This is a genomic window from Marinobacter sp. DUT-3 (assembly GCF_050379435.1).
Lineage (GTDB): Bacteria > Pseudomonadota > Gammaproteobacteria > Pseudomonadales > Oleiphilaceae > Marinobacter.
In genome coordinates this window covers 169336-227006 of sequence record NZ_JBNRMG010000004.1, presented here as the reverse complement: position 1 = coordinate 227006, position 57671 = coordinate 169336, and the positions used below count along the sequence as shown (strand labels likewise).

General features: G+C 56.7%; 53 protein-coding genes (2 of these 53 only partly in view). 38 read left to right on the top strand and 15 right to left on the bottom strand.

Translation table 11 applies throughout. The annotated features are described in order from the left end of the window. From ACQUWM_RS09370 to ACQUWM_RS09285, 18 genes are all read left to right on the top strand, one after another. A protein-coding gene (locus ACQUWM_RS09370) for a hypothetical protein (protein WP_428921951.1) crosses the window boundary here: on the top strand, positions 1–530 show its end. 2869 nt of this gene lie to the left of the window's left edge; the window shows 530 of its 3399 coding nt (coding positions 2870–3399); its start codon lies beyond the left edge, outside the window; the stop codon is at positions 528–530. Further along, positions 517–1512: a hypothetical protein gene (locus ACQUWM_RS09365; protein WP_428921950.1), complete on the top strand. Its 996-nt coding sequence runs from the start codon at positions 517–519 to the stop codon at positions 1510–1512. The genes ACQUWM_RS09370 and ACQUWM_RS09365 overlap by 14 nt, the downstream gene beginning before the upstream one ends. Continuing rightward, complete coding sequence (locus ACQUWM_RS09360) at positions 1478–1732, top strand: hypothetical protein (RefSeq protein ID WP_428921949.1); 255 nt, start codon at positions 1478–1480, stop codon at positions 1730–1732. The genes ACQUWM_RS09365 and ACQUWM_RS09360 overlap by 35 nt, the downstream gene beginning before the upstream one ends. Positions 1733–1787: 55 nt before the next feature. After that, positions 1788–2069, top strand: coding sequence for a hypothetical protein (locus tag ACQUWM_RS09355; RefSeq protein ID WP_428921948.1), 282 nt, complete (start codon positions 1788–1790; stop codon positions 2067–2069). 9 nt (positions 2070–2078) lie between these two features. Continuing rightward, complete coding sequence (locus ACQUWM_RS09350) at positions 2079–2489, top strand: FUSC family protein (protein WP_428921947.1); 411 nt, start codon at positions 2079–2081, stop codon at positions 2487–2489. 637 nt (positions 2490–3126) lie between these two features. Continuing rightward, positions 3127–3681: a hypothetical protein gene (locus ACQUWM_RS09345; protein ID WP_428921946.1), complete on the top strand. Its 555-nt coding sequence runs from the start codon at positions 3127–3129 to the stop codon at positions 3679–3681. 90 nt (positions 3682–3771) lie between these two features. Further along, entirely contained in the window at positions 3772–4014 is a 243-nt protein-coding gene (locus ACQUWM_RS09340; RefSeq protein ID WP_428921945.1) for a hypothetical protein, read from the top strand. Between the two features lie 97 nt (positions 4015–4111). Continuing rightward, positions 4112–4657 (top strand): hypothetical protein, encoded by a 546-nt coding sequence (locus tag ACQUWM_RS09335; RefSeq protein WP_428921944.1) that lies wholly within the window; start codon positions 4112–4114, stop codon positions 4655–4657. Positions 4658–4750: 93 nt separating this feature from the next. Beyond that, positions 4751–5227 (top strand): hypothetical protein, encoded by a 477-nt coding sequence (locus ACQUWM_RS09330; protein WP_428921943.1) that lies wholly within the window; start codon positions 4751–4753, stop codon positions 5225–5227. 115 nt (positions 5228–5342) lie between these two features. Then, on the top strand, positions 5343–5957 hold the full coding sequence (locus ACQUWM_RS09325) for a hypothetical protein (protein WP_428921942.1): 615 nt from the start codon (positions 5343–5345) through the stop codon (positions 5955–5957). 5 nt (positions 5958–5962) lie between these two features. Continuing rightward, the gene (locus tag ACQUWM_RS09320; protein ID WP_428921941.1) at positions 5963–6703 is read left to right on the top strand and encodes a hypothetical protein; all 741 of its coding nucleotides are present in this window, start codon (positions 5963–5965) and stop codon (positions 6701–6703) included. A gap of 458 nt (positions 6704–7161) precedes the next feature. After that, complete coding sequence (locus ACQUWM_RS09315; RefSeq protein ID WP_428921940.1) at positions 7162–7686, top strand: hypothetical protein; 525 nt, start codon at positions 7162–7164, stop codon at positions 7684–7686. Between the two features lie 122 nt (positions 7687–7808). Continuing rightward, on the top strand, positions 7809–8051 hold the full coding sequence (locus tag ACQUWM_RS09310) for a hypothetical protein (RefSeq protein ID WP_428921939.1): 243 nt from the start codon (positions 7809–7811) through the stop codon (positions 8049–8051). An 82-nt stretch (positions 8052–8133) separates the two neighbouring features. Further along, complete coding sequence (locus tag ACQUWM_RS09305) at positions 8134–9537, top strand: hypothetical protein (protein ID WP_428921938.1); 1404 nt, start codon at positions 8134–8136, stop codon at positions 9535–9537. 31 nt (positions 9538–9568) lie between these two features. Next, positions 9569–10903: a hypothetical protein gene (locus tag ACQUWM_RS09300; RefSeq protein WP_428921937.1), complete on the top strand. Its 1335-nt coding sequence runs from the start codon at positions 9569–9571 to the stop codon at positions 10901–10903. 29 nt (positions 10904–10932) lie between these two features. Next, a complete protein-coding gene (locus tag ACQUWM_RS09295; protein WP_428921936.1) occupies positions 10933–11502 on the top strand; it encodes a hypothetical protein in 570 nt (189 codons plus the stop codon). A 249-nt stretch (positions 11503–11751) separates the two neighbouring features. Further along, positions 11752–12201, top strand: a complete 450-nt coding sequence (locus tag ACQUWM_RS09290) for a hypothetical protein (protein WP_428921935.1) — start codon at positions 11752–11754, stop codon at positions 12199–12201. A 59-nt stretch (positions 12202–12260) separates the two neighbouring features. Next, positions 12261–13874, top strand: coding sequence for a hypothetical protein (locus ACQUWM_RS09285; protein WP_428921934.1), 1614 nt, complete (start codon positions 12261–12263; stop codon positions 13872–13874). Between the two features lie 63 nt (positions 13875–13937). On the opposite strand, the gene ACQUWM_RS09280 is transcribed toward ACQUWM_RS09285, so the two are convergent. Genes ACQUWM_RS09280 through ACQUWM_RS09270 form a run of 3 tightly spaced genes read right to left on the bottom strand, consistent with a single transcriptional unit; the run spans position 13938 to position 16307 of the window. Then, complete coding sequence (locus tag ACQUWM_RS09280; protein ID WP_428921933.1) at positions 13938–14663, bottom strand: hypothetical protein; 726 nt, start codon at positions 14661–14663, stop codon at positions 13938–13940. Positions 14664–14666: 3 nt separating this feature from the next. Beyond that, positions 14667–15584, bottom strand: a complete 918-nt coding sequence (locus ACQUWM_RS09275) for a hypothetical protein (RefSeq protein WP_428921932.1) — start codon at positions 15582–15584, stop codon at positions 14667–14669. A 6-nt stretch (positions 15585–15590) separates the two neighbouring features. Next, positions 15591–16307, bottom strand: a complete 717-nt coding sequence (locus ACQUWM_RS09270; protein ID WP_428921931.1) for a DUF1190 domain-containing protein — start codon at positions 16305–16307, stop codon at positions 15591–15593. A gap of 165 nt (positions 16308–16472) precedes the next feature. Between ACQUWM_RS09270 and ACQUWM_RS09265 the strand changes: the two genes are divergently transcribed. From ACQUWM_RS09265 to ACQUWM_RS09240, 6 genes are all read left to right on the top strand, one after another. Beyond that, positions 16473–17636 (top strand): glutathionylspermidine synthase family protein, encoded by a 1164-nt coding sequence (locus tag ACQUWM_RS09265; protein WP_428921930.1) that lies wholly within the window; start codon positions 16473–16475, stop codon positions 17634–17636. 142 nt (positions 17637–17778) lie between these two features. Continuing rightward, the gene (locus tag ACQUWM_RS09260) at positions 17779–18492 is read left to right on the top strand and encodes a DUF1266 domain-containing protein (protein WP_407002987.1); all 714 of its coding nucleotides are present in this window, start codon (positions 17779–17781) and stop codon (positions 18490–18492) included. Further along, complete coding sequence (locus tag ACQUWM_RS09255) at positions 18489–21245, top strand: hypothetical protein (RefSeq protein ID WP_428921929.1); 2757 nt, start codon at positions 18489–18491, stop codon at positions 21243–21245. The genes ACQUWM_RS09260 and ACQUWM_RS09255 overlap by 4 nt, the downstream gene beginning before the upstream one ends. Positions 21246–21262: 17 nt before the next feature. Further along, positions 21263–22945 (top strand): Hsp70 family protein, encoded by a 1683-nt coding sequence (locus ACQUWM_RS09250; RefSeq protein ID WP_428921928.1) that lies wholly within the window; start codon positions 21263–21265, stop codon positions 22943–22945. Continuing rightward, a complete protein-coding gene (locus tag ACQUWM_RS09245; protein ID WP_428921927.1) occupies positions 22942–23685 on the top strand; it encodes a hypothetical protein in 744 nt (247 codons plus the stop codon). The genes ACQUWM_RS09250 and ACQUWM_RS09245 overlap by 4 nt, the downstream gene beginning before the upstream one ends. Before the next feature lie 51 nt (positions 23686–23736). Next, entirely contained in the window at positions 23737–27501 is a 3765-nt protein-coding gene (locus tag ACQUWM_RS09240) for a DEAD/DEAH box helicase (protein ID WP_428921926.1), read from the top strand. Positions 27502–27541: 40 nt separating this feature from the next. On the opposite strand, the gene ACQUWM_RS09235 is transcribed toward ACQUWM_RS09240, so the two are convergent. The 6 genes from ACQUWM_RS09235 to ACQUWM_RS09210 all read right to left on the bottom strand — a co-directional run bounded on the left by ACQUWM_RS09235 (position 27542) and on the right by ACQUWM_RS09210 (position 32122). Then, positions 27542–28111 carry a hypothetical protein gene (locus ACQUWM_RS09235; RefSeq protein WP_428921925.1) on the bottom strand — a complete coding sequence of 190 codons (570 nt, stop codon included), beginning with the start codon at positions 28109–28111 and terminating at the stop codon, positions 27542–27544. 44 nt (positions 28112–28155) lie between these two features. After that, positions 28156–29346 carry a toxic anion resistance protein gene (locus ACQUWM_RS09230; RefSeq protein ID WP_428921924.1) on the bottom strand — a complete coding sequence of 397 codons (1191 nt, stop codon included), beginning with the start codon at positions 29344–29346 and terminating at the stop codon, positions 28156–28158. A 124-nt stretch (positions 29347–29470) separates the two neighbouring features. Further along, a complete protein-coding gene (locus ACQUWM_RS09225) occupies positions 29471–30565 on the bottom strand; it encodes a rhomboid family intramembrane serine protease (RefSeq protein WP_407002983.1) in 1095 nt (364 codons plus the stop codon). A gap of 63 nt (positions 30566–30628) precedes the next feature. After that, positions 30629–30961: a hypothetical protein gene (locus ACQUWM_RS09220; protein ID WP_428921923.1), complete on the bottom strand. Its 333-nt coding sequence runs from the start codon at positions 30959–30961 to the stop codon at positions 30629–30631. Positions 30962–31007: 46 nt separating this feature from the next. Beyond that, positions 31008–31703: a PspA/IM30 family protein gene (locus ACQUWM_RS09215; RefSeq protein ID WP_407002981.1), complete on the bottom strand. Its 696-nt coding sequence runs from the start codon at positions 31701–31703 to the stop codon at positions 31008–31010. A gap of 14 nt (positions 31704–31717) precedes the next feature. After that, positions 31718–32122 (bottom strand): YjfI family protein, encoded by a 405-nt coding sequence (locus ACQUWM_RS09210; protein ID WP_406989067.1) that lies wholly within the window; start codon positions 32120–32122, stop codon positions 31718–31720. A 203-nt stretch (positions 32123–32325) separates the two neighbouring features. Here ACQUWM_RS09210 and ACQUWM_RS09205 point away from each other — a divergent pair, with 203 nt between their 5' ends. From ACQUWM_RS09205 to ACQUWM_RS09165, 9 genes are all read left to right on the top strand, one after another. Beyond that, complete coding sequence (locus tag ACQUWM_RS09205; protein WP_428921922.1) at positions 32326–32952, top strand: hypothetical protein; 627 nt, start codon at positions 32326–32328, stop codon at positions 32950–32952. Positions 32953–32995: 43 nt separating this feature from the next. Then, the gene (locus tag ACQUWM_RS09200; RefSeq protein ID WP_428921921.1) at positions 32996–34999 is read left to right on the top strand and encodes a hypothetical protein; all 2004 of its coding nucleotides are present in this window, start codon (positions 32996–32998) and stop codon (positions 34997–34999) included. A gap of 84 nt (positions 35000–35083) precedes the next feature. Next, positions 35084–40339, top strand: coding sequence for a DNA repair ATPase (locus ACQUWM_RS09195; RefSeq protein WP_428921920.1), 5256 nt, complete (start codon positions 35084–35086; stop codon positions 40337–40339). A 14-nt stretch (positions 40340–40353) separates the two neighbouring features. Further along, the gene (locus tag ACQUWM_RS09190; RefSeq protein WP_407002976.1) at positions 40354–40800 is read left to right on the top strand and encodes a DUF4124 domain-containing protein; all 447 of its coding nucleotides are present in this window, start codon (positions 40354–40356) and stop codon (positions 40798–40800) included. Between the two features lie 67 nt (positions 40801–40867). Continuing rightward, positions 40868–41746: a DNA ligase gene (locus ACQUWM_RS09185; protein ID WP_428921919.1), complete on the top strand. Its 879-nt coding sequence runs from the start codon at positions 40868–40870 to the stop codon at positions 41744–41746. 134 nt (positions 41747–41880) lie between these two features. Continuing rightward, positions 41881–42204 carry a DUF883 family protein gene (locus tag ACQUWM_RS09180; protein ID WP_407002974.1) on the top strand — a complete coding sequence of 108 codons (324 nt, stop codon included), beginning with the start codon at positions 41881–41883 and terminating at the stop codon, positions 42202–42204. A gap of 2 nt (positions 42205–42206) precedes the next feature. Beyond that, positions 42207–42698, top strand: coding sequence for a hypothetical protein (locus ACQUWM_RS09175; RefSeq protein WP_428921918.1), 492 nt, complete (start codon positions 42207–42209; stop codon positions 42696–42698). Between the two features lie 100 nt (positions 42699–42798). Further along, positions 42799–43713 carry a lipase family alpha/beta hydrolase gene (locus ACQUWM_RS09170; protein ID WP_428921917.1) on the top strand — a complete coding sequence of 305 codons (915 nt, stop codon included), beginning with the start codon at positions 42799–42801 and terminating at the stop codon, positions 43711–43713. Next, a complete protein-coding gene (locus tag ACQUWM_RS09165; protein WP_428921916.1) occupies positions 43710–43985 on the top strand; it encodes a hypothetical protein in 276 nt (91 codons plus the stop codon). Before ACQUWM_RS09170 ends, ACQUWM_RS09165 begins: the two co-directional genes overlap by 4 nt. A gap of 52 nt (positions 43986–44037) precedes the next feature. Here the strand turns inward: ACQUWM_RS09165 and cysK are convergent, their stop codons facing one another. Beyond that, the gene (gene cysK, locus ACQUWM_RS09160) at positions 44038–45009 is read right to left on the bottom strand and encodes a cysteine synthase A (protein ID WP_407002970.1); all 972 of its coding nucleotides are present in this window, start codon (positions 45007–45009) and stop codon (positions 44038–44040) included. Between the two features lie 39 nt (positions 45010–45048). Continuing rightward, a complete protein-coding gene (locus ACQUWM_RS09155; protein ID WP_428921915.1) occupies positions 45049–47955 on the bottom strand; it encodes a transporter substrate-binding domain-containing protein in 2907 nt (968 codons plus the stop codon). A 159-nt stretch (positions 47956–48114) separates the two neighbouring features. Between ACQUWM_RS09155 and ACQUWM_RS09150 the strand changes: the two genes are divergently transcribed. Beyond that, positions 48115–48840, top strand: coding sequence for a spermidine synthase (locus ACQUWM_RS09150; protein WP_428921914.1), 726 nt, complete (start codon positions 48115–48117; stop codon positions 48838–48840). Here the strand turns inward: ACQUWM_RS09150 and ACQUWM_RS09145 are convergent. Next, complete coding sequence (locus ACQUWM_RS09145; RefSeq protein WP_428921913.1) at positions 48833–49273, bottom strand: methylglyoxal synthase; 441 nt, start codon at positions 49271–49273, stop codon at positions 48833–48835. The two genes, ACQUWM_RS09150 and ACQUWM_RS09145, sit on opposite strands and share 8 nt — an antisense overlap. Before the next feature lie 85 nt (positions 49274–49358). Between ACQUWM_RS09145 and ACQUWM_RS09140 the strand changes: the two genes are divergently transcribed. After that, positions 49359–50141 (top strand): ATP-binding protein, encoded by a 783-nt coding sequence (locus tag ACQUWM_RS09140; protein ID WP_407002967.1) that lies wholly within the window; start codon positions 49359–49361, stop codon positions 50139–50141. Positions 50142–50152: 11 nt separating this feature from the next. On the opposite strand, the gene ACQUWM_RS09135 is transcribed toward ACQUWM_RS09140, so the two are convergent. The 3 genes from ACQUWM_RS09135 to pdsR all read right to left on the bottom strand — a co-directional run bounded on the left by ACQUWM_RS09135 (position 50153) and on the right by pdsR (position 54297). Continuing rightward, positions 50153–51463, bottom strand: coding sequence for a DUF3422 family protein (locus ACQUWM_RS09135; RefSeq protein WP_428921912.1), 1311 nt, complete (start codon positions 51461–51463; stop codon positions 50153–50155). A 116-nt stretch (positions 51464–51579) separates the two neighbouring features. Then, positions 51580–53592, bottom strand: a complete 2013-nt coding sequence (locus tag ACQUWM_RS09130) for an ATP-binding protein (RefSeq protein ID WP_428921911.1) — start codon at positions 53590–53592, stop codon at positions 51580–51582. A 3-nt stretch (positions 53593–53595) separates the two neighbouring features. Beyond that, positions 53596–54297 (bottom strand): proteobacterial dedicated sortase system response regulator, encoded by a 702-nt coding sequence (pdsR, locus tag ACQUWM_RS09125; RefSeq protein ID WP_428921910.1) that lies wholly within the window; start codon positions 54295–54297, stop codon positions 53596–53598. A 205-nt stretch (positions 54298–54502) separates the two neighbouring features. Here pdsR and ACQUWM_RS09120 point away from each other — a divergent pair, with 205 nt between their 5' ends. The 3 genes in view from ACQUWM_RS09120 to ACQUWM_RS09110 are tightly spaced (at most 48 nt apart) and all read left to right on the top strand, a layout consistent with a single transcriptional unit that may run on beyond the window. Then, positions 54503–56635: a marine proteobacterial sortase target protein gene (locus ACQUWM_RS09120; RefSeq protein ID WP_428921909.1), complete on the top strand. Its 2133-nt coding sequence runs from the start codon at positions 54503–54505 to the stop codon at positions 56633–56635. Continuing rightward, on the top strand, positions 56632–57243 hold the full coding sequence (locus tag ACQUWM_RS09115; protein ID WP_428921908.1) for a class GN sortase: 612 nt from the start codon (positions 56632–56634) through the stop codon (positions 57241–57243). The genes ACQUWM_RS09120 and ACQUWM_RS09115 overlap by 4 nt, the downstream gene beginning before the upstream one ends. Before the next feature lie 48 nt (positions 57244–57291). Beyond that, positions 57292–57671, top strand: the 5' portion of a protein-coding gene (locus tag ACQUWM_RS09110) for a lysophospholipid acyltransferase family protein (protein WP_428921907.1). Its footprint extends 322 nt past the window's final position; 380 of the gene's 702 nt are visible here — the first part of the coding sequence; the start codon lies at positions 57292–57294; its stop codon lies off the right edge, out of view.

The following is a 57671-nucleotide window of genomic DNA, read 5'->3' as shown; positions in this document are numbered from 1 at the left end:
GCCCGGAACTGCTGGAAGAGGATGCCGCATACCTGGGGCTTCTTAAATCCATGATGCCCCTGTCGATAACGAGGGTAACCGGGGCCGGGCTGGACAGCTTCCTGCAGGCGAATGACCTGTCGCCGTGGCAGGGCGAGGCAGAATCCGTGTTTTCCTTTTCCGCACCGGCATTGGCCATCTCGGGTGAGCCGGTGACCATCGAATGGGAACTGGAATACGAACGCACCCATTACCAGGCGCTCGGCCGGGCCGGTACGAAGACACTTGCCTCCAGGAGTGGCAATACCCGCCACGTCGATTATCGGTTTGACGGCAGCCACTCTATTCATTTCGTGGTGTCGGAGGCCCAGCTCCCGGAAATGGTCCCGAACGAGCACAATCACGAATACGTGGCCACGCGCTACACGGTGAAAAGCCTGGAACTCACCTTCCAGGTCAAGGTCTGGGATCGCCGGCAGGAAACCTATACGATTCGTGAAGTCAGCGAACAGCTCACCGACCTGGACATCAAACACCATGCGAGCCGGTAACGAACCAATGGCTACATACGTATCGGGCGCCTATCGCCGGGATGCCATTCCCGAGCAGGCTCCCCTGAAGGACATCAGTGGGTTTGCCAAGTCCCTGGAGGCAGGGGATTTCATCGAACGGTTACCTTGGGGTGACTATGCAAACATCGACATCAGCGTGTCTCCTAATTCTGCACGGATTCACCAAGCTAGAATGGCTGGAAGCAGTAGTAGGAATCTTGCTGGTCCGGCCTGGACTCACAAGCAACAACCCACAGAGTTTGTAAAAACTCGCTGGCAGCTCCTGCTGATGCTTGCGGGGGCATTTGCCGACTATGGGATGCTCAAATTTTTATTGTTCTGTTCTGTCTTCGCGGATATAGCGACCATCATCAAATTTGAAAGTTATTCGGTAATGACGTTAGTGGTGCTCGGTCTTCACCTGCTTTTCCGCTACCCCTTCACCTGGGTTCTCGAACGCTACCCCGGCTTTATCGTCAAGGATCTTGGCTGCGGCTTCTTCCGGACTACCGGTATGGTGAAGTTTCGTACCTGGCGTGAAGAAACCTTCGAAGCGCCGTTTATCGAGTTTGATCCCTACATCTCGTTCCATGTGAACCCCAAGGGTCCAGTGAGCTACAAGCTGCTCCTGCGCCACCGTTACACCGGTTGGCAAACCACTGTGGCCCAGGTGGCGGATATCCACAAAGTAGAGCTGTATGCACACTGGGATGAACTCCAGCGCTACATGGACGTCAGCCAGCCGCTGCCGGATGTTCCTGCCCTTGAGAAGTTCCGCCCATTGGACCCTACCACGGCGGAGTATGATGCAGCAGATAAGCGCGGACGCCCGGCAGACTATTGGGCAACGCTGGACCTGGCATGGTGGGAGGAAGAAGGTTATCCGGCGCACCTGAAGGCCATTCGCGAGTTCCCCTGGTCGACGCTGGAAGACCGGATGGAGAAAAGTGTACCGAATCTGGTCCAGGGGGCCATGGTTTAATAGCAGGTGCTACGTCGACTACCGGTTTGACGGCAGCCACACTATTCATTTCGTGGTGTCGGAGGCTCAGCTCCAGGAAATGGTCCCGAACGAGCACAATCACGAATACGTGGCCACGCGCTACTCGATGAAAAGCCTGGAACTCACCTTCCAGGTCAAGGTCTGGGACCGCCACCAGGAAACCTATACGATTCGGGAAATCAGCAAAAAGCTCCCCTGAAAGGTATTGGTCGGTCGTGTTTTTATAGATTGAGTTGTTAATCAAGGATGAATAAATGATAAATGGAAAGGTTGTGGCTGCTTTTGTTCTCCACTGTATTGTTTTCCTCGTTCTTTGCGTCGGTGACTATCCTGATGTTTTTGTAATGATTCTCGGGTTTTTCCTGGCTCTAAATGCCATTGGCTTGATGATGATTTTGTTCAATGCCGTACAACCCGGCGGGATTGTTTTCATGATTGGAAGTTTTGCATTCATCCCGCTTGGACTGATTGGGGTGTTGGGGGCCAGGGAGGCAATGGATGAAATGCGCCGTAGAGAATTTTCGAAAAAGGGCTAGTAGGACGATATGGAACCTGTAAAGAAATTGAAAATGAACCGGACCCTTGTAGATGCTCAGATCTTTGGAGGGACATTGCTTGGCGTTTTATGGTTTATGGCGATTCTGGCACTTCCCGGTCTGCCTTTTTACCACATCGGATTCATCATCATGCTAATAGTAATGGGGATATGGAATTCCTCCCGCTATCCCATTAAGTGCTATGAAGATCATATGGAGGTGAAGCTGGCTCCGATATCCGCTCTGCATTTGATCAACTACCGGGACATTACAGACATTGATGATAATCACCCAAAGTACACGAAGGTTACTTATAACGATGATGGCCGGGAACGGTCATTGAAATTGCACTGGAAAGGGCTGGAAGAAAAAGCAGAAATTGAACTTTCACCCTTCCTCCAAGAAAAATGGTTAAGCTGATTTTAAGATCATCATCCTGGGACACGCGGCAGATCATAGGGTCGGGAGCTACCCTATGACGTGCGATTCAGATAACGACGACCATGCCCAGCCTGATTTCTCCAGAAAAGATCAGCCGTTCTGGTTTAGTGAAAAGGTTCAGGAACATGCCTGATATGGACACAGCCATTTCTGGTGTAGATGGCTATTACTGAAAAATGGCCTATCGCCCGGATGCTGTACCCCTGCAGTCGGATCAGCATGAGGAGCTTAATCGCTCAAAGCTGGGGCAGTCAGCCAGTCTGAGATTGCCTTGGGAAAATACCAAGAACGTTGTGCCACCAAACTTATTTTCCAGGTTTTCACCAAAGAAGCTCCGTAAGTTGGAAAAGCGAGAGGATACAGCAAAAAAATAGGGCTTCAGGCTGAAAATAACCATGAGTGCTTCCGCTATGCTCCACTGGCTTTTCGAACACGTTTTTTTGACATGATGAACATACTGGGCAAGCTGGGATGCTATATGATTGCTCCCATGTTTTTGCTGGTTTTTTTATTTTCACGAAATGAAGGGGAGACGTGGCCAGAATACCTGGAAACGATTACCACTCTTGACATGTTCATAGTTGGGAGAGGGGCATTCTTATGGTTAGCCTCAGACTTGGTATTCCGCCTCTTTCCCCGCTGGGTCCTCAAAGCCGGGCGCGGCCCAGAATGGGAAATCAACCGCCGAACCGGCATGGTCAAGGTCTGGCAGTATTCCCGCAAGCGCCCGTTCATGCCAGCCAAACCTCCAGTAGTCATCGAAAAACCCTTCTACGAATTTGATGCCTGGTGCTGCGCTCGCGTAGACCGCCATGGCACTCTGTTTGATCTGGTGCTCTCCCACCGATACAGCAAGCTGGATGTAACTGTAGGAGACATTCTGGGTGCCCATGGGCACGCCAAGATGTGTTATGCCTTCTGGGATTTCATCCAGAATTACATGGATATCACTCACCCGCTACCGGATTTTCCTTTGCTGGAAGAATACCGTCATCTCGATCCGGTGACTGCCGAGCATGATCGGAAAACCGGTCGTCCAGAGCGTTACTGGCGTGACATGGACATGGATACCTTCAAGAAAAAGGTCGATCGAATGCATACGAACGTGACCATTATCGATACCGCCCAACGACCGAACCTGATGGCACGGAAGCTCAGATATGCTTCGTGACGCACCAATTTGTGACCCTAGTTCACACGCAGAAGCTGTTAAGCCGTTATACAACCAACCAGAGTTTCAATTCACAATAAGGAAATAGTGATGTCCACAAGCCGCGATTACCTCGAACTGTCATTCAGATCCATTCAGTGCTTTGCCGACGACGGAAAGCTCGATGCAAAGGAGTTGGGAGAGCTTGTCCGTATCGCTGAACGCGATGGCGTGATTGATGCGAACGAAATCCGGGTTCTTCGAAACATCATCTCGCGAATCAAGCCCGAAGAGATTGATGACGCGATGAAGCGCCGACTGTCGGAGATAGAGCGCAAACTGTCTGCGGCCTGACGGGAGCCCGACCATAATCACGGAAGATGGCTGCGTGCTAACGAGCGTGGATTCCCGTTGACGGAAACCAATTCGGCTTCGAAGGGGCGTAGCGCCCATGTCGTTTTCCCGGGTAGAGATCAGCCGTTCTGGTATCGTCAAAAGGTTCAGGGAAATGTTGAATAATTCTTCCAGCACTGCCCGCGTCGGTGATTACTACGGGCAGTATGCTTACCGTTCCGATGCCATTCCTCCCCAGAAGAATCAGACGGAGGAATTGAACCGGACGGGGCTGGATCGTTCCGCCAGTCTGCGGTTGCCTTGGGGAAATACCCGGGAGGTGGTGCCGCCGACATTTATGTCGGGAAATCCGCCCAAGAAACTGCGAAGGCTGGAGAAAAAGGAAGATCTGGCGAATAAACTCGGGCTTTACGTTGAGAACAGCCACGAATGTTTCCGGCATGCGCCACTGGCGTTTCAGGCGCGTTTTTTCGACATGATAAGTGTTCTTGGAAAGATGTGGACTTACCTCGCGTCGCCCATTTACTTAATTGTTTTGATAGTGAGATCTCCCCTCTTCGGACGCTTCCAGGGGAGTTGGTCTGAGTATTCAGAAGCTCTGGGGCTTCCTGGTTTTCTTCTGTTGGTGGGAGGGGTGCTTTAGCTTCTTATCTCCGACCTAGCCTTTCGCCTGTTCCCCAAATGGCTCCACCAAAACGGCCGCGGCCCCGAATGGGAATTCAACCGCCGCACCGGCATGATCAAGGTCTGGCAGTATTCCCGGAAGTTCCCGTTCCTGCCCAGGAAACCTCCAGTAGTCATCGAAAAACCCTTCTACGAATTTGATGCCTGGTGCTGTGCCCGGGTGGATCGGTTCGGTACCCTGTTTGATCTAGTGCTCTCTCACCGGTACAGCAAGCTGGACGTCACCGTTGGCGATATTCTCGGCGCCCACGGCAGTGCCACCATGTGTTATGCCTACTGGGACTTTATCCAGAACTACATGGATACCACCAAGCCGCTGCCGGAACTTCCGATGCTGGAGCGATACCGCCCGCTGGATCCAACCACTGCAGAACATGATCAAAAAACCGGTCGGCCACCGCGTTACTGGCGGGATATGGACGATGAAACTTTCAAGAAGAAAGTGGACCGGATGTTCACCGATGTCACCATCATCGACACCGCCCAGCGGCGTAATTTGATGGCAGAGACGTTGAACTACGCCTCATGAGAGGAGGCGACCATGTCAGGAATGATGAGAATAGATTGATTGCGAAGCCCTGTGTATACTCGCGACGTTTGAAACCACTGCAGGACGCAGTGCGAAACTGGAAAAGGATGATCCTATGTTGTTTGCCCCTGAAATCAGATACCAGAGCATTTCTGCCGAAGACCTCCAGAGCCTAGCCGAAGATCTCCAGCGGGCGCTTCCCGGCGCCACCGTTACACCCGTTAACCAGCGTGGCAGGCCCGCGGATTGGCAAAGCGGCGATGTCGTGGCATTGCAGCTGAAACACGATGATCGCAAAAAACCTTTCATGATGTTGGCAGTGAAGGGAGCTGATATTGCACCTCAACACTCCGATCCGGATACCCTGACGACAGCCCTGAAATTGCTATCAGAAAAGCTCGAACTCCAGAAGCCTGGGGATGCCGCCGGTGGCGTGATTTGTACGATTGGCTTTCTTGCCATGTTTGGATTCTTTCTGGTGGAAAGAGCCGTTCCTGAACACATGACGATGGCAAGTATCTTCGGTGCCGGTGTTTTCCTGTTTGTTGTCGGGCTGGTCATGTTCGGATTGAGAGGCTGTGCCGCGCCTCGCAAGGGAGTCAGCAAGCTGTCGCTGTTTTTGATCATTCCCGGTTTTCTAATGGCGGCGCCTTTAAGTTTGCTGAATCTCCCCTTGATCAATTACCTCAGGCGCTTGCAGGGCAGTCGGTTGTTCAATCAACTGGCGTGACTGGCATGGCCGATTCCAGCGCTAGTGATTATTACGAGCCGTTTGCCTACCGTTCCGATGCCATTCCTGCTCAGAGCAACCAAACGGCGGAACTGAACCGTACGGGTCTGGATCGGTCCGCAAGCTTCCGGATGCCATGGGGAAATACCAGGGATGTAATACCACCGATTGTATTTTCGAGAATCTCCCCGAAAATATTGAGGCGGGTTGAAAAGCATGGTGATCTTTTCGATGGCATTGGCTTTCAGGGTCGGGCGGATCATGAGTGCTTACGCCATGCGAAACTGGCTTTTCGTTCAAGGGTTATTGATGCCCTTGACGTTTTTGGTAAAGGCTTTTTCTTGATTTCAGTACCAATTGTGTTGGTTTCCGGTATTTCATTCGAGCTTCTTGTGGACAAGAATGAAAGCTGGCCCACGCTGTTCTGGAACTTTTGTCAGTACTTCCTGGTTTTTTCAGGTCTACCTGCGCTGATGTGGCTTTCCTCAGCCATCCTCTTCAAGCTCTTCCCCAAGTGGTGCCTAAAAACCGGTCGAGGCCCGGAATGGGGGGTTAGTCGCTGTACTGGTCTGGTCAGCGTCTGGCAGTACCCACGAAAACGTTTATTCCGGAAACGGGAAGAGCCTACGGTTACCCAATACCCGTTCTATGAATTTGATGGCCGGCCAGTGCGTTACTGGCGTGACATGTACGACAAGACTTTCCGGGAAAAGTGGATGAGATGCACAGCAAGGTCAAACGCATAGACACCGAACGGCGGCCCGGGCAACCCGGACTGGACGAGAAGCCGCGCCGTCGAGGGCAACTAGACATTCGCTCCCGAAGCTTTCGATTCCAGTGGGCAGCGGGGGAGAAGTTGTCCAAGGGATATGTACCTGATGTGGTGCCAGGTGATTTTCTGGAAACCTGGCCGCCAGGGCAAGACGAGGACTCTAACTGGTACATTGAAAAAGGGCATGGCAAGGAGAAAAAGAAAGTACCGATTGCCTGGATCAACCAGGAGAGCATTCGCTGGGCCACGCTACCGAGTTCCTCATGGCGGTGGTTGATATCGAAGGCCTTTGCTAAGTTCATTTTACTTGGAGGTGGCGCTCTGTTGCTCCTTCAACTTTTAGAGGCAGTTTTCCTAAGTGATCGCAACCCAACTCCTTATATAAAGGAGTTTTTTATTCCTGCTTTGGTTTACGTTGGCGGACCATGTGCTGTGGTTTGGAGCGGAGTAAGTCTCATCGAACGCCTCTTCCCCGGCTGGATCTACAAGGACCCCAGGGGTCCCCAGTGGGAATTCAACCGCCGCACCGGGTTGGTCACAGTGTTCCGTGATCCCAAGAAGAAACGGGACGCCGGCCAGATCGCCTGGCAATCCCCGTTCTCGGAATTTGATGGCTATGTCCACAGCGGTCCCACTCACCAGGGCCTGCCACTGTATTACGGGGCAATGGTTCACCGCTTCCGGGAAGAAGCCCTGACTCTGACCGATTTCCAGGCCGCCTCCGCCAATGATGAAGACCACAAGGCACAATGGAACTTCTGGCTGCAGTACATGGACAGCACGGCTCCGCTGCCGGACATTCCTCTGTTCGAGCCTCACCGGAGTAAAGACCCGGTGACCGCCGAGTACGATCGCAAGACCGAACGCAATCCCAGGTATTGGAGAGACATGGACGAGGCCACCTATAAGCAGAAGACCAAGGAAATGTACCAGCGCTGCCTGAAGGCGTTTGGTTAGGAACCCTACAATGGCTGAGAGTACCTACTACAGCCCCACCGCCTGGCAACCCGGACGGGACGAGAAGCCGCTAAGTAGTTATACAGCTAACCAAAATTCCATTTCACAATAAGGAGATAATGATGACCGAAAGCCGCGATTACCTCGAACTGTCATTCAGATCCATTCAATGCTTTGCCGACGACGGAAAGCTCGATGCAAAGGAGTTGGAAGAACTTGTCCGTATCGCTGAACGCGATGGCGTGATTGATGCGAACGAAATCCGGGTTCTTCGCAACATCATCTCGCGGATCAAGCCCGAGGAGGTTGATGACGCGATGAAGCGCAGATTGTCGGAGCTTGAGAACAAGCTGATCACTGCCTGACGGCAGTAAAGACCATGCCTCCCCAAGGAATTTTTGCCGGGCGAAGGAGCCAAAACGGTTTCCGTCAACGTGATACACGCCCATGTCTAATTCCCTGGTAGAGATCAGCCGTTCTGATTCAGTAAAAAGGTTCACGGAAGTGCTTGATAAAAACACAGCCACTGGCGGCTTTATTGGGGATTATGGGGTGCAAGCGTATCGCTCGGATGCACAGCTGGACTTTCCTTGGGAACCCGGCGCGCGCCGCACCTCTGAGGAAGGTCAGTTATTGGCCTTAAGCCCCGCACCGGTGGCGACAGGTGGACGGGCGGTGGATGCCAATGCCTGGATCCGACGCAAATCGGAACGTTGGTTAGATTTGCAGGGCGGTAACCTGTTATTCGGGGCCGAGTTTGCGTTGATGTTTTTGAGCTTGAGTCTATTGACTGTTCTAGCGGCTGTCGCCTTCACTGTTGAAGTTGCAATCAATCTCGGGAGATGGGATTGGGAGTTGCCCCTATTTGTGCTCACGGGCAACCTTCTGGTTTCATTGCCCTGGGGACTCTACATGCATTTTCTCGGCAACAAAGCGGTTAAGGAAAGCCCTCCGGTGAGGTTGAATCGCCAGCGCCGGGAAGTGGCCATGCCTCGCTGGACGGGGGGGAGAGATTTCAAGTTCCCATTTTGGAGTGAAAGCTCAGAAGGGTGGGCTTATGTTATTGTCGTATTCACTGTCGTGGCAGTGTTCACCCCGTTTATGTTGGAGGACGCGACAGAGGAATACCGCAATAATCTAATCTTTTGGGCTTTAGTTGCACTAGGTATAGAAACTCTGGTGATTGGTACGTACCTCTTCATCGGACTCCGCCTGAAGAAAAAACACGACCCAAGCCTTGTCTACGAGATCCACCCCTGGGAACAGCTGGTTGCTTTCATTGAAACCCAGCAGAACATCGGCCCCAGCCTGATGGTCACCCACACCTTCCTCACTCTGGCCATCCCCAAGCCGGATGATCCGGAATCGGCACTGGCGGCAACCAAAATCAACGTGGGTCACGAAACCGCGGGCCTGGCCCAGTGGGAGTGTATTCGCCGGTTTATGGAAGATGGGCCGGAGGCTTGCCCGGATCCCAAGGACGACGACACCCTGGCCCACTATAAAGCCAAGTGCCGTCAGGCGCGCAAAGAAATGTCTTTCTTTCCCTGGCTCGGCAAGAAAGTGGGTGACTGGTTCTTCCAGCGCTACCTGGCCCATATCATCACCGAACGCCGTATCAAAACCCTGGCCTTGCGGAGCTTGCCGACGGAATTGAAGGCCTGGTCGGAACCGCTGCCGGAAGCCCAATGGGCCAAGCCATCCGAAGAGCTGCAGATCACCAACGAGCAACTCACCCGCGCCTACGAGCGGGGCCTGAGTTTCGCCCGCATGGGTCCCTTGTCCCAATGGCAGGAGCCGCCTAAGGAAAAGCGGCAACAGAAACAGGCCCGGGGCCGTTTTCGGGCCTGAGTGTCATCCTAAAGTGAGGTCACCAGTATTCATGGAAGAAGAGCGAAATCAGGGATTGGGCAACCGTACTCATCCAGGTGCAGCCATCCGCTGGGAGCCTGGCGCTCGCCGCACCACTCAGGACGGTAAGATGTTGGCAATAAGTCCCGCACCGGTGACGACCGGCGAGCGGGCGGTGGACGCAAACTCCTGGATACGGCGAAAAACCGGGGAGTGGTTGGATCTACAGGGAGGTAACCTTCTTTTTGGCGCGGAATTTTCTTTAATGTTTCTGAGCTTGAGCATCCTATCTATAGGGTTCTTGGGGTTTGGGCTTATGCTTGCGCTGGGCCCAGATGCTTCTGGGCGTTGGGATTGGGTTTCTCCAATGTATATGCTTATTGGGAACCTGCTCATTTCGCTGCCCTGGGGGCTATACGTGCATTTCCAGGCGAATAAAGCGGCACAGGAGAGCCCTCCAGTGAGATTGAACCGACAACGCCGGGAAGTTGCCATGCCTCGCTGGTCGGAGGGAGAGAAACTCAAGCTGCCATTCTGGAGCGAAAATGCTGCCTTTATCACTTACCTTGTTTTAATCGGTACAGTGGTCTTCGCTTTGGCTCCCTTCGAAAACGAGTATTCGTCCATTGATCGCCGCAATACTTTGGTAATCCAAGGACTGTTTTTGCTGGGTGTCGAAATCCTTGTGATAGGTGCTTACCTATTTCTAGCCCTCCGCCTAAAGAAAAAACACGACCCTCGCCTTGTCTACGAGATCTATCCCTGGGAAAAGCTGGTCGCCTTCATTGAAACCCAGCAGAACATCGGCCCCAGCCTGATGGCCACCCACACCTTCCTCACTCTGGCCATCCCCAAGCCGGATGACCCGGAATCGGCGTTGGCGGCCGCCAAAATCAACGTGGGTCACGAAACGGCGGGCCTGGCCCAGTGGGAGTGCATTCGCCGGTTTATGGAAGATGGGCCGGAGGCTTGCCCGGATCCCAAGGACGATGAAACCCTGGCCCACTACAAGGCCAAGTGTCGCCAGGCTCGCAAGGAAATGTCATTCTTGCCCTGGCTCTGGAAAAAAGTGGGTGACTGGTTCTTCCAGCGCTACCTGGCCCATATCATCACCGAACGCCGTATCAAAATCCTGGCCTTGCGGAGCTTGCCGACGGAATTGAAGGCCTGGTCGGAACCGCTGCCGGAAGCTCAATGGGCCAAACCATCCGAAGAGTTGCAAACCATCAACGAGCAACTGAACCGCGCCTATGAACGCGGCCTGACCTTCGCCCGAATGGGCCCGCTGTCCCAGTGGCAGATACGACGCCAGTCAAAACAACAGTGGAAGCGAGGCGGGGCGACTCAGGGAAGCACCTTACTGTAGTAGGTTTGTTGGCTTAAGGAGTAATTTGAATGGAGTCAATGTATAAGGATATACCGGTCATCAGGACCAAGGTCTACCTGAAAGATAAACCTTTAATCTTTGCGATGGGAGTAATGCACCTCGGTGCAGTAGGTTTGACCGGTTACTTTCTGTATGAGGACACATCAGTTCTTTTTGCGGTCGGATTAATGCTTTTGCTTGGTCTGTTCCTTTTCAGTATCTGGTATCGCGATTTTAAAGTTCGCAACAATGTTATTGAGATCACCCCGCAATTCCTGAGAATTGACGATTGTGAATTCAAAGAGATTCCGTGGTCGGACATTTCCCGCTTTGAAGTCGTTGATCACTTCAGCACGCGCCTTGGCCGCTTTGTGCATCTTGTTATCTATGCGAAAAACAATGATAAGTACATTAGTGCGAAACGGGGGCGCTTCTTCAGTCGGCAACGGGCTGATGGCGGTATATTTGCCACAGACCTCTACAACTACGCCGAGGATCACAAGAAGATCCTGAAGGATTTGTATGAAGCATTGGAAAGTAGCCGGTTTATTTCCTTTCAGGGAATCTCCATAGCGCATGCCGAAGCAGAAAAAAGTTGAATCGGATTACGAACATAATCACGAAAGATAGCTTCGTGATCACTGGGCCCGCACCGATGCTGCGGAATGGCTTAAAAGTACTCCGTTGCCGGATAGTGCGCTGCAAAGGTTTTTACGTGGATAGATTCGTGGCCGCTATTGATGCCGGCTGCAAAAGCAGTCAGTTAAGTCCGGTCGCAGTTGAAGCCTGACCACCGGCCCATTAGAATGCTCAGCTTTCACGGACTCGAAAAAACAGGAATCTAAGGAATGGAAACTCCTTCCCAGCGTCGGCTTACAATAGCTGACTTGCCTCACCGTATTGAAAACTTCCCTCTTGCACAAAAGCTGGAATCGCGCCAGAAAGTCGGCAATTTCTTCACGATTGCCGGAGTTGTAGTTGCCTTTATTGGTGTTCTGATCATGATCGGCGGCCCTAGTTCTATTCTCGTCAGCTATAGTGGCCCCACTCTCACGCAATTTATTCTGCTTAATCCCGGAATGGTTGTTTCGATAGGGGTTTTTCTGCTGTGTATTGGCAGCCAGATCGCGCCCCCGGTTGTTCGGGAAATTGAAGCGTTCATCTCGGAGAATTTCACGCTGGTTGATGACCATGGCATTCCCTCAGTGGAGGGTGTGATTGCCGGCCAGATTGAGCCCGGCGGTCATTTGAATCTGGTACTTGCGTCGGCGCCACCAACGCCAGAGTCGCAAACTTGAGAGGTGCGCAGGGCGCATGAGCCCGCCGTCAACAGGGAAGAAGCTTTATGCAAACAGTTATGGAAGCCTCCCGGCCCTCTAAGCTGAAGAGGGCCCTGGAAAAGGGGAATAAGAAAGGCCTGCTGAAGAATTGGTCGGAGCAGATGTTTTTTACCCTTTTCGTGTTTGATCAGAAAGGCGTTGAAAGGCCGGTTTCCGTGCCATACGGGGCGGAGCTTGCGATGTTGGTCACGCTGAAAAAAGAAGAAGCTGAGGGGCTGTCTGCATCAGTCGAAGGTGTGGGCGAGCTGGCCAGACCTCACATCAAAAGCGTTCCTCTCTGGGAATTGGCGCGCCTTGCTTGCTCAGACGGGTGCGTTCTTGCTTGGGCTAAAGAGGGCATAGTATTCGAGCGGGTAGTTTTATTGCTGCTTGGGTACACGGCCTTAATTACCAGCCAGGACGGCAGCGATAGCTACTACAGTATCAATCCGATTCCGCTGGAAGGCGAGGGTGCGAAAAGCCTGGCGCCCGGCCGTCTTCAGAGGTGGTCAGTAAACTCGGGATCGGAAGAGGGAGATTCCTGGCTGGTATACGATGACAGCCAGAACTGGTCGACAAACCCGTATTTACCCGAGTTGCCGGATAATGCGGTGCCGGCGTCGTCGTTATCGTCGGATGAGCGCCTGATCTATGACCGTTGGGCCAGTCCCTGCCTGGAGGGCGAAATAGCGCTTCAGGAGCAGGCTGCCGCCGGAGATGAAATCGCACTCCCGGGGGATGGGGCCATCGATCAGGACTATCTGACAGGCCCAAAGCGGATCTATTCCCTGATTGAACAGTATTTGTTTCCGAACCGGAAGAACCTGAAGCTCGAAGTGCAGCCTACGACCATCACTCCGATTGTTTTCGACGAGCAAGGAAAAGAGCGGCAAGAGGAGCCGATCGACGCTGTTAAGTTCGTGTTTCAATATATAGAGCAAAGCAGTTACGGGGCTGCCATTGCCCCCCAGAGAATTCATGAGGAAACGTTGACCCTGGATGATCTGGAGCGCATGCCCTATAAACTGCCTACAGCGCCGGGTCTTCACCCGCTGCCTGCCGCCCTGCAACGCTTATTAAAGCGGCATCTGGGTTGGGGGATATTTGCGTTATCCCGGCGTCTGGAAGGCGGCTTCTACTTCTTTGAAGGCCGTTTAAGGCATCTGCTTACAGCCTTGCCGGACAATTCTGAACGCAGATTCTTCAGCGATCCTGACGATGAGCGATTCCCGTTCCTGGCCGGATTCCGGTGCGGTGAAGAGATGCTACCTGTGATGGTGCTGGGTATGCAGGGCGGCCACTATGTGTGCAATCCGCTGCAGGATCTGGAGGTGCCGGAAGAGCGAGTTCCAGCGGAGATGCCCTTGCGTGATGATTTGGTGGTTGGCGGCTCCATGGCTTTGTGGGATTTGGGAGGTTCTATCCGCATACCCCCAGCGCTCATTGATTTCCCGGAGGCCTGGTACAAAGGCATGCGGGTTTCTGCGGAGCACATGGTCATTCAGGCAAGGAACAGCCTTGCTCTCTACAGCTACGCGCTTCGGAGCGACAAAGAGCCAGAGAAAGCGGATAGTGAATCGGATGTGAAAGAGTTGCTGAAGTGGCTGGGGATTGGCGGCATTATTTTTGTTTTCATCCTGATGCTGCTGTAACTCTGAGCGTCCAATATAGGATGGTGTGTGTTTCGGAAAGAGTGGTTCCTGGCATCGCTCATTTCATGAGCGTGCCAGCGCCCGGTAGTCACGGCGTTCGAGCAGCCAGCTAACGGTCTGGGAGATTGCCCAGGCCGCGAGCAGGTATAGTTGGCAGGCAAAGAATAAGCCCCCGGTGCTGCTGACAAAGTGAATAATCGCCAGCGGGATGTTGATGAACACAAACAGCGCCATCAGCGAGCCGTCTTTGGCTTTTGTCGTGAAGTGTTCTTTGAGGCTGAGGGGCTGCCATTCGGGAATGTCGTTCGCCTCTTCCGGTTCCAGTTCCGAAACGGTTCTGGTGTCAGCTTCCAGGTGCCAGCCGGAATCCAGTGGCTCTTTCAGTTCCAGCGCATCGCCTTCGGCCCGTTGACGCAGTTCCAGTGCCAGCGATGTAGTCTGGCCGGAGTTCAGGTGGGTAATGGTGCGTTGAGCAAGGTCGACGTTGTACATGTGTCGCCCCGTGCCGGCAATCAGGGTGACAAGGGTCAGCATCAGCCAGGCTGCGGACCAAATGGCCAGAATCAGCAGCAGGTTGTTCTCTCCCCAGGCGGTAAAGGTGAAAGGCACCACGAATCCGTAACAAAGCACGGCAAACACGGGAAACCAGATAACCAGAAGGCTGGTGATGGCGCTGCTGTTCCCGGTCAGCAGGAACTGTGCGGTGTTATTCTGGCCATCCGGTACACGTTTCAGTGTGTTCAATGGGGTAGCCGCCTGGAGTGACGTTTCGGCAATGTCAGTTGTCATGATTTACAGATTCCTTTCAACAGGCAAAAACACCAGATTGTAATGCTGCCCGGAGCTGAGAAGTTGCGTGTCCTTGTGCGTCTCGTCCGGCGCGGTGTCTGAAAGCGCGATGGCATACTGCGAATTTTTCGTGGCCAGGGTGTGGAGCAAAAACATTGGCGCACCGGGTGGTTTGTAGGGATCCCATGAGCGCGTTGCGGTAACCGGCCGGATCAGGCCTTGGGCAAAAGGGGGCAGGGCGTCTTTTTCGGAGATTTTCTCCAGCAGGTCGCTGGTGCCGGCAAGGGAACCTGATTGCAGCAACAGTTTGCCTTCACGGCGAAGCCCAACCACTGCGTCCGGCCAGGTCAGCTGGCGCCATTGCTCAAGTCCGGCGAGGGAGATGTGCTCCTCCGCCGGCAGGTTCTCCCAGAAAGCCTTTAATTCGTCGATGCCAGACTCAGGCAGAAAAGTGAAGGCGCGCTCATAAGGGCCGAGGGGATCGCCGTCATGCCAGATCGTTTTATATTCCACCTTTCGGGCAGAGTAACGGTTTAGGGAAGAGTCGACGGCCACGCCACGAATGGAGACGATCTGTCCGGTGTTCCAGCTGCCTTCGGTGTTTTCCCATGAAGTTACGGTCTGAACGCCAACCACCTGGAAGCTAATGAGCTGGGGCGATACGCAGCGAACCAGAAACCGGGGAGAGGGGTTTGCCTGGGCCGGTACCGGGCGGCTGCATTGCTCTGATTTTATTCCAACGTCCTCGTGGGTGAGCGGTTCGTCTTCGTTGGGCATAAGCCAGCGTAAGGATTCAGGTGCTTCCGTAAGCGTCTGATGCAGGTCTTCGGCAAGTTGCTCCGTTGAGGTTTCCGCCTGTGCAGGTGCTGTGACAAAGCAGCCAATAACCAGTATCAGGCGAAGGTAAGTGCGTGTATGCATGGGTGGTCAGCTCCTTGCGGCCTGCATGGTTTGCTTGGCAGTCGCCCCAAAGCCACCCCGCCGGGTTGTGCCGGTATTGGCCGCCAGCTGTGTACGTGCCCGGGTAACGGGGCCGCGAAGGTTCTTGTTGCCAAGATACTGCCCGTTGGCTGCTACATAGTGCCAATAAAAGGGAACGTGACTGTGATGTGAGGCGTTATCGTTGTCGCCGGTGTTGTTCAGGGTGTGGTCGGAAATGCCATACACGGGTTGCAGCTGGCTTCCATCCAGTGATTCCGGCGCAGGTTGTTCGCCCTCATAGGTGCCATCAAGCACAGACTGGTCAACCAGGAACGATGTATAGGGTGGCCGGTAGTAACCGTCCCCAGTGCTCTCGCAGGTGGACAGGCTCTCCGTGCTGCACCAGCCACTCGCACAGGATTCTTCACCGGTGACATGGGCAAAATCTGCTTCACACTGATGTCGGGAGGTGTACCTGGGGGCCATTTCCGGGTGCCGGGATGCTGCTTCCGCGTCGAGGCTTTCACAGTAACCAGGGGCAGAGGAGAGTGCTGACTGGCAGGCTTGCAGGTTCTGAAAAACACGCACGTCGGTGTGCAGTGGATCAAGGCCGAGCACGGCGAACGGCGTGGCGCCCATGAGTACCAGAGTGGCAGCCTGGGAGCGTTTCTGACGACGGGTGCGGGGTTGCAGGGCGGCGCTCATCTCTTCCTGAGTGGCCATGGAGTATCCTTCTCCTGAGTGCGATTTTTGGCAGAAATTTATAGCAAGTGACAGGAAAGGTCAATCCGGGCGATAGCGCGCCGCTTCCCTGATGGCTTGATTCTGGTTAGACTCCCGCGCTTTTGGTTTGTATCGGACTGACACGCTCAGGGAGAAGGAAGCTCCATGAAACGCATTCAGATTGCCCCCCGCCCGGACTGGTGTTCCCAGGCAGAATCTTCCGGATTTCATTTCCACACCCCGGAAGGGGAGCCCTACTGGGACGAAACCGCCTGCTATCAGTTCACCCTCCGGGAGATCGAGGAAGACATCGAAGCGCCGACAGAGGCTCTTCATGCCATGTGCCTTGACCTGGTGGCAGAGGTTGTCTCCAGTGAACGCCTGATGAGGCGACTGGCGATCCCTGAGAAAGCCTGGGATCTGATTGCCGACAGCTGGAAGTTTTCAGAGCCCTCGCTCTATGGCCGCATGGACTTTTCTTACGATGGCCAGGGTCCGGCAAAATTCTACGAATACAACGCCGACACACCAACCTCACTGTACGAAACCGGCTTCTTTCAATGGCTTTGGCTGGAGCAGCAAATCGGACGGGGGCAGCTAGCCGCAGGGGCGGATCAGTTCAACCGCCTGCAGGAAGCCCTGATCGAGCGACTGGAAATGATTGGCCGTGCCGGGCAGCCGTTCCACCTGGCCTGTTGCCGGGACCACCCCGAGGACGCGGGCACCATCGAGTATCTCGCGGACTGCGCGGAGCAGGCCGGGCTCAAGCCTTCCACCCTGTTCGTTGATGAAATCGGCCTTGGCGCCGGCGAACGCTTTATTGGTCTTGATGACGCCCCCATTGATCAGCTGTTCAAGCTCTACCCCTGGGAATGGATGTGGCAGGAGGACTTTTCTGACCATGTTGCCACCGGCGGCGCCCAGTTCGTGGAGCCTCCCTGGAAGCTGATCCTCTCCAACAAGGGCATCCTGCCGCTGTTATGGGAACGACACAAAGGCCACCCGAATCTTCTGCCCGCATGGTTTGAGGGAGACAAAGTCTGTGATCCTGCACCGGAACGCTGGGTGCGCAAGCCTCTGTTCTCGAGAGAAGGCGCGAACATTTCGATTGAATCGGGAGCCGGCGTGGAAGCTCAGGTGGAGGGACCGTATGGGAGTGGGCCAACGATTCTCCAGAGCTGGTGCCCGCCTCCCCGATTTTCCGGGCATTACTGTCTGATCGGCAGCTGGGTGGTTGGCAGAGAAGCCGTTGGCATGGGAATCCGCGAAGACAACACGGCGATCACGCGGGATACCTCGCGGTTCGTGCCTCATTTCATTCTGGACTGAACGGTTTCCCATTCCGATAAATAGGTTTTGGCTCTGGCTTTGCCTCGGGAGTTGCCTGTCCTCGGGCCTACAAAAACGGCTTCAGCACGGTTAAACTTTCAGCTCTGGGAACAATCAACAATTTTCTTCAAGGATGGAAGATATGCTACCCAAAGAGCAGCAGCTCTGGCTTATGGCTTTGAGCAGCCCAATGGTTGCCCTCAATATCAAGGACGCCGCCTATAGTATTCCCTCCTTCTGGTCCGGTGATACCACAGATAAACAAAATAACTTGCTGAAGTCGTCCTGGGGCATTGAGAACCGGGAAGGGCTTTTGTCTACAGTAACCCGCATGATGGATCATGGCCATGCAGCGTCTATTGGTGGGCGTTACTGGGCTTGGCACCAATCCCTTCCGAGTGAGCGTGAGAGTGCGCGTGCGAACATGTCTGATATCGCCCGTTTGCAGGACGCCTTCCTGAATAAAACGGCAATGCTCACCGGTCGAGGAGGGATTCGGGCCTGGGATCTGGGGCGTATGGGATTCCTGCTACGCAACGGCTTGTACTTGGGCTACATCAGCGAGGGGGAGTTTGTATACCTGCAGTTGCAACTGGGCTTTCGTGCCTTGTACTGGCACCGTTCGTGGGAGCAGTATCTGCAGGCTTTCTTTTGTGGGCGCCTGCTGTGGATGACTCTGGGTATGGAGGACCCCGCCGAGGTGCAGGAGTTCCTGTTTGGAACCGCGCCGGGCTGGTTGCACCGCGTCTTCAACGAAGTCATGAACTCTTCCGACAACCCTGCAAACTACTTGCCCTGGAAGATCAGGCTCGACCATCTTGATCGGCCTGGCTCGCTGGGTGAGGAGGGGGTATGAACGATCAGGTGTGGGGTGTTCTGGGAATCGAGGCGACGAATGATGAGCGAGCGATCAGGAAGGCCTACCTGGCACGTTTGCCTGAGGTTCATCCAGAGGAAGACCCCCAAGGCTTTAAGGCACTTCGGGAAGCCTATGAAACGGCTCTGGACATGGCACAGCAAGGCTGTGCCCAAGACCATAGCGAGGTGTCCCCTGAGGTCAACACGCCTGAAGAAGATCCAGCGCTCAGCGAAGCCAGGGGCTGGATGGATAATCTGGTACAAATAGAAAGGGACCCAGCTCTGCGGTTTTTGGAGGAGCCTTATGAACAGCTTATCCAACAACTGGGAACCCTGTCCCTCTCTGCGCTGTACACCCTCACTCAGCCAACGTTGAACTGGGCCATGGATCATCGATACCTTCCCAACCGGGTGCTCAGGCATCTGCGGGATCGGTTGGAGTGGTCTGCTTTGTTGCCTCAATATCCAGCCGACCAGGCGCTTTACCTGGAGGATTTCCTGGTGGGGCTGGATGCTGAAGATGTCTTCGATCTTTCCACACTAAAGCGTTGGCCGACTCCGCTGCAGGAGGCCACCTTGCGTTTCCTCACAATGCTGGCAGGCGAGTATGGCCGGGGTAATCTGGCGGCGGTTGAGATGCTGCTTAATGAACCCGGAGTGTTCCTGCTTCCGGAATGTCCCCGTGCCGCGATGCTGGTGCTGCGGTGTTACACCGCTGTAGAGCAACCAGTATCGGAAGAGTGGTTGCATTATGCCCAACGACTGCTGAAACATTTGTTCGACCAGCAGCCAGAGGACAGGTGCTGGCTGTTGGCGCAGCTCCACTCACATCGGGGAGATTATCTGAACGCCATGTCAGCGCTGCGCCCCTTGGTCACAGTCGACGCATCCCCGGAAATCAAGAGCTTTATTGTTGAGCTGCATCAGCGCTTCCGTCCGGAATGGGTGCCGCTTTGGGTGATGCTGCTGAAGCCTGGGCTGCAACAACCCCTTGATGCTGCAGAATGCATGGTGATGACCACGTCTCGACGGGCTTTGGCCAGGAGTGAGGGCCTTCTGCACGACAGTATCACGCGCCTGATAGACAGCGTTCTGGAATGTTCAAGCCCCTACGAATGTCCTGATCCGTTTTTCTTCGAGAGCCACGAGCCAAATTCTCTTGCTTCGCTATACGAATGGCTGAAGCAGCTTCTTGCCGGGCCACGGGTGTTTCATTGTCAGGAGGTTAATCCGGAGCACCTGAAGGCGGCCATACCCGGACTTGAGCTTCCAATGCAACTGGCCGTTGAAATTCTGCTTGAGCATCAGTGCCTTCAGGAGCAGAGCTGGGCTGAGTTGGACAGGGTGGTTGATCAGGCAGGGAAAGGTTCCTTGCCGGCTGTCTCGCGCTCGATGTTATGGCGGGTTATCAGTTATTGCCCGGATGCTCCGCTGGAGACCTTGCAGCGCTTGGTCGAGGGAGCTGGTATTGAGGTTGGGGAACCAGAATTGGTCCGAATCCCCGCAGATATCATTGAGTGGGTGAAGGACCGTATCGGTCTTGGCAGTCAGCACTGGTTTGAAAAAGCGTCCTTTCCAGACAGTGCGGAGCGAGTCGATGACTGTATCCGGCTGGGCCTGTTGCTGGATTGCAAACCGGATCGGCTGCTCGACCCGGGCGCTCGTGGACTTCTCGAGAGAATCCTGGCTCATCCCGAGGACACGCCCTTCAAACTGCTGGCTGACCTGGTATTGAACATTGGTAATGGGGGCGGAGAGAGCTTCTTGCTCAATACCTTCTGCCAACGCCATGTAAACACTCTGGATAACTCCGGCCTGGGTAGGTCATTTGCACGACTGCTGAGAACACCCGGTATCATCCGGTATGTGATGCAACACTGGCCAGGCGATCATCGGTTGCCGGATACTTCATGGGTCCCGTTGTTGGCGGCGTTGTTGGGCGATAGTTCCGAAAATTCGATCGATAACCTGTTGTTCCTGTTCCTGGTAACGTTTGATGACGCCATGGCCGAATCGATGCCAGAACCGTTGACCGGGCGGCCCATGCCGCGCATGGAACGGATAAAAATGCCCTCGGGGGTCCGGTTGGCCGAAGCATTGACCATGCGCCCGGAAGCATTGAAGCCCATCAATGAGTGGAGCGCGGATTATCCGGAATACGTGGCAGCTTCCGTGGAGTTGTTGGCGCTCTTAAACCGGCGTTCGCCACAGGAATGGCCTGAGTTTCTGAGTATGAGCCGCCTTTACCGTGTCTATAAAGGTGAGGGACGAGAAAAGCAGATGGTTGACCGTCTCTTATCTGGTTTGCTTCTACGCAGTGTGGAAAAGCGGTTGGAGCACCTGCGAGAAGCAATAAAGCCAGAGCGGCACACCGCGTTTATTCCCTTCTGGTTTGGGGGGCTTCTGAGTCGTCGAGATTTCGCACTTCATCTGATGATTTTCCTGGGGGTTGTTTTCACTTGGTGGGCCAACCTGTCGTCGTTGTCCTTTGAAGTGTCACTTTTTACTATGGGGGCGTTGACCTTGGGGGTTATCAGCAGCCTTGCGCGCCGGATGAGGGACGCAGGTTTTGGATCCCCCCGCATCGTTCTTGGGATCGCTTTATCAATTGTGTTTCCTTTTGTTGGCCTCTTTGTTTTGGGGATCATGCTGATAAAGCCATCTGCCGCACAGCTCGATGATCACCCTTTTAATCAAGACACTTCTCTCACGGAAATGCTGGGCCAATATAGGGCCAGCCTCGATGCATAGAAAACAAGGACTGTTTCATGAAAGCTATACCAGTCGGCATAGATCTGGGGACCACCAATAGTCTGATCGCGGTCTGGCAGGATGGAAAAGCCCACCTTATACCCAACAGCCTGGGGCAGGTGCTGACTCCCTCTGCCGTGAGTGTGGATGAGGACGAAAGCTTGTTGGTGGGCGCTGCGGCGGCCGCCCGGCGCGTATCCCACCCGGAGCGAACTGCGGTAGCGTTCAAGCGTTTCATGGGGGCTGACCACCGCTTTGACCTTGCCGATGGGCACAGTTATACGCCAACGGAGCTCTCTTCATTTGTTTTAAGCAGTCTGAAACAGGACGCGGAAAGCTACCTCGGGCAGGAAATCAAAGATGTCGTCATCTCGGTACCGGCGTATTTCAATGACGAGCAGCGTAAACACACCGCTTTCGCGGCCGAGCTGGCTGGCCTTAATGCCGTGCGGTTGATCAACGAGCCAACCGCAGCGGCCATGGCCTATGGTTTGCACGAGGACGCAGACCGGCTGTCCCTGGTGTTTGATCTTGGCGGGGGCACGTTTGACGTTACCCTGCTGGAATATATCGGCCCCGTCATCGAAGTCCGTTCTTCAACGGGCGACAATTTTTTGGGTGGAGAGGATTTCACCGGGGCTATTGTGGACGCTTGCCTTGAAGACTGGGGGCTGGTGCGGGACTCGATAGATTCACCCTCTTTGGCAGTTCTGGTCGCTAAGGCAGAACAGATGAAATGTTTGTCGACGCATCAGCGCGATCAACTTGTCTGGAGCTGGAACGGCAAAACCTGGCAGTGGCCAGCTGCAGACGGCGTCGCCAAAGTATGGAAGCCGCTGCTGGACCGTTTGCGCCAACCTTTGGAGCGCGCGCTCCGGGATTCGAAAATCGACCCCCGCTCGCTCGACAGTATCGTGATGGTAGGCGGTGGCACCCGGCTTTGGGAAACCCAGCAACTGGTCAGTCAGTTATTCGGGAAAATGCCCCTGCGTAGCCTGGATCCGGATACTGTCGTGGCCCTTGGCGCAGCAGCCCAGGCAGCCTGCCGCCTCAGGGATGACGCGGTTCAGGAAATCATCATGACAGACGTCTGCCCCTATACGTTGGGTATTGCCATCTCCACCGACGTTAACGGCGAGCGTGTTGACGGCCTTATGTCACCGATTATCGAGCGCAATACCACCATACCTGCGTCCAGGGAACAGATCTATTCCACAAGCAGGGATGGCCAGGAAGCGGTGAGTGTCGTGATCTTTCAGGGTGAGCGGCCTCGGGTCAATGACAATGTGTTTATCGGTGATATCACAGTGCCGGTGCCACCCGCTCCGGCGGGTCGGGAAGGCATCGCGGTGCGCTTCAGCTATAACATTGATGGTTTGCTGGAGGTGGATGTAACCGTACTGTCGACAGGTGAAAAGACCGAACGGCTGATTGACCGCAGCCCCAACGGCCTCACCGAAGAAGAAAAGCGGGCATCCCAGGAACGGTTGAGCCGGGTGAAAATCCACCCCCGTGATGAGATGCCCAACCGCACCCTTCGGGCAAGGCTGGAAAGCGCCTACTCGCAGGCTCTAGGGCAGGAGCGTGAGCAGATTATGGGCTGGCTCAATGAATTTGAGGTGGCGTTATCCCGCCAGGATCCATCGGAGATAGCTCGGTTGAGAGAGACCCTGGATAATGCAATAAGGGAAATGTCGTGAAAGCTGAACCGGACTTCCTTGTAAGGGAGCAGCGCCGTTACAAATCGCAGGTGCTTAAGGGGCGGGCACAGCACGAGCTGCTTGGATACCACATGGATGATCGATATTTATGCCTGATGAAGAAGAGCTCACGGCCTTGGGATTTTGTTATTCAGTGGGGATTCTGTTTGCTGGGCTGGTTGATGTTGATTCCGATATTGATACCTTTGGTTTTTATTTTAACAGGGGGGTTAGAAAGCGGGAGCGCTTTCATTTTCCTTCAAGCTCTGTGTGTTTTTGCAATATTTGGGTTTCTGTGGCTCGGTGGCTTTATGTATCTTTGGGAAACTACTTTGCTACTCTGCAGCAGAGCAAGGCGTTGGTATCCGGATTGGTTCAAGCGCCTTCTCGGGATATTTCCATCTCCCGATTTGATGGGTGCGATGGTCTTTAACAGGCGGACTGGCACGGTGCGTCATTGCTCTTGGTATGTGTCTGATATCTATTGTTTTTCTGAAGTCAGTGGGCGTGTTAGGCCAAACTATAAAAAGTACGGAGCTGACTATTCAGTTGACCTATGGCTCCCGGATCAAAACCTGCCCTTTGCGAGCCTGAATAGATTATTTGACCGCAGAGCCGATGCGCTCGAGTACTGGGAGTTTGTGAAAAGCTATATGGAACCCGGTACACCGCTGCCTGATTTGCCTTTTCTCAAGCAGTTCCGGAAAGAGGGCGCTGCGAATCGCCACAATGTCTCTTGAGTCAATGCTGAACCAAAAAGACTATCTCAAGCTCGTCCGGAGTTGGCAGTTATGGATTCTAGTCGCAACCTAATCAAGTATTTCAGGGATTGCCTAAGCAAAGAAGGTTTCGACCAACCTTTGACCGACGTGTTTGCTGCTTCTCAAAGAGATCACCTGGTGTCGCCTGGGTTTTACCATCCCCATTCCGCCTGGCCCGAGGTCGGCAAGTGCACGCTGGAAGAACTCGGTTTATATCGTAATAAATATGACGGTTTCCGGCGGGCAGCGAGAGATGAGGGCAAAGAAGAAGGTGCTCTCATGTTGGGGATTTTCCCGGTTGTCATCATTGGTGGCGACGGAGGGGACATTCGCGCGCCATTGCTGATCGCGCCGATCGACGATGTGCTAAGGAAATATGCCCGCTTCCCCAAACTCGTGCAGGAGCCTTTTGACTTTAAGCTGCTGCGCTATAACCCGGAAGTGACTCGCCATCTCCCTTTTGACCTGCCTGCGCTCAATTGGATGCCTGGTACCAATGTGTTGGAGGTGATTGAGTCACGACTGGAAGCCGGGCTCGGCAAAGAAGCGCAGCCGGAGAGCCTTTTTCACTGTCCCGAGAAGTTGAAGGCAGAGCGACTCTCAATATTTTCTGAGTTCCGCCTTACTTGGTTGGCGAAAGCGGTAGAAACCGGTTGGATGTGCGGGACCATGTTTTGGCTTCCGAACGACTCGGAGGGCGACCTGGCGATACGCGACTGGAACAAGGTGCACGAGACGAACGTCTACATACATTATGTCATCAAATATGCAAGCAAGTGGCGCTCTCACTCCTTCCTGACTTTCTCAACACTGGGATTTCAATACGGTGACATCAGCACCCTTGCATCTACCCAGTCTCTAAAAGGGCAGGACTATCAATTGATGCTCGGGCTCTACCCGATCGCAGCATCGGTAGTTGATGAGGAGGGTCAGACTCAGCGTATTCGCGCGCCACTGCTTCAGTTGCCTATTGATTGGTCTGAAGGACAATTACAACAAGCGCACGAACTATACGAAACACCGATTTCCGTTGAACAGTTGGAGTATAACCCGGCTGTGCTGGACCTGTTTGACGACCCCTTGCCGGAGTTGGATTTCTCCAATGACTTGAGATGTCTTGAGCGGATCGAAGAATTCCTGCAACAGAAATTCTCGCCGCCTGGGCTCGATATAGAACAGTGGTGCTCCAACGGAATTAGCCGCAAGCTGTTACGCGATGGCAATGTCCACTGGGGCAAATTCTCTTTTTGCTGGTTCAGCCGCCGCTCCCGTATGGAGCGAAGCGTCATGCATGAATTGTCGCTGCTGGCAGAGTCAGACATGCCTTTGTCGGCACCCTTGTTACAAATCTTGGGCAGTGAGCAGCAGCTCGCCCGTCAAAGCATTTCAACCCCGAACCGATTGCCCTCACCGCTGACTAATGCCCAGGAGCTGGCCTTAGTGAACGGTGCGACAGAGTTGCTTAGCGTGATTAACGGCCCGCCAGGTACTGGAAAAACCCACACCTTGGCATGCCAAGCGTTTGACCGGGTGATTAACGGTGAATCGGTTCTCATTGTGTGTGCGAATGATCACGCGGCGGATGTCGTGCGGGATAAAGTGACTGCCTTGTTCGGAGGCTCGTCAGGATTGGTGATGAGGCCCGGCAGAGGAGATTACAAGAAAGAGTTTCTGGAGAAGCTCGACCGTTGGCTGGCCCGCGGTGACTCAAAGCCTGATTCGTTGGGCGGGCGCGGGAACCCGTTACTGAATGAGCCGGGTGACGACCTGTTACGGCAAGCAAACAGTAACTTTTCCAGAGCGCTGGCGAGAGCGGAAAAAGGCGGGCTCTCAGCCCAGGGGCTCCGGGCCTGGTGTTATCGGAAGTGGATAGTTCATGATGACCTGCTTTCAAACTATTGGGAGGAGGCGCTTCGCCAATTGGCTCGGCACCAGAAGGTGACAGAGCGATTTTTGAAGGCGACCCTGAGGGCAAGGTTGTCGCGATTGCTGCGCGCGCACCGGAGCGAACTGGGGGAGTTGTCCAAAGTCGCGCGGTCGCGATCGTCCTACCATCGCAATCGCCACATGGAATCTGTTAACTGGCACCTGATGACCAGCGTGCTACCAGTCTGGGTTGTGTCGGCTGGTTCTCTGAACGAGACGGTCCCGCTGGCTAAAGATCTGTTTGATCTGGTCATTATCGATGAAGCGACACAGTGCAACTTGCCCCTGGCACTACCGGCTCTGCAACGGGGGCGGCGAGCCGTTGTGGTGGGTGATCCCCAGCAGCTGAGGCATTTCTCCTTTGTCTCAAGAGAATGGCAGAGTCAGAAAGCTGCAGAGCACAGGGTGACTTATTTAGGCGTTGATCTGGATTATCGTAGCCGGTCTTTGCTGGACTATGCCATGACAGCGATCAAACGGCAGGATGCTGTGGGATTTCTGGACGAGCATTTCCGCAGTCATCCGAATCTCATCGGATTCAGTAACGACCGGTATTACAACAGCCGGATCCAGATACTAACTCACCATAAGTCAGAACTTGTGGAGCAACCTTTCAGGCACGTGGACTGCGAGCTTGCGCTCGAGGGTAAGCTGAATCTCGCCGAGATGGATGCGGTGATGCGCGAGCTTGCTGACCTCCTGGAGGCCTACGCAGAGGCGGAGATTTATCCCAGTATTGGCGTTATGGCCATGCAGAGGCGGGCAGCGCTGGAGTTGGAAAAACGAATCCTTGAGGAGGTATCTCTCAAGAACATTGGCCGTTTCAGGCTTCGTGTTGCGACTCCCTTTGGGTTCCAGGGAGAGGAGCGGGATATCATTCTGATGGCGACCTGTCTCTGGCCCGGGCAGTCAGATTCCGCGCGCCGTTTTATGGGCCGCGATGACGTGTTGAATGTTGCAGTGACCCGTGCGCGGCATCAGCAGATTCTGTTCTACCCGAAGGCGGTTCTGGCTGAGTCGGGTCACAGTGCAATACATGAGTACATTCGTTATGCCCGAAAGGTAGAGCAAACTCGATCGCCTGTTCAGCAAGACCCTACCGACAGTGTCCGGCGTGAACTCAGAGTCTGGCTTGCCGGCTTGGGCGTTAAGTGTCAGAGCGACTATCCTTTCGCTGGCCAATGTATTGACCTTGTAGCATTTGTCGAATCGCGCAGAGTAGCAATTGATCTCGTCGGTGCAGAATCGGGAAGTGGGGTTGAGCAGGCCTGGGCTATAGATCGTTATCGCCTGTTGGAGCGGGCAGGCATGAAGCTCTTTCCCTTGGCGGCGGTTCATTGGCACAAGCGCAAAAATAAAGTTAAAGAGGAGCTGAGGAGCTGCCTCGGTTTGAGTGGCCGGGTGCTGGATCCAGTATCGGTGGCCTCCCTGGATGCAGATCTCTACCAACGTTTGCTGGGCCTGCCCCCGTTGCGTGATGAGGAAAGCAAAAGCAACATCAGTCTTGCGAGTCTTTACAAAGAGTTGTCTAAAAACAACAATCTGGCGAGCTTCTGGATACAGCAGCATTTCCAGCCTGGTGAGATTTCATTTCAACGCTATGAGGCGAGCCGTGATGCCCTCTACACGGCAGCTGAAGCCGAATTATCCGGGCTCTGCCTTTTAATGGAAAGCGCAAGAGATATGGATAGTCTCGACATCCTTACCCCCGAAATCCAGCGCCGGTACACCGGTTGTCGTGATGCGGTCGCGGCGTTAACCCAGCTTGCGACTCGATTGGCAGTGCTGAGAGGCGACACTCAACTTGATCAGGCGCTGGCAGACGTTGGCCGTCTCACCGAGCGAGTTGCACTTTATGAGCGAGAATGAAGGATCTGGCAAACGCTCGGTTGCGCCGAGCAAATAGTCTTCAAAGCCCCATGCTGCCAGAAGGCATCATGAATCCGACGTCAGTGAATATGCTCATTACCATGAGCGCAGACATCAGTGCGGTATTGATCGTGATGTTCTTGGCAAGATCAACCGGGGCGATCACAATCGCTGCTGCATCGGCCGGATAGGCATACCATCGGCTATACTCTCGACGAATCTGGACTTCGTAGTTGCCGTCGTCCCTCAAATATTGTCTGGCTTCGATCTCTACCGGCTCACCGTCAATGATAGCCGTGGTTTGTTGCCATTGTGATGACAGAGGGGCCAGCGTCACGGTTGCGAAGCCTGCATCGGTGTGTCCTTTCTCCGAAATGTGAGACCTCGGCTCTAACGTATAGAAGAAGTTGTTTCCCATTTCATAGTGATATTCCGTAAGCGGGATTGACATGATGCCGGTGGTATTGGGAGTGGTGGTTGAACCGGTTTGCCCCCGCTCTCCAATCACGTTAAGCGTATTGGTCATGGTCAGCGCACACCCGGACATCAAAGCTAATATAAAGGTGAACGCAACCGAAGCGCAGCGTCTAACAAGACGGTGTTTATTCACTTATCCCTCCATGGACAAGCTGGTGTGACGAGTTAGCTGTCGGTTCAAGATCGGGATTCAAGTCTGGTATCGATCAGATTAATGGCATCATCCAGAGCTGATTGGGCGTGTTCGGCGCGGCTCATTTTCTGGACAGAGGACTCCATGCACTGAGTCAGCTCGTCCATCTCCACAATAGACTGAGTCATTTTGGGCAGCGCCTCGCGACGGAAATTGCCGATGTCCTGTAGGGCGGCCTCTACGTCCAGGAAAGCCTGTTTCAGAGTATTCAGGTCGAGTTGTGTTCCGGCCGCCTGTTTTTGAATTTCCACGCCGTGAGATCGCAGGGTCTTTGCAGTATCAGCAATCAGTTCATTGGTGGTATTGGTGACAGACTGAACGCCTTTCAGAACGCGCTTTTGTGCCTGAAGGGCCAAGGCCAGAGTTGATGCTGTAGAGAGGGCGGTTACCGTCACATTGACTGCGCGATCGACCCCCCTCATCAGCTCCTGATTGTTGCGGATGATGACTTCTGTAGACAGCGTTCCCTGCTGATTGACGGCGAGCGTTTGCTGCAGATCCATGACCCGCTGGCGTAAGGGGAACAGGACTTCTTCCTCAAGGAACTGCTGGTGCTCGTTGTCATTAATATTGGCCAACTGTTCAGTCAGAGTCTGGTCCATTATCTGGCCAAATTTGATGTAATCCTGTAGCTGAAACGTGAGTTCGCGCATGCGTTTCTGGTCGTTGCGCAATGTCACATTGTCCCGCTCCAGCTGTGCTTTGCCTTTCTTGAGGTTGTCGACGATATTCCGAATCACACTATCTACGGATTGGTAGCGGGCAAACCAGCGACCGATCGGAGTGCCTACGCCCGGTATCCGGGCGAGTATGCGTCGAAGCGTGCCCATGGAGAAGTTGACATGGTTAGGGTTAATAGCGCTAACCTGCTCCTGCAGCAACAGCAAACCATTGGCGACCGGACCACCATCCTCTGCATCCTTGACAAGGTTAGTGAGCGGCTGTTTGAGTAGGGTGCTTTGGTGTGCGATTTGCTGTGTTACAGAGTCTCCAAGTTTGGAGACCGTCTGCGCGTGATGCTCTCGTTTGGCGATATCCCGAATGTCCACGTTGGCCAGATCGGTCACCACTTCCTTAGCTTGGGCTTGCAGTTCAGGATCTGCGACACCTTCGCCGGTTGCGATTGTCAGCTCGTTCTTGAGTTGTGCCTCATCGGCCAGGACTAACTGGTTCATGTTTGCTCCTAACGTCCCTGTGATCTTTGCTCACGTTGTTCGAGTTTTGGTAAAACTCGCGTGAGCGTAAAGGTAATTGATGTATTGGTGTTGCTTAAGGTTTAGTGACTGCAGGCGGTATGTTTCACCGCCTGAGAACCGCCTCCGGCTGATTCAGCATCGCTATCAGCGGATTCTTCCGGTGCACATAGTCTTTGAGTAAATACCCCAATAACAGGCCCAGCGCGAATCCGCCAAGGTGTGCCGCCCAGGCAACACCGCCCTGGCCGGTAAACATGCCGAACAGGTTGATCAGGCTCCAGATCAGGAAGTACCAGTGGGGCGCCAGTTTCTTCTGGTACACCACGATCATGAACGTGAGGCTGGCATGGCGGAACCACATCAGGTAGAGGCCGAACAGTGCAGCGATGGAGCCGCTGGCGCCGACCAGCAGTAAAGGCCCCTGAGCGCTATCGAAAAACAGCAGTTCAGCCAGGGCGGCCATAACGCCGGCAAACAGGTACAGGGCGAGGAAGGCGCCATGGCCCAGGGCGTCCTCCAGGTTGTCACCGATGATCCAGAGGAAATACATATTGCCAGCCAAATGCATCAAGCCGCCATGGACAAACTGATAGGTGATCAGCTGCATCACGAAGTGGGTCGGTTCCTGGGTGTTCGAGTTCAGGCCGAGGTTTGTGAAAATCCACTCGTTGGCCGCTGGCGTGAGTATGCCGGCGAGATAAACCAGGCCGCAGATAACCAGCAAAGCGCGGGTCACCCAGGGAGTTCGGTGAGGCCGGATGTTGTATTCCACGGGCATTGCCGTGAAGAACTGGAACAGCCAGGATTTCCAGTTGACGCCTTTGTTCAGGTTGCCCAGCGCCTGCTTCAACCTCGGAGAGTGCATTACTTGATCCACTTCCGGTTTATCAAGCCATACGCCGTCGCAGCGTGGGCAGCAGTCGATTTCGGTGGTGTAGTTTTCCAGTAGCTGGTAGTGAATCATCGGAACGTTGCAGCGGCGACACAGGCGGTCGCTGTTGCGCAGGGCGGGGCCCAGGTGCTGTTCGTGATCGTATTCGTCAATGTCCGTGTGCTTATTGGCAATGGCCCGGTTGAGGGCGCCATCCTCAAACCACAGGCCGTGACAGTGCCGGCAATCGAGTATTGAGGGGTTGCTGGTTGCCACCAAACCATCGGTGGTGCAGGCGGGGCAGCGCTTATAATGTGTTCTGGGCATGACGTCCCTTTCCTGTGCTAATGCTTATCCCTGGTACATTGCCCTGGTCGGCCAGAGCCCGGATTATTTGTCCGGTTCGGTCAGGTAGGAGCGGGCAAACGCCTGCAGCTCCTCCGCCACCCGCTGTCGGATGGCCGCCCGATCCTCGGGCGCGAGATTATATTTCCGGGCCAGTACGTCAAAATCCTCATCCCGGAGGGTGACCGTCAGCCGTGGCCGGGCCCGGTTCTTTCGGTAGGGCAGCTGCAGGACTTTGCGCACCATGTCAGCGGTGTTCATGTCCTGCAGCGCCGCAGAAACGCGGAAGGCCCGCTGAATGTCGTTGGAGAGATCGAAGGCCATTTGCATGGCCTGAACCGCACGTTCCTCTTTTGACCAGTCCCGTGTCTTTGCCATTGGCTTAGCCTGGGTATTGCGCCCCCTGCTCATGGGGGCGCTGAATTTACTGCGCCGGATTACCTTTCAGGCGGGCAAGAACGTCGTTGACGGCGTCTTTCTCGCTGTCGATTCCGGCAGCTTTGAGCTTTTCATCCAGATCGGCGCCGGTGAGCTCTTTTTCGAGGCTGGCGCTGGCATTCTGGCGGTCTTCCTCCCTGGCCTGGCGATCACGGATGCGTTCCAGGGTTTCCTTGGCGGAGCTGAAGGAGGACTGGTTGCTGTTGATGTTGGTATCAATCTGGGCAGTGGTGCGCAACACCCGTTCATTGGTTTTGACCACCTGAAGTTCGCGGCGGTAGTCAGCCAGCTGTTTTTCTGCCCCTTTCACCCGCTCTTTCAGGCCGGTGATACGCTGTTGCAGCCGTTCGCGAGTCTGGGTCAGTTCCGCTGCGCGACGCTCATGGCCGACGATTCGTTCAGCCACTTCCCGGGCCAGCTCTTCCTGGCCGGCGGCCAGGGCTTTGCGGGTGTCTTGCTCGCGCTTGCTGGCGCTGTCCTGTTCGGAGCGGATCTGCCGGGCCAGGGAGGCGGACTCCGCCATCAGGCTTGCCAGCTCCTGTTTGGCCTGCTTCAGTTCCTGTTCGGCGTCCCGCAGTTCCTGTTCCAGAATCCGGTTGCCCTGGCCATCTACAACGGCTTCGCCCAGTTCGTTAACACCACCGCGCATGGCGGTCAGAATTTTTTTCAGTACCGTTCTCATGTCTCACCCCTTGCTCAAGCCAGATAGTCTTCAAATGTCTGTAACAGGTCGATGGCATTCTCGGCGAGCGTGACCAGTTCCTGCATGATTTCCGCTGTGCCTGAAGTCGGGCTCAGGGCGCCGTACACCACGTAATGGTCGCCGGTTTTGCCCAGGGCGCTCAGGGGCATGGGCACGCTGATCCTCAGCATGTTTTCATGCAGGTCATTCAGCTGCTCGGGGTTCAGTTCCTGTTTGTCAAAAAGATACGCGAGGCACAGAATCTGGGTGTCGGTTACGGTAACGTATACGGGCGTTTCTTCGGCACCGGAAACCGTGACCTGAAGCACCGGTTCGTCACCGGCAACGGGCAAAACATCGAAGGTGCGGCCGGCATGGGTAGCATCACCCAGGGCCAGGGTGAGAGATTGGGTATCCACGAATTGCTCCTTCCTGTGGCATTGAATCGGTTCGGCCGATCCGGACGAACCTTGTCCTGTGGCTTGACATTTTATGTCAATGAATCGAGTCTAAACCGCTCGATTAAATGTTTGCAAGAAATAGTTTGTTTGCGTTATAAACAACTTTCTTTTGACAAGAACTGTCAAATTTTGGATTTACCGGAACGGATATCTGGTCGCGTATGGAAACATTCTTCGCAGTTGCGTTCTCCTTCCCCACGGCGGTTTTTTCCGTTCTTCTCTGCGTTGCCATTATCTATTGGCTGATTTCACTGTCCGGTATGGGCGATGTGGATGCCGAGGGCGATATCGATGCGTCGGGTGATTTCAGCGGCCTCATGGTGACTCTGGGGCTGCAGGGAGTTCCCCTGCCGCTGGTGCTCACACTGCTGTTCCTGATCAGTTGGCTGACCAGTTATTTTATTGACCTGGCGTTCGGGGCGCTGGTGCCCGCAGGCCTGCTGCATTGGCTCTATGCGCTGGCCATCACCGCTGTCGCCCTGGTGGTTGGGGTGCTGGGCACCTCCCTTCTGGTGCGTCCGCTTCGACCGCTGTTTCGCCGCGCCTACCGGCAGCCACTGCAGAAGCGAATTATCGGTACACCCTGTGTAGTGATCTCATCCACGGTCACTGAAACGTCTGGCCGTGCGGACGCCATCCTTGATGGTGCTCACCTGGTGCTGCAGGTACGCAGCCACACGCCGCTATCCCATAGGGAACGGGCGGTTCTGATCGAACATATTCCGGATAACAACGCATGGTGGGTGGTGCCGGAATCCGAATTTCTGTCCACCGAATCCGCCGGATAACCCCGCGCTTACTTCCTATCAATCAATGCAGGAGAACGACTAAATGGATTTATCTTGGATTATGCCGGCCATAACCGCCGTCGGTGTATTGGTTCTGCTCATACTGGGTATTCTTACCCTGTTCAAGGCGTTCTACCGGAAGGTGGACCAGGGGCAGGCGTTGATCGTCAACGATCTGTCGCCCACGCCAAAGGTGTACTTCACCGGCGCCATGGTACTGCCGGTTATTCATCGATCCGAAACCATGAAGATTTCGGTGATCACCCTGGAGCTGAACCGTACCGGCAAGGAAGGGCTGATCTGTAAGGACAACCTGCGTGCGGACATCACCGTTGCCTTCTACCTGCGCGTGAATGAGACGGCGGAAGACGTGCTTCGGGTGGCCAAGTCGGTGGGCGTTGGCCGGGCTTCAGACCGGGAAGCGGTCAACCAGTTGTTCAATGCCAAGTTCAGCGAAGCGCTCAAGACGGTTGGTAAAAAGCTGGAGTTCATGCAGCTCTTCGAAGAGCGCCAGCGATTCCGGGATTCCATTGTCGAAACCATTGGTGAGGATCTCAACGGCTACGTGCTTGAAGACGTTGCCATTGATTACCTGGAGCAGACCCCGAAAACCTCGCTGGACCCGAACAACATTCTGGACTCCGAGGGCATCAAGCGGATTACTGAAATCACCGCGACGCATAACGTGGAGACCAACCGCCTGGAGCGTGACCAGGAGCTGGAAATCCAGCGCAAGAACGTGTCCGCCCGTGAGGCGTCATTGGAGCTTGAGCGCAGCCAGTCCGATGCGGAAGCCCGTCAGCGACGTGAGATTGAAACCCTGCAGGCCCGGGAAACGTCCGAAACCGAGCAGGTACGCGAGCAGGAACGTGCCCGTGCGGAGGCGGCTCGCATCAAGACGGATGAAGAGCTGGCCATCGCGGACGAGAACAAGCAGCGCCAGATTGAAATGGCCATGAAGGCCCGTGAGCGGGCGGTTCAGATTGAGGAAGTGCGGATTCGCCAGGCCCGTGAGCTGGAGGACGTAAACCGCGAACGCGCCGTGGAAATTGAACGCATCGGCATGGAGAAAGCGCTGGAAGAAGAGCGTAAGGAAATTGCCGACATTACCAGCCAGCGTATTGCCGTTGAGCGCAACGTGGCGGAAGAGGAAGAGAACATCAAGGATGTTCGCAACCAGTCTGAAGCGGATCGCCTGAAGGTCAAGAAAGTTGTTGCTGCCGAGGCGGAAGCGGAAGAGCTGAAATTGATGGATGTGAAGGCCGCCGAGGCGGCGTTCGAACGCTCCAAGCTGGAAGCCGAGCAGGTTCGCGTGAAGTCCCAGGCTGACCTGGACGCCGCCGAGAAGAAATCGGTGGGGGATGAGAAACTGGCCCGCGGTCGTCAGGCCATGGCTGCGGCCGATGGTCTTGCGGAGGCGCAGGTCAAGGAAGCCCAGGCGTCTGCTATCCGTGCTGACGGTCTGGCCCATGCCGAGGTCAAGTCTGCCACTGCCAAGGCGGATGAAGAAGCGGGTATGGCCGAGGTCCGCGTACTGGAACAGCGGCTTGAAACCGAAGCCATGGGTGAAGAGAAGCTGGGTGTTGCCAAGGCTGATGCCCGCAAGGCGATGGTGCTGGCTGATGCGGAAGGCGAGCAGCGTATGGGCCACGCCCGGGCCGACGCCCGCGAGGCCATGGCCAAGGCGGAAGCTGCAGGCCTGGTAGAGAAGCTGAAAGCCTACGACGTCATGTCTGAGGAATCACGCCACTTCGAAGAGTTCCGTATGAACCTGGAAGTTCATGAGAAGGAAGTGATGGCTCAGATCGAGGCACAGAAAGCCGGAATGCTGGAAAATGGCCGGGTAATGGCGGCAGCCCTCAAGGATGCCAAGTTCGAGATGATCGGCGGCGACGGCGGCATTTTCGAGAAGTTTGCCCAGGGTCTTGGCTATGGCAAGAGTGTTCAGGGCGTGTTGGACAAGTCTCCCTCCCTTCAGGCGGCCCTGTCGGGTCTCGCCGGGCGGGTGGCTGGTGACAAAACCAACCGGAGCTCTGAAACCGCCTAAAGCCTCCGGTATCGCCGGCGCCTGAAGGGGCGCTGGCGATACCTTCTTCCATTCAGGTTTTTCCTCAGTTCAGGATGATTGGGTATGTCGACGGATCGCACCGGCCTCGAGAGCATTGTTCAGGAAGGCTCTGCCTTTGAAACCATTCAGCGACGGCTGAAAGACCAGGGCGGACAGCTCCGGGAGCGGGTTTCGGAGCTGAACCAGGCCCGGGAAGAAATCTTTGGCAGCGCCGGTATGAGCGTGCTGGGCCGCGCCCGGGCAAGAACCGAAAGCAATGCCGTTGCACGGGATGTGGTGCGCCTGGGCGACAAGCTGTTGTTCGGTTTCAATCTGCAGCTGGGGCTTCGTAAAACCCTGGCGATCGAGGATGTATTCAGGTTGTATCACCTGAACGATGGCGACAGCGGTTTCGAAATGACCGAAGCCGCCATTGAAGGTTCCTTCCTGACCAACGACCGCTTTATAACCGACTTCCGGGAACTGCAGCAGTACTACAACACAGCCACCCTGTCACAGCTGGTCATCCTCAACGGCATGCTGTTAATGGCATTCCGCATTGGTGACAAGCTGGACGACCTTCGGATATTCCGATGGGAGCTGAAACCCGACGGTGAAGTGGGCCGGTATATCGACAACCGTGGCGAGCGGGACCTTACCTTTCCGGATCGTTTCAGTTTTCCCTGGAAAACCGTGGGTCGGGACAGCCAGGTTCAGGGGCGTTCACCGCACCTCAACATTGCCGACACCCTGTTTGTGGATAACCTGCGGGGCGACATCACCTTCAAAGTCGAGAACAATACCGCGACGGGCGAGGGTATCTATTCAGACCCGGTAACGTCCGATTCACAGTCCCTGGACGACGCCTCATTCGACTACGCCGATCTCGGTGAAATCCTGCTGGTCAGGATCCTGCCCTTCAACGAGGAGCATTGGCGTTACTACCTGTTCAACCGCAGCCAGCGCAAGATAGAGCGCGTGGATGCCATGGCCGGCTCGGTGGCTTCACTGCCGGACAATCATGGCCTTATCTTCCCCTCCGGCTCGTACCTGACCACCGGTGAACTGAAAACCTTCCAGATTCCGGACGGAGATTTTCGTCTCAAGCGCACTCTGCGGGCGCCTAATGGCGAGGATATGCTCTACGTGTTTTACGAGCAGCTCACCGGGCAGGTCATTCTTTACCGCTATAACCTGATCCGCAAGCAGGTGGATGTGCCCCTCATCGGACACGGCTATGCCCTGTTCGAGAATGGTCATCTGGTGATCTTCAATGCGGATAACGAGCCCACCCTGGTGCACCCGCTGCAGGTATGGGAAACCCCGTTTACGTCAGAAACCTTTCATGCCGAGGCCGGCGTCGCTAACGACTCTGAGCTGGCGCGAATCGGCAACCCGGAACTGGTGCGTGGTATTGCCGAACTCAATACGATCATTGGGCTTGTGGATTCGGGGAGTGCCAGTGAACGCCATTTTACCGGCCTGATCCGCACCATTGATCGTATTATCGACCAGTTTTTCTGGTTGACCGGGCGGCAGGAAGAGCCGCCGTTTGCCGGGCTCCATCAGCAGCTGACCACCATTCGCGGTACGGCCGAACTGGTACTGGACGAGTACGAAAAAGTCCAGAGCATCCGCGCCCAGACCGAAACCGCCATCAAAGAAGTGGCGGATGAGCAGGCGGCCCTGATGAGGGACCTGAAACCCGATAGCTGGAAAGCCCCGGATCAGTTCGTCAGCTTCCTGGCCCGCCTGCGGGAACATCGGGGCCGGGTCCGCACCCTGAACGACCGTCGCTATGCCGACAAGGCCCGGATTGAAACGCTGGAGAGCGAGTTGTCCGAAGCGGAAGAGCGCCTGACCGAGCGCACCTTCCGCTTCCTGGCCTCGCCCGAGGCGCTGGATGGCTATCGTAAAACGTTGAACGAGCTTCAGACCGACCTGGCAGAAGCGGAGAACCGGGACAGCCTGGAGAAAATAGTCAAACGCTACCGGGAGCTGACGTCGGGCCTTGATATGATCCAGGGCATGCTGGCGTCCATGGCCGGTGACGATGCGGCACTGGAAACCGCGATTACCGATAACATTTCCGGTATCTACGCCACCATCAACCAGCAGCGCTCGGAAGCGGAAATCCGCCTGAAAGAGCAGGGCAGCGCAGAGGCCAGGGCCCAGTTCGCCGCTCGCCTGCGGCTATTCGAGCAAAGCCTTGCCAATGGTGTCAGCGCCCTCACGGATGTACGGGAATGTGACGGGCTGATGACCCGAATGCTCGATCAGCTTCAGGAGCTGGAAAGCCAGTTTGGTGAGTACGATGAGTTCCTGGCCGCCATTCTGGAGCAGCGTGAAAACGCCCACGAGAGCATCGAAGCCCGCCGTCAGCAGTTGCAGGATCAGCAGCAGCGCCGGACCACCACCTTGACGGATGCAGCCGAACGCATCCTGAAGAACGTCGGTCGCCGTACCGAGCGTTTTTCCAGCCCGGAGGAGTTACACGCCTTTTTTGCCTCGGACGCCATGGTGGCCCGGTTGCGCAGCATGGCCAAAGAGCTGCGTGAGCTGGGGGCGGCCATGGAGGCGGACGACTGTCTGGGCCAGTTGAAGGCCGCCCAGGATACCGCTCTTCGCAGTGTTCGTGACAGGGCCGATATCTTCGAGGATGGCGGTGCCGTTATCCGCCTGGGCAAGCACAAGTTCAGCGTAAATCAGCAGGAGCTGGACCTGACCCTGATCCCCCGGGATGACCATGTGCTGCTGCACCTGACCGGTACCCAGTATTACGAGAGGCTGGACGAGCCAGAGCTGGACCGCCTGCGGGGCTACTGGAACATGAGCCAGCCGTCGGAATCCGACAAGGTTTACCGGGGTGAATACCTGGCGGCGATGGTGATCGAAGAGTTCCAGAATGCACCCGATCTGCCGGTGAATGTGGCCGATCTGGAAGAACTGACCGGCCATATTCGAGCGTTTGCCTCTCCCCGTTATCGGGAGGGGTACGAAAAGGGCATCCACGATCACGATGCGGCGTTGATTGTCAGTACCCTCTGGCCAGCTATCCAGAGTGCAGGCCTGCTCCGGTTCAGCCCCCGGGCCCGGGCGTTGGCGATGTTGTTCTGGGCCAGGTTGAGTCAGCAGGAGGAGTTGGCGCAGCAAGTTCGGGCCCGTTGCCTGTCGGCCGGTATTCTCAGCCGCCTGATGCAATCGAATGAACTGCTGCAATCCCTGGAGCAGGAGCTTGGTCCCAGGCTTTCAGGGTTCGTGGAAGAACACGGCCTGTTGCTGGCGGACAAAGGCAGCGCCGAACGCACGTTGATCGATTCCGCTGCCCAGTATCTTGTGCGGCAACTGGCGGAAGAAACCGATACCTTTGAGATTACCCGCTATGCCAGTGAACTGGCCTCCGGTTTCAGCGAAGCCCTGAAACGGGACAACCAGTTCGCCCAGTACCAGGATGCCCTGAGGGTGGTGGCAGACCAGCCCGCAGCGCGCTGGACCATCACCAGCCACTGGCTGAAGGCCTGGATGAGCAAGGCAGACCAGCAACACCTTCTGCACTACCTGCCGGAAGTGGTGGCGATACTGAACGTGGGTGAGGCCCTGAAAACCAGTGTGCGTAGCGTGGAGCTGGCGTTCCATGTGGAGGGGCTGCTTGGTCAGCATTCCCGGATTGAAGAACGCACTCTCAGCCTGCAGCTGGATGAGTTTGATGAGCGCCTGCGCTATCACCGTCAGGAAATCATTCCCGGCTGGCAGCAATTGCAGGAAGTTCGCCACCAGGTACTGGAGCGTTGGCGCGACCAGCTTCGTCTGGAGGAGTTCCGCCCAAGGCCGCTGTCTTCTTTCGTGCGCAACAAACTGATCAGCGAGAGTTACCTGCCCATCATCGGTGACAACCTGGCCAAGCAGATGGGCACCGCTGGCGAAGACCGCCGAACCGACCAGTCCGGCCTGCTGATGATGATCTCGCCGCCGGGTTACGGTAAGACCACCCTGATGGAATACGTGGCCAACCGCCTGGGCCTGATTTTCATGAAGATCAATTGCCCGAGCCTGGGGCACGATGTCACGTCCCTTGATCCGGAGAAGGCGCCGCATTCCACTGCCGAGGCAGAGCTGATCAAGCTGAACCTGGCGCTGGAAATGGGCAATAACGTGATGCTGTATCTCGACGATATTCAGCACACCCATCCGGAATTCCTGCAGAAATTCATCTCTCTGTGCGACGGCACCCGGCGCATTGAAGGCGTATGGCGTGGCCGCACCCGCACCTACGACATGCGGGGCAAACGCTTCTGCGTGGTGATGGCCGGTAACCCCTACACCGAGAGTGGTGAAGTGTTCAAAGTGCCGGACATGCTGTCCAACCGGGCGGATATCTACAACCTGGGGGATGTGTTGTCAGGCATGGAACATGCCTTTGCCCTGTCGTACATTGAAAACAGCCTGAGCTCCAACCCGGTGCTTGCGCCGCTGGCCACCCGGGGCATGGCGGACTTCTACCGGTTCGCGGATCTGGCCGAAGGCAAAGCCGTGGCGGATTCGGATTTCGAGTACGATTACAGTGCGGCCGAGCGGGATGAAATTGTTTCCCTGCTCAAGAAAATGATCCGGGTGCGGGAGACCGTGCTCCGGGTAAACCAGGCTTATATTGCCTCCAGTGCCCAGGCGGAAGCCTACCGCACCGAGCCGACCTTCAAGCTCCAGGGCAGCTACCGCAACATGAACAAGCTGGCGGAGAAGCTCTCGCCGGTGATGAGTGATGCTGAGCTCGAAGCCCTGATTGACGACCACTACCAGGGCGAAGCCCAGTTGCTGACCCAGGGCGCGGAGGAGAACCTGCTCAAACTGAAGCAGATGCGCGGCACTCAGACTGATGCAGAAGCGGCCCGCTGGCAGTCGATCTGTGAGGAATACCGCCGCCGTCAGGAAGCTGGAGGCGATGAGGAAACGGGGGTGAAGGTGGTGCGGCAGCTTGGCCTCATTGCCGAGCACATGCAGCAGCTGGCACACCAGTTGGTTGCCGGAGCGGATAACCGCAACGAACAGACGCCAGATATCGAAAAGGCCCTGAGCCAACTGTCTCGATCCCTGGAAACCGGTCTGACCGAAGGCTTGCAGTCAGTCCAGCTTAACCCCGCCGTTACCGTTAACCTGGACAGCCCGCCGCAGGTAGGCGATGCCCTGATGGCCTTTGCGCGGATCTTTGAGCAATCTGTCGTACCCCTGGTGAAAACCATGGATGGCAAGCTGAACCTGGACCTGAAAACCCAGAATGAAATGAGCCGGGTGTTACGAGTGGTTCGAGAGTTGCAAGAGCAGTTATTGCCTGACAATGGTTAAAAAAGGAGTTCAATATGCTGTTAAGGACATTACTGACATTATTGATCCTCTCACCCGCTGTCAGCGTGGCCGAGGTCTACCGCTGGGTAGACGAAGACGGCCGCACCCATTTTGGTGACCGGCCGCCGACGCAGGCAGCCAGCCAGGAGGTTAAAGTGGAATCCGCGCCAGCCAGGGTGGACAATTCCGCCCGTGACCGTCAGCAGAAGGTGAATGCCTTCCTGGAACAGAAACAGCAGGAGCGCGACCAGCAGCGTGCGGCGGACGCCAAGGCAGAAAAGCAGGCAGCGAAACGGGCGGAACAATGCTCCAAGCTTCGCGCACGCCTCAAGTACATGGACAGCGTTTCTACCTTCTATAACCTGAATGAGCAGGGTGAGCGGGTGTTCGTCAGTGAATCCGAAAATACCCGGATTCGGGAACGTTTCCGGAAGAAGGTAGAGGAAACCTGCGGTCATTGATCGCACGGAAATGAGTTTTTACGGGAGGCAGGAAGCCCCCCGTCCTGTCTGATGCAAGGGATTTGCTATGTTTTCACGTCTGTTCACGACGGCTTGTCGTGGTGTTCTCGTTTTTCAGATTCTGTTTGTCGGGGTTTCCGGGGCGTCAGAGCCGGGTGTGCCACTGGCGGATGTGTATCGGCAGGGGATACCTCTTGAGGGTTACTGGGTCAGCGAGAAATACGACGGTGTCAGGGCCTACTGGGATGGCTCCCGGCTGCTGTCCCGGCAGGGCAACGTGTTTCATGCACCCGACTGGTTCACCCGGGATCTGCCTGATCGGCCGCTGGATGGCGAGCTCTGGATGGGGCGTGAACGGTTCGCGGCGTTGTCGGGAGCCGTTCGGCGGCTGGAACCCCGTGACAGCGATTGGCGGGAGATTCGTTTCATGGTTTTTGATATGCCGTGGGGTGAGCGGCCATTCAACGAGCGTTTGCGGGCACTGAGGGCTGAGGTCAGCGATGCCGGGATTGATCACCTGGTTCTGGTCGAACAGCGTGCGGCAACGGACCATGAACAGTTGATGCATCAGCTGGACGAAGTGATTGCCCGCGGTGGCGAGGGATTGATGCTCAAGCATGGCGACAGTCTGTACCGTGCCGGGCGATCCCGGGATCTCCTGAAAGTGAAGCGTTTTCAGGATGCCGAAGCGGTGGTCCTCGGGCATTTGCCGGGAAAGGGGCGATTGACGGGGAAAATGGGGGCGCTGTTGGTGGAGCTCGACAGCGGCCGGAAGCTTCGCATTGGTACTGGTTTCACGGATGAGGAGCGTGACGATCCACCTCCCGAAGGTGCCGTCATCACATTCCGGTACAGTGGCCATACGAGTACCGGTCTGCCAAGGTTCGCCAGCTATGTGCGAATTCGTGATGATGAGCCTGCCGTCCCGGTAATCGATTCTGATTAAGTATTGTCACACAAAGCGCGGGAGCCTGTGCTACGTTTAAAGGGGTCTCGCCTGAGTTTTCTGGTTCAGCGGGATCAATGTGAAGTCGTCATCGGAATGCCAACACGCAGTGTCAGACTGACAGGAGGCAAGAAATGGAAGCGAAATCCGCAAAAGACGATTACAACCGTGTCAAAGACGACCTTCAGGCGCTGAGGGAAGACCTCGCGAAGCTGACAAAAGCCGTTGCTGATGGGCAGAAAAACAATATCAGCAGTCTGAGGGACGAAGTTCTTCGCGAAAGCCGCGAAGCGCTGGATCATGTACGTAAGCGTGGTGACGAAGCCGTGAATCGCGCCCGTGATGCGGGAAGCAAGGCAGTTCATGATGTCGAGCACCAGATCGAGGAACGGCCTTTCCTCAGCATTCTCATCATGTTTCTTGCCGGGATTCTGGTCGGCCGTCTGCTTGATCGTTGATCATGCTTGATTCCCCGAAAATTCAGAGTGCCGTGCGCAAGGCCGTTGCCGCTGTGCTGGGCTTTATGCTGGCGCTGGTTTTGCTCACTGCACTGCTGATTACCGGGTTCTACATGCTGGTCACCGCCGCCACACTGTCCCTGGCGCCTCTCATGGGGGAGTCAGCGGCCATGGCGGTGGTCGGCGTCAGCTGTTTCCTGATCCTTGCCCTGGTGTTCTATCGCCTGACACGCCCGGCCCGGAGCCTGTCGAAAGGGGCTTCTTCACAGACGGGTTCTGGCTCCCCTGTGCAGATGGTGCGTGAATTGATTCGACAAAACCCCCTGGAATCCGCGCTGGCGGCTTTTGCCCTTGGCATCGCCGAACAGGGTGATCCGCGTCTGAAGTCCTTGTTGTTGCAGGGGGGGATGGTGCTGATGAAAGAAGCGGAAGCCGAAGCGGAGCAGAACCGGCAGACTGCCGGGGAAACGTCAGCCGAAGGCAAGGCCGCCTGATCGCCAGTTGCCGCCACGCCTGTATCCGGTGAAGGTTCAGCCAATCGCCCGGTGGGTTATCCGGGTACACTGGTGAGACTACATCATCAGACGGTCACCTATGAGCATGAATTCAGACACCAGCCCGGTGTGGCAAAGACACGCCTCGGCGATCCTGAGCGGGTTCCTGGGAGATTGGCTGGAGGAGCGCAATAACCCTCTGGCGGTACCCATGCAGGTTTTCCACGGCCCTGCATCGCTGGATTGCCGGGCTCCGCGCCTTGACGCCCCGGGCTCCACTCTCTGCCTGTCAATTCACGGGCTGATGGAGCTGGAATCCGTGTGGACATTTCCCGGGCAGAGCCGCTTGAGTTACGGCTCCCTGCTGACCAGTGCCTCCCGCGAAATCACCCCGCTGACGCTGCGCTACAACACGGGGCGACCCATTTACCGCAACGGTGAGGCGTTGGCGGGTTTACTGGAAACGCTGGTGTCCGCCTGGCCGGTGCCGGTGGAGCGCATCATCCTTATGGGCCATAGCATGGGGGGGCTGCTAATTCGTAGCGCCTGTCACCACGGTCAGGCTCTGAATCACAGCTGGGTTTCACGCCTGACCGATTGCGTGTATCTGGGGTCGCCCCACGATGGCTCCTGGCTCGCCAAGGGAGCAAAGGCGACGGCGGATCTGCTCAATCGCGCTCCCCGTGACTATCTGCGGGTCGTGGGTGAAGTGATAGATCTGCGCAGTGAAGGTATCCGCAATCTGTCCCGTGGTGACGTTGTGCCAGCGGAGCAGGGGGAACCTCCCCTGGTTCCCGGGGTGCGGCATTTTGTGGTCTGTGGATTGTTGGCCCGTTCCCGTACGCATCCGGTGAATGCCCTGTTCGGGGATGCACTGGTTCATGAGGCCAGTGCCCGTGGAGAGGAGCGTACCGGGTGGAAGCTTGCCGGCATGGCGAGTTTTCCGGGAGTGGATCATATTCGCCTGGCGCATCATCCCGATGTGGCCCGGCAGTTGGTGGAGTGGTTGCTATGAAAACCGGAAAGGAACAGGGCCATGAGTGGTGGCTGGGGCTTGCGGATATCGTCACTCACGGAGTGGCGCAGGGGGTTCACAAACTTGAGCGGGTGCATCTGTCCATAGCCGACGAAACCTTTAACGTGCTCGATCGTGTTCCCGTCACGCGGCCCTGGAGCCAGGCAATACGGTTCACTCATCACAACCTGTCACGGCTTTCCTACCGCAGCGTTGCGGCAGTGGCTACCGGCGCAGGGCAGCTGCTTCCCCCTCCGGAAGGGCGTCGTTAAGTCGGGTTACACAGACAGCAGGCCTCCTTGCCTGCTGTCGATGCCTTGAGCGTTACTGAACGTTTTCCTGCTCGCCAAACTGATCCGCAAACAGCGCGGACGACAGGTAACGTTCCGCCGAGTCCGGCAGCACCACGACGATATTCTTGCCCTTGTTTTCCGGCTGTTTACTGACCCTGATCGCCGCAACCACGGCCGCGCCGCAGGATATCCCGCACAGAATCCCCTCTTCCTGAATCAGCCTGTGTGCCATGGCAATGGCATCGTCGTTACTGACGGTTTCCACCTGGTCGACCAGATCCAGGTCGAGGTTTTTGGGCACAAAACCGGCGCCGATACCCTGGATTTTGTGAGGGGAGGGTTTTGGCTCCTCGCCGGCCATTACCTGGCTAATGATCGGGGAGTCCGTGGGCTCAACAGCCACGGAGGTGATGTCCTTGCCCCGGGTCTGCTTGATGTACCGTGATACCCCGGTCAGCGTGCCGCCGGTGCCAACGCCGGCGACGAAGATATCAACGGCGCCATCGGTATCGTCCCAGATTTCCGGGCCGGTGGTGTCCTCGTGAATGCGGGGGTTGGCCGGGTTATCGAACTGCTGCGGCATGAAGTGGTGCTCGGGATCGGTGGCCACGATCTCCTCTGCCTTGGCAATGGCACCCGGCATACCCTTGGCCGGCTCGGTCAGGACCAGTTCCGCGCCAAGGGCCTTGAGCACTTTGCGACGCTCCAGGCTCATGGACGAAGGCATGGTCAGGATCAGTTTATAGCCCCGGGCGGCTGCCACGAACGCCAGCGCGATGCCGGTATTGCCACTGGTGGGCTCGACGATGGTGGTGCCCGGTTTCAGGACGCCCCGTTTTTCGGCATCCCAGATCATCGCTGCGCCAATGCGGCATTTCACCGAATACGCCGGATTCCGACCCTCGATCTTGGCCCAGATGGTGGCACCGTCATTGACCCGGTTGAGCTTGATCAATGGGGTGTTGCCGATCGACAGAGAGTTATCTTCGTAGATGTTCGCCATGGGATTCTCCTTGTGGTTGTTTCCTGAAAGATGTGACGACTATTTTGAGACCGTTTGGACCTCCAGGCGGTTCCGGCCATTTTGTTTGGCAAGATACAGTGCCTGATCCGCCTGCCGGAGGAATTCATCCGGCTCGGTCGTGGTGTCGGGAGTGCCAATGGCAAGCCCGATGCTGATGGTGAGCTGGATATCCGGATGGTCACTGATGGTAAGGCTGTGACCGACCGCCGCGCGGAAGTCGTCAAGCCGTTTGATCATTTCGCGCCGATCCTGGTACGTAGTGAAGATCACAAACTCTTCGCCGCCAAAGCGGGCTATACGGTCGGTGTCGCGCCGGAAATGGGCGCGCATGCTGTCAGCCAGTGCCTTCAGGCACAGATCGCCAGCCTCATGACCATAGGTGTCATTGATCCTCTTGAAGTGATCGGCGTCTACCATGGCCACGGCGAAACCCGCGCGGTGGCGCAGGCACCACTGGAAGCTCTGGTTGAATTCACGATCAAAATAACTGCGATTGCCCAGCTGCGTCAGATCGTCCGTAACGCTCAGATGCTGCAGGGTGGCGTTGGCGATTGCAAGTTTCCGGTTCAGGCGGCCGAGCTTCCGGTTCCAATAGAACAACAGACCAAGGATAACGGTTGCAATCACCATCAGTTGCCACAGCAGAGTATAGTCCACGGTTTGTTTCAGCTGCACCGTACGCCACTGGTTGTCCAAATGTTGCCTTTCTTCGGCGCTCAGGCTGGCTACCAGCTTTTGCATAATGCTCAGCAGGATGGGCTCATCGTTGCGGGTGGCAACGGACAGCGTCCAGTCAGCAGGGATACGCCCGATCACCTTCAGATCGGCCAGTCCCCTTTCCTGCATGTGGTGACTGGCCGTAGCCAGCGTTGCAATACAGCCTTCCAGGTCGCCCTGTTGCACCAGTCGCAGCCCGGCACTTTCACTGGCAACCTCCACTAGGTGGATGCCAGGCTGCCTTTGCCGTATCAGTTCAGAAAAGGCGTAGCCTTCGACAATACCGATGCGTTTACCCTCCAGGTCTTTCAGGCGTTCCATGAACGGCGCTTCGATCCGGCCAATCACCACATTCGGGACCTGGAGGTACGGGGCCGTGAAATCCAGGAAGCGGGTTCGTTGCGGGGTATCCATCGCCAGGGGCAGAATGTCGCAGCGATGTTCCCTGACTGCCTGCACAGTCGCCTGCCAGCTGCTGCTGGGCAGGATGTCGAAATCAATACCGGAACGCTCGGCGAACAGCCGGAAAACCTCGGCTGACAGCCCGATGTGCCGGCCCTGTTCGCTGAGACCCTCAAGGGGCATCCAGTCCGGGTCAACACACAGAGTCAGTTGATGCTCACGCGCTTCAAGCCATGCCTGTTCCTGGTCAGTGAGGGTAACCGTGCCAGGAGCGTTCACAGGACGGTTGGGGGCGGCGCCGAGCCAGCGGTCTTCGATGGTTCGCATCTCGGTCGCGCTTATGGCGGCGAGGGCTGTGTCCATGGCCTCCGCCAGCGGCGTCAGTGTGAAGCGGATCCCGAACCGCAGATCTTCCCCCGGAATATTCTCAAGGGGCAGCTCACCGGCGATGCGCACGCCGGGTATACCCAGCTCACGCACCCAATAATTGCCGTTGGGCAGCGCCGCGAGGACCACGTCCACGCCACCGTCGGCGAGCGACTGGAACATGGCCTGCTGGGAGGTGAATGTGCGGACGTTCTCACCGAGCCGATCCTTCACTGCCTGTTCGTAGTAGATGCCGGAGCCGAGGGCGACGGTGAGGTCCGCCAGTTCGTCCAGACGGTCAAAATACAGGTCATCTCTGAGGGTGAAGGCGACGTTGGGAATGACATGGTAGGGTTCGGTGAAACGTGTAAAGGCCTTCCGCTCGGCATTGAGGGACATGTTGGCCATGACGTCAATTTCGCCCTTGCGGAACATTTCGAAAAGTTCTGACCACTGCCCGCCGACAGGGATCACTTGCAAGCCGGTCAGATCGGCGATGCGATTGAGGACGTCCACTGTGAGTCCCTGCAGGCGTCCGTCGTCCTCGAAACTGAACGGGGCATAGTCCCGCATGATGCCAACCCGCACCGGCCCGATCCGCCGGAGGAACAGTTGGTCAGCGGTGCTGATGCTGAACTCCCGGGCTTCGTTGAGGCGCGCGCCGCCATACTCTTGCCAGCGTTCCAGCAGGGTGTCGATCCGCTCCTGGGGCACGGCTTCCAGGCCAGCCTGAATCTGGTCGAACAGGGCCTGGTTGCTCTTCAGCACGCCGATGCGGAAATCTTCCTGGGAGAGAGGGCCAAGCGGCGCCGGGCCGGCAACATCCAGGAAACGGAAGCCTAACTGGTTGGCGGAGTATTTCAGGGTCAGCGCCGGTCCGATAATGGCATCCACCCAGCCAAACGCCAGGGCCCGTATCTGGCTGGCAAGGGAGTCATAGGTTTTCACATTGATGTCGTTGTCCAGCAGCAGATCCCGGTAGTAGACATCCCGGACCACACCAATCGTGAGGGCTTTCAGATCCTGCAGGGAGCTGACCTGATCGATGGGTTTTTCCGTGTCATGCATCAGGTAGGTCTGGCGGACGTGGTAGGGGTCAGTGAACAGGATGTCTTTCGCACGCTCCCGGCTGAATGAAATGCCGTCGATGGCGTCCAGTTCGCCTCTCATGAAGGCTGAGTAGAGCTCCGGCCAGCTGCCGGCACGATATTCGAAGGTGAGTCCGGAGTGGTGCTCCACTTCCTTCAGAATATCAATGGAAAAACCGGAGGCCTCGCGACCGGATATGGAAGAATAAGGCTGATTGTCCGATACGATACCAATGGATACCGGGGGCGCCGCCCTGACAGGTGTTGTGACAAGAAGCGCCAGCAGCACAACACAATACAGCGGATACCATGCCCTCCGGGGGCGAGAGAGCGGAATGGAGAGGGCGCTCATCAGGTCGTTTACAATCCTTTACATACTGAATGGACAGTGTAGACCTCCACCTGCGGTTTTTCCTGCCCTGTCGTCAGCCAGTGGGCACAAATGTACCCGATCCGGAAGTGTCCGGTGGTAGCATGGCCATTTTGAACATCTATCTATTGGAAGCTGCGTATGGGCCTTATGTTTGAAGAAATCGACAGCCAACCCTCATTGCTGGGGGAGATAACCCTACGGCGCCGGCGGATTCCCGCCCTGGGCGAGCGGGATATCTATGAAGTGAAGCTGGGCGATGAATTCCTGATGTCCAGCATGTTCGTGGACGCCGAGGTGGCCCTTGCCGACCTTGGGCTGGAGATGACCGAAGGGCAGGCGCTGAAGGTGGTGGTTGGCGGCCTGGGCCTGGGATACACCGCGGAAGCCGCACTCCGGCACGATCGGGTGGATGAATTGCTGGTGGTCGATGCCCTGGATACCGTGATCCGCTGGCACGAACAGGAAAAAGTCCCCCTGGGCAAAGTGCTCAACGCGGATGACCGCTGCCGCTATGTGCTTGGCAGTTTCTTTGACCTGGCGGTGTCCGAAGCCGGATTTGATCCCGAGCAGCCGGGGAAGGTGTTCGATGCCATCCTGCTGGACATCGACCATTCACCGCGAGCGCTGCTGCACGACTCCAACGCCAGTTTCTACACCGGAGAAAGCCTTGGCAAAATGGCGGCCCACCTGCGCCCGGGCGGGGTATTCGCCATGTGGTCCAATGACCCGCCGGATGAGGCGTTCATGGCCACCTTGCGAACCCTGTTCACCGATGTGGACGCTCGGGTGGTGTCGTTTTTCAATCCGTTCCAGAACCGGGAGTCCACCAACACGGTGTTCCTTGCCCGTAAACCGCTCAGCTGACTTTGCGGCCGGTGTAGTCGGAAAAGTCCGGCTTGAGGGGGTGGTGCCGGTCATCGGTCATGTAGGCGGATGTGAGAATGAACTCCGCCGTGGCGCGGTTGCAGGCCACCGGAATGTTCCACAGGGCGGCGATGCGCAGCAGGGCCTTGATGTCCGGATCGTGGGGCTGGGGTTCCAGGGGATCCCAGAAAAACACCAGCAGGTCAATTTCGCCCTCGGCAATTTTCGCCCCGATCTGCTGGTCACCGCCCAGCGGGCCGCTTAGCAGGCAATGGATGTCATCACGCCTGAGGTTCTCAGCGAGTAACCGGCCTGTGGTGCCGGTGGCGTAAAGGGACAGTTGTGCAAAGCGGGTCTCGTTCTCGGACACCCACTCAACCAGTTCTTTCTTCTTGTTGTCGTGCGCCACCAGGGCAACGGATTTCACAGCCATTTGCGGTAAAGTCTCCTTGATTTGCGATCAATCTGTCGACCAGTGTTTCATAACCGGACGACATGCGGAATAGGACAGAGGTGTGATGAAGACAACGACCATAGATTGGGCGACCACTCCGGCTGCCGTCTGGCGCCGCCACCGATCCGGCCTCCGGGTCATCCGGCGGCTGGATCCGGTACAGTGGCAGGCGCTGACCGGCATCGAGCGTCAGCAACAGGCGCTGGCGCGGAATACCGAACGCTTCCTCGCCGGAGAGCCATCCAACAACGCGTTACTCTGGGGTTCCAGGGGAACCGGCAAGTCGTCCCTGATCAAGGCACTGCTGAACCGTTACCGGGATCGGGGATTGCGGATGATCGAGGTGGACAAGGACGATCTGGTGACCCTGCCGGAGATTGTGGATGATATCTGCGACTTGCCGTTCCGCTTCGTGATCTTCTGCGATGACCTGTCGTTTGACGTGGGCGAGTCCGGCTACAAGGCTCTTAAAAGCGTGCTGGAAGGTTCGCTGGAACTGCCGCCGGAAAACGTGCGGGTTTATGCCACCTCCAACCGTCGACACCTGATGCCGGAGTTCATGTCCGACAACCTGAAAAGCGAGATGCGCGATGGCGAGCTGCATCCGGCGGAGGCCATCGAGGAGCAGGTGTCCCTGGCGGACCGGTTCGGCTTGCAGCTGTCGTTCTATCCGTTTTCCCAGGACGTCTATCTGCAGGCTGTGGACGCCCTGTTTCCGGAGGTGGCAGACCGGGATGAGTTGCACCGGGAGGCGATCCGCTTTGCCACCGCCAAGGGCGTGCGCAATGGTCGCACCGCCCAGCAGTTCTACCGGCAGTTTGCCGGGGACGACCAGTCGAACCAGTAAAGGGGCCCTGGCTATTGCCGTTTTGCCATGCGGATGAAGCGATGGTGTACCACCCGGACGCCCGTGTACACCAGAACCATTACCACGGGGATGGCAATGCCCAGTGTCAGTGACTTGTTGATATCGAACCCGGCTTCGTACACGGAATCCAGTCCCAGTTTGAGCAGGCCGATCAGGTAATAGGTGATGGCCACCACCGAGAACCCTTCCACGGTGTGCTGCATCATCAACTGGATCTTGGAGCGCCGGTCCATGGAGCTCAGTAACTGCTGGTTCTGGTTCTGGATCGCCAGATCCACCCGGGTGCGCATCATTTCCGAGGCACGGTCAACCCGGCGTGACAGGTCTTCCAGCCGCTCACTGACGGCTTTGCAGGTTTCCACCGCCGGGGTCAGTCGCCGGGTCATGAACTCGGTGATGGTCAGGTGTCCGGACAGCTCATCCTCACGGAGCGCGTCCAGTCTTGTCAGCACCAGCCGGTGGTAAGCCCGGGTCGCCGAGAACCGGAAGGTGGAATGGGCCCTGAAGGCCTCGATGCGGGCCGCGATGGCGGTCAGCTGGGCCAACAGTGCGGGCTCATCAACGTCGTCATTGTCCGCCAGGGACTGGGTGATCACCGCGAGTTTCTGGTCCATGTCGTTGAGGGATGGGGAGGTTTCCCTGGCCAGCGGCAGCGCCAGCAGGGACATCAGGCGGTAGGTTTCGATTTCTATCAGACGCTGGGTCAGGCGGCCAAGCTGGCTGTCGGACATATGGTGGTTCATCACCAGGAAACGGCCAAAATCGTCACTGTGAAGCTGGAACGTGCCCCATACCCGGGCCGCCCCATTCTGGGGACTGCTGCCCACCAACCTGCGCCCTTCAAAGTGCTGGCGGACGTAATCCAGATCTTCCATCCCTTGCCCGGCCTGTGTCTGTAGGTGGACATGAAACGCCGCAATCACGGTACCTGTCAGCTTATCCAGCCAGCCCTCCGGCAGCAGGCTGATGCCGGTTTCCGCAAAGGGCGCGCCAGCTTCTGTGGGATCCAGGTTGATGAAGGTGTAGGACGCAAACTCCATGTGCATTTCGCGCCGTATCCTGAGATTGCCAAAGGTTTTCTCGAAGCAACTGACTTCCTGTTCGGGTTCCGGCTCGCCCAGCAGGCGATGCAGCTCCTGTAGGTGTCGGAACTGGGCCTCGCGCTGCTCGGGGGTGGTGAGGACGGCAATGTGGGTCACCCGGGCAGGCGTTGGCAGTACCTGGAACGGGCGGGAATGCAGCTCGTTATACAGATCGTCCCGTAACGGGTGAATGGCAAGGGCTGAAAGGCTTGATCCCACGCTGGCTGGTCTCCACGGTGTCAGTTGGCTTGAATCCCGGATAGGTCACAAGGTTAGGGGAAAGTCGGTCGGGGGGAAATACGACCAGTGGCTGGTCTGCATCGTCTGAAAGTCGCTCACGGGCCCGGTACGGGGGTGTGCGTGGGCAGGCTGACGGTGAACAGCACGCCGTTGGCCTCATTGCCTGCGGTCGCCGATCCGCCGTGGTGTTCGGCAATCAGTTTCACGATCAGCAGGCCTTGCCCCAGGTGTCCTTCCTGCGTGCCTTTTCGTATGGATACAAACGGGTTGAAAATGTCGGAGCTCAGGTGCTCCGGCAGCGGTGGCCCCTGATTAAACACGCCCAGTTCAAGGCTCTTGCCCTTTGGTGAAAGGCGGATTTCGATCAGGTCTCCCGTGGCGGTGAAGTCCCGGGCATTGTCCACCAGCTTGTCCAGCAACTGGACGATCAGCTCCGGTGACCCGTTCAGGGTGCAGCCACCGGCAGGCCCCTGATAGACAATCCGGTGATCCGCATCCAGCTGTTGATAGGCGCGGGTGGTCTGATCCATTACCTCCGCCAGATCGAAGCGTTCCTTCTCGGCGTGGTCGAAACTCTGTTCCAGCCTGGCGGCTTCGCTCATGCCGTTAAGAATCTGGCTGAGCCGATCGGTGGCGGTGGTTGCACGGTCGATGTAGCTGGTGCGCTCACTGTCGGAGTCGGTGTGGCGCAGATTTTCCAGGGAAGAACGTACTACGGCCACCGGCGTTTTCAGCTCATGGGACAGCCGGCGGGAGAAGCTTTCCAGGTATTCGTTGTAGCCGTGCAGCCGGTCGACCATCTGGCCAAAATGCTGGTGCAGTTGTCCCAGTTCGTCGCGGGCCCGTGTCTCCGGCAAGGTACCGATGATGCGGCCGTCGTCGTCAACGCTGGCACTGACCGCTCGCTGTAACCGGGTGATTCGCCAGGACAGCCAGCTGACATAGCCCAGCAGCACCAGCATCAGCCCCACCACCAGCAGGGTGCTGCGGGCGATCACCGAGCCCAGGGTGTTCCCGGACAGTGCCAGCAACTGATCCATCGACTGCTCCAGAACCAGGGTGCGGCCACTGAACACCGGCTGGGTGACCATCAGGAAGCTGTCGCCATCGCGGTGACGCACCAGCCCCTGATCTGGCAGGGTTTGCGGATCAGAGCGGATGGCGGTGTCGTCAATTGGCCGGGGATCTGGCTGATAGAACCGCACCAGCGCTCGCAGGCCACTGAGGGCAATCTGCTCCACGACTTCCAGCGGGCTGAGGGAGTCAAACGCTGGCCGGTCGTGTTTGTCCGCAACGGCCTGACTGGCGATCACCCAGCCTCCGGCTTCCAGTATGCGCACTTGCTGACCGCTGGCCATCTGGTTTGATAGCTGTTGCTCCAGCAGGGGCAGGCGCGTCACCAGCACCGGGGGCGGGCTTAGGGGAGTGCCAGCGGATTCGGTACCGTCCGCGCCTGGCCATTCGGCAACAAGACCGAGGCGACTGCCTTGCGGAGGCAGCGGCAGCTTCAATTCCAGTTGGTAGCCCTGGCCGACGGTTTCCCACTGCCCGGTTATGCGGTAATCCCGCTCGTTGCTTTGATCCGGGATTATGGCGGTGACGCCCCCCGGAGCCGGGGTGCGGATCAGCCGTTCAGCCTGTTCCCCGTTATAGAACTGAATCAAGCGCAGGCGATCGTGGGGTTGGTCGGGTGAGCCGGGGTCGAAATAACGGATGTCGGGGCGCGATACCCGCACAAGCAGGTACAGGTGCCGTTGATCGGTTGCAGCTTGCCAGCGCAGCGGTGAAGGGGCGTTTGCCTGGTGTGGCTCCTGCCATTGCTGTTGCGATTGCTCTTCGTCGTATCCCGGCCAGTCTCCGCCATAGCCGTCCACATGGAGCTGCCTTTGAACCGGGTGGGCATAGATCACCGGTGCATCCGCTGGCACCACAGAGTTGCCGATCAGGCGATCCCCGGCGGTTTCCGCCATGCGCCTGGCTTGTTCATGCAACTGCCCCGTGGCCTGCTCCCGCAGCGCTTCGTCCAGCTCCAGCACGAACTGTAGGCCGGCCCATGGAATCAACAGCATCAGCAGGCTGGCAACGAACAACTGGCGCTTGAGGCTCAAGGCTTACACCTCATGGGCATTCCAGCGATACCCCATGCCGTAGGCGGTCTGAATGCCATCAAAGTGGCTGTCGATCTGCATGAACTTACGGCGGATGCGTTTGATGTGGGACGTCACGGTGTTGTCGTCCAGCACCGTACTGGCGGCCTCCATCAACTGATCGCGGCTGCGTACATGTCCCGGATGCTGGACCAGGGAGTGAAGCATCCAGAATTCGGTGACAGTGAGATCGACAGGCTGATTTTCCCAGTCGGCCGTCATGCGATCCACGTTCAGGGTCAGCTTGCCCCGCTGGAGCACTTCGTCGGGTTTTTTCAGCGCCTCCGCCCAGGCATCGGCCCGGCGGAGCAGGGCGGTAACACGCGCCAGCAGGTGATCCAGGCTCATGTCCTTGGTGACATAGTCGTCCGCCCCCAGGCGCAGGCCATGGACCGAATCAATGTCGCTGTCCCGCGCGGTGAGGAAAATGATCGGTACTGTCGCCGACAGGTTTCTCAGGTCCTGACACAGGGTGAAGCCGCCTTCGGGTTCATCCCCCAGCCCCACGTCGATGATGGCCAGGTCCGGCAGGGCTGAGCGTAGCGCCTGGAAGGCGTTTTTGCGGTCACCGTAAGCCGATACGCGATACCCGCGGCGTTCAAAAGCATCCCGGTAGTTCTCACGAATGGCGGGCTCGTCTTCAATCAGGGCGATATGTCGTTTCATGGATAACTGGGGTTCGGTGAATGACAGGCTCTATTTAACCACGCTGCCGGGCCAGAACAAGGTAAACCGGTGGGTTTGCCACAATTCATCATTTTCTCTCCGTCTGAATGCCAGATTCCGCCACGTGAGCGTCGTTTCTTTGCGCTGAAATACCCGCATTCAATACAACCCGGCGCCGCCGGCCCCGAAAAAGAAAGGATGCACCATGATGCTACCGACGACTCTGCTAAGGCTGGAACTCAACAAACCCGAACTGAACACTGCTCGCGTCAAACGCTGTTTCGAAGGCATATCCCTGTGGCTGGCGGTGATGATGCTGTTGTTCGTTCACCCCCTGTATGCGGAAGCCTACCAGGCACCGGGGGCCACCGGAGAAGGTGCCGGCATGCTGGAATTTGTGGACACCAACGGGCGGCGACAGGGACAGGCCACCTTGCTGACCACCGACTACCGTGTTCGGATCAGCGGGTTGATTGCCGATACCCGATTGACCCAGAGCTTCAAAAACACCAGCCAGCAATGGCGTGAAGGTGTGTTTGTTTTCCCTTTGCCCGAAAAGGCCAGCGTCTATGGCATGACCATGCGTGTGGGAGAGCGGAAGGTCGTTGGTGAGATCCGGGAAAAGCAGGAAGCCAAAAAGCGCTACGAAGACGCAAAAAAGGCCGGTAAGAACGCCGCACGGGTCGAACAGCAGCGGCCGAACCTCTTCACCACTCATCTGGCTAATATTCCGCCGGGTGAAACCGTGACCGTGGAACTCAACTATCAGCAGGCGGTTCGCTACCAGTCCGGGGAATTCGAGCTTCGTTTGCCTACCACACTGACGCCCCGATACATGCCCGGTGCTCCGCTTGCCGAGACTCCCTCGCAATGGCAGGGCGGCTGGGCTAAGCCAACAACGGAAGTGCCGGATGCTGATGCTGTCAGCCCGTTCACAGTGCTTGCGAAGGATGTGGGAGAGCAGAGCCATCGCGCTTCGATCAGTCTCGACATCCATGCGGGGTTGCCGGTGGGCGATGTCACCAGTCCAAGCCACGAACTGGTCAGTACCTGGGACGGTGATCGAGTATCGGTTACGCCGGAGCAGCACAAGGTGTTGATGGACCGGGACCTGGTGGTGCGCTGGGCGCCGGTGCGGGGGCAGGAGCCTTCCGCGGCGGTGTTCCATGAGCAGTGGCAGGGTGAAGACTATCTGCTTGCCTTGTTGGTGCCGGGCCTTAACCGTGACCGGAACCTGCCCCGGGAACTGGTGTTCGTAATCGACACCTCCGGCTCCATGGCCGGCCAGTCTATCGGCCAGGCCAGGGCCTCGCTGCTGCGGGGGCTGGACACCTTGTCGCCCGATGATCGCTTTAACGTCATCCAGTTCAACAGCCAGACCCATTCGCTGTTCATGCAGGCGGTGCCCGCCAACGGCCAGAATCTCGCCCGTGCCCGTCACTATGTGGAGGGGCTGAGCGCCAATGGTGGCACCGAAATGGCGCCGGCGCTGAATGCAGCGCTGGGCAATGATTCGCAACAGGATGGAGCGAGCGGCCATCACGTCCGCCAGGTGGTGTTTATTACCGATGGCGCCGTGGGTAATGAAAACGCATTGTTCGACCAGATTCGGCGGCAGCTGGGGGACCGCCGGTTGTTTACCGTCGGTATTGGTTCGGCCCCGAACATGCACTTCATGCGGGAAGCGGCGAGATACGGCCGTGGCAGTTACACCGCCATTAGTGATACCGCCGATGTTGCCGGTCCGCTGGACGATCTGTTTGCCAAAATGCAGTCGCCGGTACTGACCGATATTGATGTGGACTTCTCGCAAGTTGCCGGCAGCCCTGAAGCCTACCCCGCCAGACCCGGTGATCTGTTCGCCGGCGAGCCGATGGTTCAGGTGATTCGCGGTGCAGGCAAAGAGGGTTACCTGGGCGTCTCCGGTCTCCTGCCGGACGGAAGCCGCTGGCAGACCTCGCTGGACCTGTCCCGGGCTGCTACGGGCAAGGGGCTTCACCGTCACTGGGGGCGTGAGAAAATCGACAGTGTGATGGACCGGGGGCTATCTGGGCGGGTTGACGACAAAGAGAAGCAACAGGTTCTCGAACTGGCGCTGGCGCATCAACTGATCACCCGTTACACCAGCTTCGTGGCGGTGGACAAGACACCGGTAAGGACAGCGCCGGAGCCCATGGAAACCGACCATGTGCCTACCCTGTTGCCGGCAGGAAGCAGCTCCACCATGCTGCGTTATCCGCAAACCGCGACCATGTCGCCCTTGCTGATCGCACTGGGACTGCTGGGGCTGATGTTCTCGGCCGCCGCCTGGATGCTGCAACGGAGGGTGTTCGCATGAACCGCCTCCTGCTGTTGCTCACGATGACCTTTGGTGTTGTGCTGACCGTCGGGCTGTGGATTCCGTTCAAGGCCCTGGTGGCTCAGGAGCTGCTGGAGCTGGCCTGGGCCGAGAGCCAGGCCCGGCAAACGGAAACCCGCCCCTGGCCCTGGGCCGACACCTGGCCGGTGGCCCGCCTGTCGTTGCCCGAGCTCGGGCAGTCCATGATTGTGCTGGAGGGTGCCCACGGCGAGAGTCTGGCCTTTGGGCCGGGACAGGTGCTGGGTAACGCCGCCGGTCCGGGGCCGGTGGTGATCGCCGGACACCGGGATACCCATTTCAGCAGTCTGCGTCACCTGCAATCGGGCAGTGAACTGAAGCTGCAGACGCGCTCCGGTCGCTGGTACAGCTATCGGGTTGATAATGTCCGCGTTGTCGACAGTCGTCATGAGCAGATCGATACCGGCCAGCTTGATGACGATACCCTGTTGCTGGTGACCTGTTATCCCTTTGACAGCCTCAATAACCGTGGCCCCCTGCGTTACGTGGTGGAAGCCAGAGCCGGCCAGCCGCCGGTTGCCAGCAGTGATCATGGTCCCGTACAAATTGGCACTGTTGCCGGGCTGTGAGTATGGCTTACACTTGTGCGCAAAATTACGTAAGCGGGTTATTGTTCCATGGGTGTCCTGAGAAAAATCCTGGCCTGGTTGAGTGTGCCGGTTATCTGTTTTTTCGCGCTGTTGCTTTATATCGCACGACCATTCAATCCGGATAATAACCGGTTGCTGGGCTGGGCCGTTGCCCGGGTAGGGCGGTTTATTCTGGGCATGGAGCGACCGCTGAGCGGGCAGGAGAATATGCCCCGGGATCGGCCGACGGTCGTCATCGCCAACCATCAGCACAACGACGACCTGTTCGTGATGGGGGATCTGTTACCGCCCCGCACCGTGACGGTTGGCAAATCGTCCCTGGTCTGGATTCCTTTTTTCGGTCAGGTCTTCTGGCTTGGCGGGAATGTGGTGCTCAATCGCGCCCGTTCCCACAAAGCCATCGCGGT

Excerpts from the sequence above, each read along its gene's own strand:
- ACQUWM_RS09365 (WP_428921950.1), top strand. The coding sequence starts at position 517 with ATGCGAGCCGGTAACGAACCAATGGCTACATACGTATCGGGCGCCTAT.
- ACQUWM_RS09355 (WP_428921948.1), top strand. The coding sequence starts at position 1,788 with ATGATAAATGGAAAGGTTGTGGCTGCTTTTGTTCTCCACTGTATTGTT.
- ACQUWM_RS09350 (WP_428921947.1), top strand. The coding sequence starts at position 2,079 with ATGGAACCTGTAAAGAAATTGAAAATGAACCGGACCCTTGTAGATGCT.
- ACQUWM_RS09340 (WP_428921945.1), top strand. The coding sequence starts at position 3,772 with ATGTCCACAAGCCGCGATTACCTCGAACTGTCATTCAGATCCATTCAG.
- ACQUWM_RS09335 (WP_428921944.1), top strand. The coding sequence starts at position 4,112 with ATGTCGTTTTCCCGGGTAGAGATCAGCCGTTCTGGTATCGTCAAAAGG.
- ACQUWM_RS09330 (WP_428921943.1), top strand. The coding sequence starts at position 4,751 with ATGATCAAGGTCTGGCAGTATTCCCGGAAGTTCCCGTTCCTGCCCAGG.
- ACQUWM_RS09325 (WP_428921942.1), top strand. The coding sequence starts at position 5,343 with ATGTTGTTTGCCCCTGAAATCAGATACCAGAGCATTTCTGCCGAAGAC.
- ACQUWM_RS09320 (WP_428921941.1), top strand. The coding sequence starts at position 5,963 with ATGGCCGATTCCAGCGCTAGTGATTATTACGAGCCGTTTGCCTACCGT.
- ACQUWM_RS09310 (WP_428921939.1), top strand. The coding sequence starts at position 7,809 with ATGACCGAAAGCCGCGATTACCTCGAACTGTCATTCAGATCCATTCAA.
- ACQUWM_RS09305 (WP_428921938.1), top strand. The coding sequence starts at position 8,134 with ATGTCTAATTCCCTGGTAGAGATCAGCCGTTCTGATTCAGTAAAAAGG.
- ACQUWM_RS09300 (WP_428921937.1), top strand. The coding sequence starts at position 9,569 with ATGGAAGAAGAGCGAAATCAGGGATTGGGCAACCGTACTCATCCAGGT.
- ACQUWM_RS09295 (WP_428921936.1), top strand. The coding sequence starts at position 10,933 with ATGGAGTCAATGTATAAGGATATACCGGTCATCAGGACCAAGGTCTAC.
- ACQUWM_RS09290 (WP_428921935.1), top strand. The coding sequence starts at position 11,752 with ATGGAAACTCCTTCCCAGCGTCGGCTTACAATAGCTGACTTGCCTCAC.
- ACQUWM_RS09285 (WP_428921934.1), top strand. The coding sequence starts at position 12,261 with ATGGAAGCCTCCCGGCCCTCTAAGCTGAAGAGGGCCCTGGAAAAGGGG.
- ACQUWM_RS09280 (WP_428921933.1), bottom strand. The coding sequence starts at position 14,663 with ATGACAACTGACATTGCCGAAACGTCACTCCAGGCGGCTACCCCATTG.
- ACQUWM_RS09275 (WP_428921932.1), bottom strand. The coding sequence starts at position 15,584 with ATGCATACACGCACTTACCTTCGCCTGATACTGGTTATTGGCTGCTTT.
- ACQUWM_RS09270 (WP_428921931.1), bottom strand. The coding sequence starts at position 16,307 with ATGGCCACTCAGGAAGAGATGAGCGCCGCCCTGCAACCCCGCACCCGT.
- ACQUWM_RS09265 (WP_428921930.1), top strand. The coding sequence starts at position 16,473 with ATGAAACGCATTCAGATTGCCCCCCGCCCGGACTGGTGTTCCCAGGCA.
- ACQUWM_RS09260 (WP_407002987.1), top strand. The coding sequence starts at position 17,779 with ATGCTACCCAAAGAGCAGCAGCTCTGGCTTATGGCTTTGAGCAGCCCA.
- ACQUWM_RS09255 (WP_428921929.1), top strand. The coding sequence starts at position 18,489 with ATGAACGATCAGGTGTGGGGTGTTCTGGGAATCGAGGCGACGAATGAT.
- ACQUWM_RS09250 (WP_428921928.1), top strand. The coding sequence starts at position 21,263 with ATGAAAGCTATACCAGTCGGCATAGATCTGGGGACCACCAATAGTCTG.
- ACQUWM_RS09240 (WP_428921926.1), top strand. The coding sequence starts at position 23,737 with ATGGATTCTAGTCGCAACCTAATCAAGTATTTCAGGGATTGCCTAAGC.
- ACQUWM_RS09230 (WP_428921924.1), bottom strand. The coding sequence starts at position 29,346 with ATGAACCAGTTAGTCCTGGCCGATGAGGCACAACTCAAGAACGAGCTG.
- ACQUWM_RS09225 (WP_407002983.1), bottom strand. The coding sequence starts at position 30,565 with ATGCCCAGAACACATTATAAGCGCTGCCCCGCCTGCACCACCGATGGT.
- ACQUWM_RS09220 (WP_428921923.1), bottom strand. The coding sequence starts at position 30,961 with ATGGCAAAGACACGGGACTGGTCAAAAGAGGAACGTGCGGTTCAGGCC.
- ACQUWM_RS09215 (WP_407002981.1), bottom strand. The coding sequence starts at position 31,703 with ATGAGAACGGTACTGAAAAAAATTCTGACCGCCATGCGCGGTGGTGTT.
- ACQUWM_RS09205 (WP_428921922.1), top strand. The coding sequence starts at position 32,326 with ATGGAAACATTCTTCGCAGTTGCGTTCTCCTTCCCCACGGCGGTTTTT.
- ACQUWM_RS09200 (WP_428921921.1), top strand. The coding sequence starts at position 32,996 with ATGGATTTATCTTGGATTATGCCGGCCATAACCGCCGTCGGTGTATTG.
- ACQUWM_RS09195 (WP_428921920.1), top strand. The coding sequence starts at position 35,084 with ATGTCGACGGATCGCACCGGCCTCGAGAGCATTGTTCAGGAAGGCTCT.
- ACQUWM_RS09190 (WP_407002976.1), top strand. The coding sequence starts at position 40,354 with ATGCTGTTAAGGACATTACTGACATTATTGATCCTCTCACCCGCTGTC.
- ACQUWM_RS09185 (WP_428921919.1), top strand. The coding sequence starts at position 40,868 with ATGTTTTCACGTCTGTTCACGACGGCTTGTCGTGGTGTTCTCGTTTTT.
- ACQUWM_RS09180 (WP_407002974.1), top strand. The coding sequence starts at position 41,881 with ATGGAAGCGAAATCCGCAAAAGACGATTACAACCGTGTCAAAGACGAC.
- ACQUWM_RS09175 (WP_428921918.1), top strand. The coding sequence starts at position 42,207 with ATGCTTGATTCCCCGAAAATTCAGAGTGCCGTGCGCAAGGCCGTTGCC.
- ACQUWM_RS09170 (WP_428921917.1), top strand. The coding sequence starts at position 42,799 with ATGAGCATGAATTCAGACACCAGCCCGGTGTGGCAAAGACACGCCTCG.
- ACQUWM_RS09165 (WP_428921916.1), top strand. The coding sequence starts at position 43,710 with ATGAAAACCGGAAAGGAACAGGGCCATGAGTGGTGGCTGGGGCTTGCG.
- cysK (WP_407002970.1), bottom strand. The coding sequence starts at position 45,009 with ATGGCGAACATCTACGAAGATAACTCTCTGTCGATCGGCAACACCCCA.
- ACQUWM_RS09155 (WP_428921915.1), bottom strand. The coding sequence starts at position 47,955 with ATGAGCGCCCTCTCCATTCCGCTCTCTCGCCCCCGGAGGGCATGGTAT.
- ACQUWM_RS09150 (WP_428921914.1), top strand. The coding sequence starts at position 48,115 with ATGGGCCTTATGTTTGAAGAAATCGACAGCCAACCCTCATTGCTGGGG.
- ACQUWM_RS09145 (WP_428921913.1), bottom strand. The coding sequence starts at position 49,273 with ATGGCTGTGAAATCCGTTGCCCTGGTGGCGCACGACAACAAGAAGAAA.
- ACQUWM_RS09140 (WP_407002967.1), top strand. The coding sequence starts at position 49,359 with ATGAAGACAACGACCATAGATTGGGCGACCACTCCGGCTGCCGTCTGG.
- pdsR (WP_428921910.1), bottom strand. The coding sequence starts at position 54,297 with ATGAAACGACATATCGCCCTGATTGAAGACGAGCCCGCCATTCGTGAG.
- ACQUWM_RS09120 (WP_428921909.1), top strand. The coding sequence starts at position 54,503 with ATGATGCTACCGACGACTCTGCTAAGGCTGGAACTCAACAAACCCGAA.
- ACQUWM_RS09115 (WP_428921908.1), top strand. The coding sequence starts at position 56,632 with ATGAACCGCCTCCTGCTGTTGCTCACGATGACCTTTGGTGTTGTGCTG.